Annotated in this window: 50 protein-coding genes (1 of these 50 only partly in view); 15 read left to right on the top strand and 35 right to left on the bottom strand. The window is 68.1% G+C overall.

Going from position 1 to position 56,286, the window contains the following annotated elements:
- Positions 1–1,287: the 3' portion of a tyrosine-type recombinase/integrase gene (locus AX018_RS12125; RefSeq protein ID WP_111877541.1), read on the top strand. 66 nt of this gene lie to the left of the window's left edge; only the last 1,287 of its 1,353 coding nucleotides appear in the window; its start codon lies off the left edge, out of view; the stop codon is at positions 1,285–1,287.
- 21 nt (positions 1,288–1,308) lie between these two features.
- Here AX018_RS12125 and AX018_RS12120 read toward each other — a convergent pair whose 3' ends face one another.
- Genes AX018_RS12120 through AX018_RS12105 form a run of 4 tightly spaced genes read right to left on the bottom strand, consistent with a single transcriptional unit; the run spans position 1,309 to position 3,614 of the window.
- Positions 1,309–1,857, bottom strand: coding sequence for a PD-(D/E)XK nuclease family protein (locus AX018_RS12120; protein WP_111877569.1), 549 nt, complete (start codon positions 1,855–1,857; stop codon positions 1,309–1,311).
- Entirely contained in the window at positions 1,854–2,267 is a 414-nt protein-coding gene (locus AX018_RS12115; RefSeq protein ID WP_245951532.1) for a CFI-box-CTERM domain-containing protein, read from the bottom strand. The genes AX018_RS12120 and AX018_RS12115 overlap by 4 nt, the downstream gene beginning before the upstream one ends.
- Positions 2,268–2,307: 40 nt before the next feature.
- Entirely contained in the window at positions 2,308–2,586 is a 279-nt protein-coding gene (locus AX018_RS12110) for a hypothetical protein (protein ID WP_111877539.1), read from the bottom strand.
- On the bottom strand, positions 2,583–3,614 hold the full coding sequence (locus AX018_RS12105; RefSeq protein WP_111877538.1) for a PRTRC system protein D: 1,032 nt from the start codon (positions 3,612–3,614) through the stop codon (positions 2,583–2,585). Before AX018_RS12105 ends, AX018_RS12110 begins: the two co-directional genes overlap by 4 nt.
- A 1,261-nt stretch (positions 3,615–4,875) precedes the next feature.
- Here AX018_RS12105 and AX018_RS12100 point away from each other — a divergent pair.
- Entirely contained in the window at positions 4,876–5,946 is a 1,071-nt protein-coding gene (locus tag AX018_RS12100) for an integrase domain-containing protein (protein ID WP_245951531.1), read from the top strand.
- A 50-nt stretch (positions 5,947–5,996) separates the two neighbouring features.
- Positions 5,997–6,506: a DinB family protein gene (locus tag AX018_RS12095; RefSeq protein WP_111877537.1), complete on the top strand. Its 510-nt coding sequence runs from the start codon at positions 5,997–5,999 to the stop codon at positions 6,504–6,506.
- Between the two features lie 236 nt (positions 6,507–6,742).
- Here AX018_RS12095 and AX018_RS12090 read toward each other — a convergent pair whose 3' ends face one another.
- The 10 genes from AX018_RS12090 to AX018_RS12045 form a co-directional block, all read right to left on the bottom strand.
- The gene (locus AX018_RS12090; RefSeq protein WP_111877567.1) at positions 6,743–7,582 is read right to left on the bottom strand and encodes a PRTRC system ThiF family protein; all 840 of its coding nucleotides are present in this window, start codon (positions 7,580–7,582) and stop codon (positions 6,743–6,745) included.
- A 53-nt stretch (positions 7,583–7,635) separates the two neighbouring features.
- Positions 7,636–8,334 (bottom strand): PRTRC system protein A, encoded by a 699-nt coding sequence (locus tag AX018_RS12085; protein WP_111877536.1) that lies wholly within the window; start codon positions 8,332–8,334, stop codon positions 7,636–7,638.
- Positions 8,334–9,074 carry a PRTRC system protein B gene (locus AX018_RS12080; protein WP_111877535.1) on the bottom strand — a complete coding sequence of 247 codons (741 nt, stop codon included), beginning with the start codon at positions 9,072–9,074 and terminating at the stop codon, positions 8,334–8,336. Before AX018_RS12080 ends, AX018_RS12085 begins: the two co-directional genes overlap by 1 nt.
- A 19-nt stretch (positions 9,075–9,093) precedes the next feature.
- A complete protein-coding gene (locus AX018_RS12075) occupies positions 9,094–10,161 on the bottom strand; it encodes a PRTRC system protein F (protein ID WP_111877534.1) in 1,068 nt (355 codons plus the stop codon).
- A complete protein-coding gene (locus AX018_RS12070; RefSeq protein WP_111877533.1) occupies positions 10,158–10,616 on the bottom strand; it encodes a PRTRC system protein C in 459 nt (152 codons plus the stop codon). The genes AX018_RS12075 and AX018_RS12070 overlap by 4 nt, the downstream gene beginning before the upstream one ends.
- Positions 10,617–10,712: 96 nt before the next feature.
- Positions 10,713–11,195, bottom strand: coding sequence for a PRTRC system protein E (locus AX018_RS12065; RefSeq protein ID WP_111877532.1), 483 nt, complete (start codon positions 11,193–11,195; stop codon positions 10,713–10,715).
- A gap of 76 nt (positions 11,196–11,271) precedes the next feature.
- On the bottom strand, positions 11,272–13,050 hold the full coding sequence (locus AX018_RS12060; protein ID WP_245951530.1) for a PRTRC system ParB family protein: 1,779 nt from the start codon (positions 13,048–13,050) through the stop codon (positions 11,272–11,274).
- A 96-nt stretch (positions 13,051–13,146) separates the two neighbouring features.
- Complete coding sequence (locus tag AX018_RS12055; RefSeq protein WP_111877530.1) at positions 13,147–13,647, bottom strand: hypothetical protein; 501 nt, start codon at positions 13,645–13,647, stop codon at positions 13,147–13,149.
- A 113-nt stretch (positions 13,648–13,760) separates the two neighbouring features.
- Complete coding sequence (locus AX018_RS12050) at positions 13,761–14,918, bottom strand: phosphoadenosine phosphosulfate reductase domain-containing protein (protein ID WP_111877529.1); 1,158 nt, start codon at positions 14,916–14,918, stop codon at positions 13,761–13,763.
- A 43-nt stretch (positions 14,919–14,961) separates the two neighbouring features.
- Positions 14,962–15,510: a hypothetical protein gene (locus AX018_RS12045; RefSeq protein ID WP_146749298.1), complete on the bottom strand. Its 549-nt coding sequence runs from the start codon at positions 15,508–15,510 to the stop codon at positions 14,962–14,964.
- Positions 15,511–15,842: 332 nt separating this feature from the next.
- Between AX018_RS12045 and AX018_RS12040 the strand changes: the two genes are divergently transcribed.
- The 5 genes from AX018_RS12040 (at position 15,843) to AX018_RS12020 (ending at position 21,757) form a co-directional block, all read left to right on the top strand.
- Positions 15,843–16,238, top strand: a complete 396-nt coding sequence (locus AX018_RS12040) for an HU family DNA-binding protein (protein ID WP_111877527.1) — start codon at positions 15,843–15,845, stop codon at positions 16,236–16,238.
- A 58-nt stretch (positions 16,239–16,296) separates the two neighbouring features.
- Positions 16,297–16,632 carry a hypothetical protein gene (locus AX018_RS12035; RefSeq protein ID WP_111877526.1) on the top strand — a complete coding sequence of 112 codons (336 nt, stop codon included), beginning with the start codon at positions 16,297–16,299 and terminating at the stop codon, positions 16,630–16,632.
- A gap of 464 nt (positions 16,633–17,096) precedes the next feature.
- Positions 17,097–18,944, top strand: a complete 1,848-nt coding sequence (locus tag AX018_RS12030) for an SIR2 family protein (RefSeq protein ID WP_111877525.1) — start codon at positions 17,097–17,099, stop codon at positions 18,942–18,944.
- Positions 18,941–20,395 (top strand): argonaute/piwi family protein, encoded by a 1,455-nt coding sequence (locus AX018_RS12025; protein ID WP_111877524.1) that lies wholly within the window; start codon positions 18,941–18,943, stop codon positions 20,393–20,395. The genes AX018_RS12030 and AX018_RS12025 overlap by 4 nt, the downstream gene beginning before the upstream one ends.
- A 162-nt stretch (positions 20,396–20,557) precedes the next feature.
- The gene (locus AX018_RS12020; RefSeq protein ID WP_111877523.1) at positions 20,558–21,757 is read left to right on the top strand and encodes a hypothetical protein; all 1,200 of its coding nucleotides are present in this window, start codon (positions 20,558–20,560) and stop codon (positions 21,755–21,757) included.
- On the opposite strand, the gene AX018_RS12015 is transcribed toward AX018_RS12020, so the two are convergent.
- From AX018_RS12015 to AX018_RS11995, 5 genes are all read right to left on the bottom strand, one after another.
- Positions 21,751–22,521 carry an RES family NAD+ phosphorylase gene (locus tag AX018_RS12015; RefSeq protein ID WP_170146240.1) on the bottom strand — a complete coding sequence of 257 codons (771 nt, stop codon included), beginning with the start codon at positions 22,519–22,521 and terminating at the stop codon, positions 21,751–21,753. The genes AX018_RS12020 and AX018_RS12015 overlap by 7 nt on opposite strands.
- Positions 22,518–23,492, bottom strand: coding sequence for a hypothetical protein (locus tag AX018_RS25245; protein ID WP_170146239.1), 975 nt, complete (start codon positions 23,490–23,492; stop codon positions 22,518–22,520). The genes AX018_RS12015 and AX018_RS25245 overlap by 4 nt, the downstream gene beginning before the upstream one ends.
- A gap of 133 nt (positions 23,493–23,625) precedes the next feature.
- Positions 23,626–25,347, bottom strand: coding sequence for a phosphoadenosine phosphosulfate reductase domain-containing protein (locus AX018_RS12005; RefSeq protein ID WP_111877520.1), 1,722 nt, complete (start codon positions 25,345–25,347; stop codon positions 23,626–23,628).
- Positions 25,348–25,415: 68 nt separating this feature from the next.
- Positions 25,416–27,581: an ATP-dependent DNA helicase DinG gene (gene dinG, locus AX018_RS12000; protein ID WP_111877519.1), complete on the bottom strand. Its 2,166-nt coding sequence runs from the start codon at positions 27,579–27,581 to the stop codon at positions 25,416–25,418.
- A gap of 141 nt (positions 27,582–27,722) precedes the next feature.
- The gene (locus tag AX018_RS11995; RefSeq protein ID WP_211322419.1) at positions 27,723–28,724 is read right to left on the bottom strand and encodes a LysR substrate-binding domain-containing protein; all 1,002 of its coding nucleotides are present in this window, start codon (positions 28,722–28,724) and stop codon (positions 27,723–27,725) included.
- A 91-nt stretch (positions 28,725–28,815) separates the two neighbouring features.
- Between AX018_RS11995 and AX018_RS11990 the strand changes: the two genes are divergently transcribed.
- Positions 28,816–29,571 (top strand): sulfite exporter TauE/SafE family protein, encoded by a 756-nt coding sequence (locus AX018_RS11990; protein ID WP_111877517.1) that lies wholly within the window; start codon positions 28,816–28,818, stop codon positions 29,569–29,571.
- Positions 29,572–29,748: 177 nt separating this feature from the next.
- On the opposite strand, the gene AX018_RS11985 is transcribed toward AX018_RS11990, so the two are convergent.
- Complete coding sequence (locus AX018_RS11985; protein WP_111877516.1) at positions 29,749–30,678, bottom strand: carbohydrate kinase family protein; 930 nt, start codon at positions 30,676–30,678, stop codon at positions 29,749–29,751.
- A 1-nt stretch (position 30,679) separates the two neighbouring features.
- The gene (locus AX018_RS11980; RefSeq protein WP_170146238.1) at positions 30,680–31,594 is read right to left on the bottom strand and encodes an ROK family protein; all 915 of its coding nucleotides are present in this window, start codon (positions 31,592–31,594) and stop codon (positions 30,680–30,682) included.
- Between AX018_RS11980 and AX018_RS11975 the strand changes: the two genes are divergently transcribed.
- Complete coding sequence (locus tag AX018_RS11975; RefSeq protein ID WP_170146237.1) at positions 31,593–32,468, top strand: LysR substrate-binding domain-containing protein; 876 nt, start codon at positions 31,593–31,595, stop codon at positions 32,466–32,468. The two genes, AX018_RS11980 and AX018_RS11975, sit on opposite strands and share 2 nt — an antisense overlap.
- 9 nt (positions 32,469–32,477) lie before the next feature.
- Here AX018_RS11975 and AX018_RS11970 read toward each other — a convergent pair whose 3' ends face one another.
- The 8 genes from AX018_RS11970 to ertE form a co-directional block, all read right to left on the bottom strand.
- The gene (locus tag AX018_RS11970; protein ID WP_111877514.1) at positions 32,478–33,377 is read right to left on the bottom strand and encodes an EamA family transporter; all 900 of its coding nucleotides are present in this window, start codon (positions 33,375–33,377) and stop codon (positions 32,478–32,480) included.
- Between the two features lie 21 nt (positions 33,378–33,398).
- Entirely contained in the window at positions 33,399–34,157 is a 759-nt protein-coding gene (locus AX018_RS11965) for an SDR family NAD(P)-dependent oxidoreductase (RefSeq protein ID WP_111877513.1), read from the bottom strand.
- Positions 34,154–34,555: a GlcG/HbpS family heme-binding protein gene (locus AX018_RS11960; RefSeq protein WP_111877512.1), complete on the bottom strand. Its 402-nt coding sequence runs from the start codon at positions 34,553–34,555 to the stop codon at positions 34,154–34,156. The genes AX018_RS11965 and AX018_RS11960 overlap by 4 nt, the downstream gene beginning before the upstream one ends.
- Positions 34,552–35,748 carry a sedoheptulose 7-phosphate cyclase gene (locus AX018_RS11955; RefSeq protein ID WP_111877511.1) on the bottom strand — a complete coding sequence of 399 codons (1,197 nt, stop codon included), beginning with the start codon at positions 35,746–35,748 and terminating at the stop codon, positions 34,552–34,554. The genes AX018_RS11960 and AX018_RS11955 overlap by 4 nt, the downstream gene beginning before the upstream one ends.
- 219 nt (positions 35,749–35,967) lie before the next feature.
- A complete protein-coding gene (locus AX018_RS11950; protein WP_111877510.1) occupies positions 35,968–36,492 on the bottom strand; it encodes a DinB family protein in 525 nt (174 codons plus the stop codon).
- 50 nt (positions 36,493–36,542) lie between these two features.
- Positions 36,543–37,721, bottom strand: coding sequence for an aminotransferase class V-fold PLP-dependent enzyme (locus AX018_RS11945; RefSeq protein WP_111877509.1), 1,179 nt, complete (start codon positions 37,719–37,721; stop codon positions 36,543–36,545).
- The gene (locus tag AX018_RS11940; protein ID WP_111877508.1) at positions 37,718–38,119 is read right to left on the bottom strand and encodes a RidA family protein; all 402 of its coding nucleotides are present in this window, start codon (positions 38,117–38,119) and stop codon (positions 37,718–37,720) included. Before AX018_RS11940 ends, AX018_RS11945 begins: the two co-directional genes overlap by 4 nt.
- Entirely contained in the window at positions 38,100–39,407 is a 1,308-nt protein-coding gene (gene ertE, locus AX018_RS11935) for an N-carbamyl-l-glutamate amidohydrolase ErtE (protein WP_111877507.1), read from the bottom strand. The genes AX018_RS11940 and ertE overlap by 20 nt, the downstream gene beginning before the upstream one ends.
- 85 nt (positions 39,408–39,492) lie before the next feature.
- Between ertE and AX018_RS11930 the strand changes: the two genes are divergently transcribed.
- Positions 39,493–40,401, top strand: coding sequence for a LysR family transcriptional regulator (locus tag AX018_RS11930; RefSeq protein ID WP_111877506.1), 909 nt, complete (start codon positions 39,493–39,495; stop codon positions 40,399–40,401).
- A gap of 15 nt (positions 40,402–40,416) precedes the next feature.
- Here the strand turns inward: AX018_RS11930 and AX018_RS11925 are convergent, their stop codons facing one another.
- The gene (locus tag AX018_RS11925) at positions 40,417–42,849 is read right to left on the bottom strand and encodes a TonB-dependent siderophore receptor (RefSeq protein WP_111877505.1); all 2,433 of its coding nucleotides are present in this window, start codon (positions 42,847–42,849) and stop codon (positions 40,417–40,419) included.
- Between the two features lie 394 nt (positions 42,850–43,243).
- Between AX018_RS11925 and AX018_RS11920 the strand changes: the two genes are divergently transcribed.
- The 4 genes from AX018_RS11920 to AX018_RS11905 all read left to right on the top strand — a co-directional run bounded on the left by AX018_RS11920 (position 43,244) and on the right by AX018_RS11905 (position 48,660).
- Positions 43,244–43,801, top strand: coding sequence for an RNA polymerase sigma factor (locus AX018_RS11920; RefSeq protein ID WP_111877504.1), 558 nt, complete (start codon positions 43,244–43,246; stop codon positions 43,799–43,801).
- Between the two features lie 79 nt (positions 43,802–43,880).
- On the top strand, positions 43,881–44,939 hold the full coding sequence (locus AX018_RS11915; RefSeq protein ID WP_111877503.1) for a FecR family protein: 1,059 nt from the start codon (positions 43,881–43,883) through the stop codon (positions 44,937–44,939).
- Between the two features lie 88 nt (positions 44,940–45,027).
- A complete protein-coding gene (locus tag AX018_RS11910; protein ID WP_111877502.1) occupies positions 45,028–47,445 on the top strand; it encodes a TonB-dependent receptor in 2,418 nt (805 codons plus the stop codon).
- Between the two features lie 30 nt (positions 47,446–47,475).
- The gene (locus AX018_RS11905) at positions 47,476–48,660 is read left to right on the top strand and encodes a PepSY-associated TM helix domain-containing protein (RefSeq protein ID WP_111877501.1); all 1,185 of its coding nucleotides are present in this window, start codon (positions 47,476–47,478) and stop codon (positions 48,658–48,660) included.
- A 122-nt stretch (positions 48,661–48,782) separates the two neighbouring features.
- Here AX018_RS11905 and AX018_RS24780 read toward each other — a convergent pair whose 3' ends face one another.
- The 5 genes from AX018_RS24780 to vgrG all read right to left on the bottom strand — a co-directional run.
- A complete protein-coding gene (locus AX018_RS24780) occupies positions 48,783–49,139 on the bottom strand; it encodes a hypothetical protein (protein WP_211322418.1) in 357 nt (118 codons plus the stop codon).
- Positions 49,140–49,290: 151 nt separating this feature from the next.
- Positions 49,291–49,602 carry a hypothetical protein gene (locus tag AX018_RS11900; protein ID WP_170146236.1) on the bottom strand — a complete coding sequence of 104 codons (312 nt, stop codon included), beginning with the start codon at positions 49,600–49,602 and terminating at the stop codon, positions 49,291–49,293.
- 12 nt (positions 49,603–49,614) lie between these two features.
- Positions 49,615–54,372: an RHS repeat-associated core domain-containing protein gene (locus tag AX018_RS11895; protein ID WP_111877499.1), complete on the bottom strand. Its 4,758-nt coding sequence runs from the start codon at positions 54,370–54,372 to the stop codon at positions 49,615–49,617.
- Between the two features lie 71 nt (positions 54,373–54,443).
- Positions 54,444–54,875 (bottom strand): DcrB-related protein, encoded by a 432-nt coding sequence (locus AX018_RS11890; RefSeq protein WP_111877498.1) that lies wholly within the window; start codon positions 54,873–54,875, stop codon positions 54,444–54,446.
- A 78-nt stretch (positions 54,876–54,953) separates the two neighbouring features.
- Positions 54,954–56,286: type VI secretion system tip protein VgrG (gene vgrG, locus AX018_RS11885; RefSeq protein ID WP_146749296.1), on the bottom strand; the 1,333-nt coding region annotated here is incomplete at its 5' end.

Below are 56,286 nucleotides of genomic sequence, written 5' to 3'. Positions count from 1 at the left end.
GACAAAGGGATCGGCGGTGGGCTGATCTTTTTCGCGAAGGAGGCTTCCGCCCGCCAAGGGCAAGCGACCTGGATCCTTCGTTACCGCATCGGAGGCCGTCGACCTGAGAAGGTCTTGGGACGCTATCCAGACATCACTCTCAAGGAAGCCAGGGAACTTGCTCGCCGCGACCGCGCCTTGATCCAACAGGGTGTCGACGTCAGCGCAAAGAAGCGCCAGGAAAAGCTCAAGACCCTTGAGATGGAGGATGTTCGAGGCCTGGGGCAGACCTGGTACGAACGACATATCCTCAAGAAGATTAAGAACCCGGTTGTCGTCGAACGGGTTCTACGCCTCCACATCTACCCAGTGATCGGCAAGCTCGCAATTGACGAGGTCCGCCCACATCACATCGACGCGGTCCTGAACAAGATTGTCGAAGGCGGCGCTCCGACTGTCGCCAACGATGCGATGCGCTACCTGTTCCGCATGTTTCACTACGCCGCCAAACGGCGGTGGACCGATGCCAATCCTGTTGCGGGCTTCGACCTGTCCGATGCCGGAGGCACCGAGCTTCCTCGCGAGCGCTGGCTCAGCTACGAAGATCTGATGGCACTGGCCAGGGACATGCGTGAGACACCGAATTTCGGCCGCATCAACGAGCTCGCAGTCTGGCTTTTGCTGGCCCTGTGCGTGCGGAAGATGGAACTGCTGTCAGCCAAAGTGGTGGACTTCGATCTCGAGAGAGGCGTATGGAAGCTGGATGCAGATCGGACGAAGACCAAGTCGTACATCGAAATCCCGCTGTCGCAACAAGTGGTTGAATGGCTCAGGCAAGTGATTGCGATCGCATGCGGCAGCGAGTACCTGTTTCCTGCGCGCCGACTCATCCGTGTCAGAAACGGGGTGCCTCGGAAGAACCGTTTTGAACACATCAGTCCCGACACCCTCAACGTCGCGCTCAAGCGGTTGCCAAGGAAGGACATGGAGCACTTCACCGTCCACGACATGCGCCGAACGGCCAGAACGCAACTTGGCGCCCTCGGCGTGGAACCATTTGTCGCAGAGCGGGCCCTCAACCACAAACTGCCTGGACGGCAAGGGATCTACGACAAGCACGACTACTTCGCACAACGAAAAAGGGCTCTACGCCAGTGGGCAGAGATGCTGGGGGCGATCAGCAGAGAAGAGGCTGTGCAGTTTCCCGACGAAACCCTCAGAGCCAACGAAGACGAAGCGGCACCGCCCCTCTACACACCGACCCGCCTTCCCCAAGCAATGACGCTCAGGGCGGCTGCCAACGAATGAGCGACGGTGCGCCGCAGTTCCTCAAGTCCGGTCGTTGAAGCGATCACACTTTGAGCGCAACGCGCAGCTACGGCATGCGGCCTCCGAGGCCGCATAGCCGGGGTGGACCCGAAGGGCGAGCACCTCCTCGCGCCGGCGATACAGCCGGACCAGCTCGCTTGAGTTCAGCAGGTCAACTCGGTGCGAACGAAATACCCCATGGCGACCAGGAATCGGAATGGAAACGAAACCATAGGGCGCGACTGTTTCCCCGGTCTCCATCGCGATCACCAGCCTCTGCGCAGAAAGCTGAACGACATCGGAAAGATGCGGACGATTCTGTTGCCGGACCTTCAGTTCCACCAGCACCAGCGGACCGCGGGGCAGTCTATACACCCGATCCACTTTGGCCACCAGTGGGAAGGGCTGCTGGATTCGAAAGAGCGTCTCCATGTAGACCAACTCGGCCTGAGCCAACGCCTTCGGTCTCGAGCGTTGCTCGGCGGATAGGGTCCGTCGAAACCACCAGGCACGCGCCAGCAGCAGCGCCAGTACGAGGCACCCGAGCCCCACCGCCACGGCCGCGGTCATGTCCATCTCCCCGCGTCGATCCGAATGCGGCACCAGACGACCACGATACGCAGCAGCAAGCGCACTCCCCTCGCAAGCGCTGGCGATCGGCCCAGGATCCAGCAGCCAGCCGGCCCCACCCAGTAGTACACCGCCACCACCCAGCGCCCCCAGCGACGGTGCAGAAGCACCCTATCGCGGTACGTGCGAAGCACTTGCGTCTCCACCGCTTCCGGGCCGAAGACGAAGGTGGCCACGAAGCATCGGCGATCCGAGGCGGATGCAACGCCCTGCTCGAAGTACCGCTGATGGGCCTGCCGTCCCCTTGCCATAGCCTTGCGCTGTTCGGGAGTCGTGCGCTGCCCGTACAAATGGGCAAGCTGCACCTTCTTCTCGCAGTAGCCCATCGCGGCCAGCTCGGTGGCAGTCACCTCACCGCACCCACGTGTTCTTTGCTGAGACATACCCGCCTCACTCCACCAATCCGGGCCCGAAGACCTGGTTGGTCACCGCGGAGGGCGTTGCCGTTGCACCGCTGCGATCCGTCGTGAGCGTAGACGTCGCCCCCGACAGCGAGAAAACCCCGTGCTGGGCAAGCAGTCCGTCGTACGCGAGCACGCGCAGCCGATTGACCCGCTTGACCCCTTGCGCAAACTGCACCAACTCGTCGTACAGCCGAGGGTTCTCGGCGCGCTCCAGTTTGAACACCAGCCGGACCGGCTGGGGCTTTTCCTGTGAGGGTGCGCTCATGCAACCTCCCCTGCCCCGCGATCGCGGATGGCGGCCGGCATGGTGGCGGCGTAGTTCTGCCCGGCAAGTTGAAACCCGCGCACGTTGGCGAACATCGGCTCCTTGACCTCGTGGATGCGGTGTTTCGGGAAAGCGGCTTTCACGGCCTTCCTGAACAGAAAGGCTCCGCCCCCCACCAGGATGATGTTCTGCAGGCTCTCGGGCGTCTCGATCCACTGCCGCATGGTCGACACCGCCTGCTGCGCCACGCTCTCGGCCAGCGGCAGGTGCTTCTTCATGTCGTAGGACTTCTGGAAGATCACCGGCGCCTTGCCCGTTCGCAGCGCCAGGTCGATCGCGTCGTAGTCGCGGTAGGGCGTGCCGATGTCCTTGGAGATCTCGGCCGCCAGCAACCGCAGAACATCCGACATGCCTCGGTTGATCGAGCTCGACTGCTTCTGCACCAGGCGCATGCCGCGCGTGACCAGCCAGTCGAAGGTGCGCGAGCCGGGGTCGATCACCAGACTCTGCTCGGTGCCGATGGTCGCCATCTTCTCGTGCTCGGCCGCGTAGTGGACCAACGCTCCCTGAGGCTGGGCGACCGCCATTGCCTTGGCGACCGTCACGGTCCGGCCGTTGCCCACCGGGTGGCTGCCAACCATCGCCTTCTCGAGTGATGCCCTCTTGAGGTTGAACAGCGCCACGGGCAGCCCCACGATCAGCAGGTCGATATGGGGCAGCTTCATCATGTTCAGCGCGCCACGCAGCAGCGCCATGTACTCGGGCGAGTCGGTGTAGTCGTCATGCAGTTGCTTGGCACGGAACGTGTCCGCGGCCAGGCCCACATCGGGGCCCACCTCGTAGTACAGCGGTCCGACGGGAATGCAGGCGGTCTTGCGCCGCTCGGTCGCCGGCCAGTGCGTCGCCTCACCGCTGGACGGATAGGCCACGGACGGAAAGCTGCTGCAGCGAATGTCGGCGCCCACGACGCCGGTGACGAGTTTGGTGTTGCCGGAGCCGACATCCACCGCTCGGACGATCTTTTCCATAGGGATGCTCCTGTAAAGAAGAATGGCGATCAGCATCGGCAAGCCGACCTGACCGCGCCACCCGCAATCCGCACCGAATCGACCTCCTTTCGGCATCGGTCTTCAATGGAGAGTCACTGGAGGTGTTATCCAGTGCCGCCGCATTGATCGCCGCTGCCCGCCGCTTCGGTCGCGCATCTCTCGGGAGTCACCAGACTCCCATCCAGGAAGCCCGCGTCAACCCCGTCCGCGAGCGATGCCCCTCCCCGGCTCCCCCGCCCCTGCTTGCGGCCTTGAGCACCCCGCGCCGGACCAGAGGCAGAGACTTTCCCTGTCAAGCCCGCATGCAGCCTCGCTTCGCGGCCCAGCGGGACACTAAATCGCCCCTATCACGCCGTCCCGTGCCGGCAAGCGCCATCGGCAACCGTGGAGTCATGCCGTCGCATTGCCATGCCCGCATTGACTGGCAAGTCCCTTTCGTCATCCACTACAGACTCCCGAGGGCCATCCCTGGCCCGCTCCATCGCGGAGCAAAAGGCGTCGCAGTCGTTACCTGCCCTTCAAGCCCCGGTCCTGAACCGGGGTGGCCGTCGCCCCCGAGGCGACCGCCCCGAGGTCTCCCTTCGCAGTGCATGTGCCTTCGACCCTCGCCAGCCTGTGGCTGGGCGCTCCCCGAAGCGCGTCAAGGCCGCCAATCTCCCGACCCGGCACCCGATGCCGGCTCCCGATCCCGCCATCACCCGAGCACGCGTGTTTCACGCCGCCAGCAGTTGTGCTTGCCCTCGTTGGCTCCCCGCTGGTCCCCGCTCAAATGCTCGACACCGCCCTGGACTTTCGGTCAGGGGTGGACCCATGCGCGCAGATGGCGCTGCGAATTCCAGGATTGATCCACCAGTGGGCGCGAGACCCGATCTCGTCGCCGACGCAGCCGCCTGCCCTTGAGGCGGTGGCGCGTCACAAGCCTCCGTGGCTGCAGAAATGCACGGACGGAGCCGGATCACACGTTTTCATTTTTAAGACCGACCGAGCTGGCCCGCGCACCTGCGAGTGGCTGGCGCAACCCCTGGGTCGGCGGCGCGCGCTGTGGTCGCGCGTGCTGCCGTGACTGCTCGACCACCCACTCCAGCGGATGACGGAATCCGCCGCTGGGGCTGGCCTTCCTGGATTCCTGCCGGCGTGCCGTTCGGGCGGCATGCCGCGCGCCCAACCTGACATGGAGAGCAAGATGACGACACCTTCACGCCGGCCCGCCGATCCCGTAAGCCCGGGACGCCTTCGCGGCATGGATCCACCGCGCCCCCAAGCCTGGGCCGGGAAATCTCCCCAGGACATCCTCGCGCGCCTGCCGCCCGGCCGCGCCGATCCCATGCATGTGCTGGACACCCTGATCGGGCTGTTCAACACCCGGCATACGGCGCGCGAGAAGACGGTCTCGCACAAGACCCGCCATGAACGCGCCCGCTTCCTGCGGCGCTTCTTCCTTGACCTCAAGGGCAAGGCCGGCTTCCGCACCGTGCCCGATCCACGCAACCTCGGCCAGAAGCACCTGCATGCCATGGTGCAGGTCTGGCAGCGCGAGCAGTTGGCGCCCGCCACGATCCAGACCTACCTGAGTTTCCTTCGCGGGCTCGCGTCCTGGATGAACAAGCCCGGCTTCGTGCGCCCGCCAGAGCGCTACGGGCTGAGCCTGGAGGAGTACCAGCGGCACGAGGCCGCCCAGCATGACAAGAGCTGGAGCGCACATGGCATCGATGTGGAAGATGTCCTCGCCCAAGTGGCGCAGTACGACGCACGCATCGCCGCATCAATGCGTCTGGCGAAGGTGCTGGCGCTGCGGCGAAAGGAGTCGGTCATGTTCCGCCCGTTCGAACACGTCGTGGCCTTCGAGCAGACGGGTCTGCCGGCCGAGCAGCGCAAGGCGGACGAGTACGTGTGGACCAAGGGCAAGGGGGGGCGCGTGCGCTGGGTGGCCATTGAGACGGACGCGCAGCGCGATGCCGTGGCGCTCGCGCGCTCACTGGCCACCAGCCGCGATGCCCACATGGGCGACCCGGCGCTGAGCCTGAAGCGCAACCTGCGCCGACTCGACTACGCGTTCGAGAAGTTCGGCATCACCAAGCGGCTGGCGGGCACCACGGGGCACGGTCTGCGCCATGGCAACGTGAACGACCTCTACGAGGACATCACGGGCGTGCCCTCGCCCGTGCGGGGCGGCGGACCCGTGGCTCCCGAGCTGGACCGGGCAGCGCGACTGGCCGTCGCGGCGAGAGCCGGGCATTCGAGGATGAGAGCTTCCACCGCGTACATCGGCGCCATCTCATCCCCGTCGGCGAATCAGAGCCAGGTTGCGTGAATTGCAGAGCAACGCAAAATACTTCACCAAGAATCAACCTGGAAACCTTCATGCCCCCGACGCACGACCTGCGCATGCTGCTGCGCTACAACGCCTGGGCCAACGCGCGTCTGTTTTCAGCGCTGGGGGCATTGCCAGCGCAGGAGATTCACAAGCCCATGGTGCCCGGCGTGGGCAGCATTGCGCGGGCACTGAACCATGCCCTTGTGGTGGACCAGATCTGGCAAGCCCACCTCGAAGGTCGGCCCCATGGCTTCTCGTCACGCAATACCGAGCAGGAGCCGTCGCTGAGTGAACTGCAGGCATCGCAGTCACGCTTGGACAAGTGGTACATCGACTACGCCGACACGTTGTCGGAAGCGGACCTCGATGAGCCGGTGAGCTTCCAGTTCGTCGATGGGGGCGCGGGGTGTCTGCGCCGTGCCGACATGATGCTGCATACAGTCAACCACAAGACCTACCATCGAGGCTACGTCGCCGTGGTGCTCTACCAACTCGGTGGCAAGCCGCCTGTGATGGACCTGCCGGTGTTTCTGCGGGATGCGCCGCCCCAAGTCTAGGACTTGCGCACGTGCTGTCGGACGCCGGAATCAAGCCGGATCACGCGGATCGCCCGATGGCACGCAGCTTGGATGCCCCCTGACGGCCGGCTCAGTCCGCCGCGATCACTTCGAATTCATCGCCGGGATAGATGGCCGCACTGCGCGCGTGCGCACCGCTGGCATCCATCTACCCGATGTGAAAAACCAGGCCTTGGCGCATCACGCGCACCTTCCATTGCTGCACTGCCCCGGCGTCATCCCTCGGTGAGGGTCTCGGCATCCCGTGCGACAGGCACCTCGTCCTGCAGCACGAACCCGAAACGCGCCCAGGTGCGCGGATCAACCTCGATGGGACCGCTGCGCTTGGACTGCAGGTTGATGACGACGCCATGTGCCGACAGTCGGCCTTGCGAGAACAATTCGTAGAGCAACTGCGCGGCGAACCGCACCGCCACGTCATTCACGAACAGTCCCTGGGACGCCAGCGACATGCGCACCGAGCACGATGGCTGGTTGTCTTCGGGCGCAGCGTCATCGAGCAGTTCAGGAAAAAGTTCGGTCACGCACGGCAGGCGCGGACCGAGAGTCCTCGGCAGGAACGCCGCACCACCCAAAGGCTCGCCCAGCACCACCTGCGCGGTGGCCTCCGTGTTGCCCAGGTCGAGCCAGTAGCCGTATTGGCTGCTCTCGCGCCACGCGATGCGATGGAGCAGGCCCCGCGCCGAGCGGCTGTCCACGCAACTGATCAGCAGGTCCGCGCCCGCCGAGACACGCTCGCCATGCACATAGTCTTCGTAGCGCATGGGGTGCGCCTCCCAATCCAGCCCATAGAACTGGTTCAGGCGGTGGATCGTCACCAGGGCCTTGTGCCGCCCGATGTCGGCGGCGCTGTAGAGCTGGCGCCCCACGTTGGCCTCGCTCACGCGGTCTGCGTCGAAGGCGGTGACGTGCAGGCCATACGGGTGGCCGAGCGCCCGCATCGCAATATCCAGACGCGCGAGACAGGCCGCCATCTGCGCGCCGTTGCCGCCCACGCCAACCAGATGCACCGACACACGGTGTCCCAGCAGCTTCGGATGAATCAGGTGTTCCACGAGCGCCTCCAGTTCAATGTCCTGCGACCAGTCTCTCGCGGTGCGGCTGGCGTTCAAGCGCGCTGCCAGCGGCGCATTACCCGGCGCATCCAGCCTTCGTGCACGGCACCGGGATCCTCGCCGTCCGTCCCCGCTGGCAGCGCCTGCGAACCCTGCCAGGGGTGGCGTGGCAGCGCCTTGTAGAGCCCGTTGACCACGAGGCGGAAGCACGCCATCGGCGCGGGCTGGTCCAGCAGGCCGAACACCCCCGCGACCTTGATGCCCTGGTCGTCCCGGTCGTCGTCGGCCGACCAGAAGGCGGGGCCACGGCCATGCGTGTGCAGGTCCACCGCCACCGTCTCGTCGTGGGCCATCGGCGGCCTGCGGTAGTCGATGCGCACGGGCGAGGCCCACTCGGCCTCGCAGATCGCCAGGCGCAGCCGTCCGCTGCTGCGCGAGTAGATCAGCACCCCCGCCACCTCATCGGGCAGGTGCGCCCGCCCGTAGGCCACGAACTCCTCGATCATTCGGATCGGCAGCGGCCCGAAGCTGAACCGCAGGTGCTCCTCGATATCTCCATAGGGCAGGCGCATCGCGGGCGGCTCCATGCCAAGAGCCGTGATGCTGTCGAGCCAATCGAGCCGGGTCTGCACGAACCAGCCGTTGCGGGCGACAACGATGCGCTGGCCGTTGGGCATGTCCGGTAGCGCGCCGAAGCGCGGTGCGGCCACCACGGGGCAGGATGCCAGAAGGGCTTGGTCCCGGGGATCCATCACGCGTCCTCCGGCTCGCCGAGCAGTTGGCCCAGCGTGGTCTTGGTGTCCACCAGCACCCGCTCGGGGAAGCGCGTGAAGCGCTGCTCCAGCATGTCGCGCCAGAAGGCATAGGAGCCGCCCCGGTAGCGCAGCAGCTTGCCCGCCACGTTCGGGTGCGTGAAATAGGAGCGCAGGAAGGCGTCGTTCCAGGCACCGATCTTCTCCACCGTGGTCCCCTCGGGCACCGGCACGTTGCCCTGGCAGATGCGGCCGTTGCCATCGACATTGAAGAACGGTGCCTGGAACAGCGGCGTCTTCGGGCTCGGGCGGCGACTGCCCTTGACGGCCCACACCCGCCATGCGCGGCTGGAGGCCGCGAACACCAGCCCCGGCAGCGGAACGGCCTCGCCGCGTTCGCTGCCGCCAAAGGATTCGGCATGGTCGTCGCCGACGCGGAACGCAAGATGCCGGCGGGCCGGTGGCACCCACCAGACCAGCACATCGCCATGCACGTACAGCACCGTCTCGGGCAGGAAGCCCCCGTGTGCCGCCCGCTGGAGCAGGGCCGAGGCCAGCTCCCGCGCCGCCTGCGCGGTCATGGCGCGGCCGGCGCCGATCACGGGTGCGCCGTCCACGGTCATGACCTCATGCACGGTCGCCAGCGCGCCGCCCGAACGTCCGTGGTACAGCAGCACGGCCCGGTCCAGCGTGAGCACGTTGTCCGTGGGTGTGTGGATGGAAAACTCCGCTTCGTTCATCGGTGATGACCTCCTGCGATCAGTGTCCGGCCGACAGGGCGTAGATCAAGCGGTCGATCAGGCCGATGGCCCGGAAGCGCTGGCCCATGCGGTAGAACCATGCTTGCAGGGCACCGGGGTCATCCAGCGGGATCATCGCCTCGCCCATGCGGTCGCAGTATTCGGCCTGATGCGCGAGATTGATCAGGTCATCGTAGATGCGCGTGGTCACGTCGCCCTCGTCCCAGGACAGCACCGCGCCGAAGCCGATGTATTCACCGTCGATGTCCGGCCTGAAATCGTCGGTGAGCGTCAGGCGCGACAAGGCCAGCGCGTCGGCGGCGATCTGGCGCAGGCCGGGGTCGGTGAGCGTCTTGGCGGCGCGGCGCAGGTTGCACGGACGCCATGCCGGCACGCCCTTGGGTTGGCGCAAGCCCTTGCCGGTCCGTACCGGCCAGCGCCGCGCCCAATCGGGGTAAGCGTCATCCAGCATGCGGCGGGTCACCATTTCCTCGCGCATGGCTTCCCGGTCGGCTTCGTCGCCGTCCTCGCACATCATGTCCAGTGCTGTCTCCTCGTCCATCTCGCCCTGCCAGTACACATAGGACGCCACGTCGTCGGCGATGTCCGGGGTGAACAGCGGGTACACGTAGCGGCTCTGCTCGCGCAGCACCTGCAGGACCGTCGCGCCCAGGCTCGGCATGGCGGCATTGAGCGCTTCCAGCCGCCGGCCCACCGCCCACTCGGCCTCGCGGTATTCGCCCCAGTACACGTCGAGCAGGGCATAGGCGGTCTGCTGGCCGTCGCGCATCGCCGGATAGTTGCCGTCCTTGTCGAGCACGTTGACCGCGAAGCGAGGCTCCAGGCAATGCAGGGCGCCGACCTGCCGCTTGATCCAGGTGTCGATGGCGGCTTCGCAGGCCTTGAGCGGGTCGGACTCGTTCTCCGGCACATCGTCCTCGCGCACCGCACCCGCCGCGATGAGGAAGCGGCACAGGGCCGCGTTGGCCCCGGCCTGGGACTTCGATGCGATGGCGATCGGCACATCGGCGCCGAGAGACGGCAGCGCCAGCAGCGGGCAGCGCGCTGCAATGCTGTCCGGCCTCATGGCAGCGGCGCCAGCATGTCGCTGGTGGCGCTCGTGCGATGGGCTGCGGCCTCGTGGCGCCCCTGGGCCAGCGAGCAGTGTGCGAAGCGGCTCCAGGCCGCCGAGCGCGCCTGCACGGTGCGCCGCGACAGGGCGCGGGAGAGTTTTTGCGTGGCACTTCCGGTGCCGGATTCGACGGCCTGCACGCGGGCCAGCAGGGCCGCGAGGCGGGGGCCGGGCTGCGCCGGCTTTCCCGCGTCCTCAGTCCCCGCACCCTTGGTGCCCACGGCCTTGCGGAAGGTGAAGTCCTGGCGCCCGTTGGCGACTTCGCCGGCCTCGACCTCGGCGCTCACGAGTTCGGGGTAGTGTGCGCTGTAGAGATCGCGCACCTCGCGCGGCGCGAGGCCGGGCACGTCCGGCAGCAGGATGCCGTTGTAGCTGAAGGTGCGCACGATGGGGATGACCTCGATGGACATGGGGCGGTTTCCTTGGGATGGGATGCGGCCACCACTGCGATGGCCTCGTGTTCAGTCTCTCGCCGGCAGCGCCCGGCGCAAGGGCGGCGCGGCGGGTCATCCGAACAGGTCGTAGGAGTCACCGCCGCCCGCCGTGATCGCGCCGGCCGCAGCGGCCAGCGGCCCGGTGTCCTTGCCACCCTCACCGCCTTCGTCGTCGTCCGAGGCTGGCCCGGCCGTGGCCGCAGGCACGGGCTTGGCGCTGGCGGGCTTGGAGGCAGCGGCCTTCGTGGACGCCTCGGTGGCCTTCTTCACCGATGCGGCCTGCGCAGCCTCGATCACTTCCTTGGTGGCCTCCGCTTGCTTCGCGAGGCTGTGCCGAACCTCGCGGTAGCCGCGCAGCGCCTCGATGAAGCCGGCGTCGAACTCTGCGGGTGTGGCCGTCAGGCTCAGAGGCTGGGCCAGCGCCGCTTCACCCGCGTCGTGTTTCGGCCTGGGGATCACGTTGACCGTCAGGCGGCCGGATTTCTCGTCGGCGCTCACGGTCATCGTCAGCGTCGCGCTGCAAGCGAGCGCGAACAGTTCTTCGAACATCGTCATCACAATCTCCATGAAGGGGGAACGTCTGCCGGGACCATGCTCGGCCCCGGCATGCGTGCTGCAAGGGGCTGCGGCCTCACGCCGGCACGGCAGCCTCGGGGATGCTTGGCGCAGCGGTTTCGACCGGCGCGGGCGACGGCGCTTCGGCATCCGCCACTGCGACCGTGGGCGCGGCCACCACCGGCTGGCGCGGATAGCGCATCACCGCCGGCACCGTCCCCTGGTAAGCAAAGCCGCTGACGCCGAGCAGGGCGGCGATGAACTCCGGCTTGCGGCTCTCCTGAGCCGCCTTGAAGCGCACCCCCATGGCCTTCTTCAAGCCCACCTGTGCCGCGAGACTTGCCAGCTCGCTCTTCGTAAACAGCTCGAGGAAGGCCTTGTCCCACCTGAAGTAGCGGGCCTCGTCCACCTCCAGGTAGTTCAGCAGTGCCAGCAGGTCGCGCTCGTTGACGCCGAAGGCGGCCGACGCCGCGACCGCCTGCACCAGACGCTCCAGGTGTTCGGGGGCCAGCTGGTCGGCCTGCGACAGGTGCGAGGCCAACCCCCAGCCGGACTCGCTGACCCAGCCGCCTGCGATCTTGCGCATCGCCACGCCGTACTCGATCGCCCGCACGTCCCCGGCGTGGCCGTAGCGGGCCAGTGCGATCAGCACGCGCTGGTTGCGCAGGGGCTGCGCCATCAGGGACTGGGCGGCCCATTTGCGCCATTCGGCGAGGCGGTGGCTGACGACGCGCTGCGGGGTCTGGTTCGCGGGCGTCGGTGTGCCGTTTTTCGCCGTGGGCTTGCCGCTGCCCGCGACGGCACCTTTTGCGCCCTGCGCTGCGGCCTGCTGGCGCGCCGTGCGCTGTGCCCTGGACCACTGCGCCACCTTCTGGCTGTTGCAGGCGGCGTCGAAGCACAGGGAGCGCGTGACCTCGCCGTAGCTGCCCGGCATCGCCGACACCGCGCAGCCGAAGGACTGGCACCCCTGGCACGAGCCGTACTGCGGCGCGCCAACACCCAGGTCGCCCTCGGCGGTCAGCGGCAGTGGTATGAAGCCGTCCGACACCTTCACGATGCGGATCACCGGGTACTCGTCGCGCAAGGCGTCGGCGCGGGCCTGGACCGTCTGGAGCGTCAATTCCTCGAAGTGGCTGGGCTGCTGGCAATAGCCCTCCCCCAGCGATTCAGCGAACAGGCCCGCCTGACGTGCCGAGTTGTGCGCGCAACCGGCGCACTGCGCCGTGTCGAAGATCGCATCGGCCAGCCGGCGCGCATAGCGGCCCAACTGCGCCTTAAGCACGACCACCGGCACCTTCTGCGCGACGATGCCGGCAAGCACGCCGTCCTGCTTGTCGGGCGGAATGCCCGAGAGCAGTTCGGCATGGCCGAGCTGGATGGTGCGGGTCGTCAGGGCCTGGAGCACGGCGGGCGTGCATGACAGCAACGCCAGCCGGCGCTCCAGCACGTCGGACTTCCAGCCCATGAGGCGGGAGGCCTCTTCCTTGTCGCCCCGCTGGCGCAGCAGTTGCCGCTGCGCGGCGTGCGCCTCCTCGGCCGGCGACATGCCCTCGCGGTGGTAGTTCTCGATCACCGCCATCGCCTCGGCCGTTTCGTCGTTCGCCTCCTTGATGACCACCGGCATGTCGTAGTCGTCGCCGAAGACGTTCCTGGCGGCGCGCCAGCGGCGCTCCCCGGCGATGATTTCGAAGAGGTCGGTGCCCGGCACGCGGCGCACGACGATGGGTTCGATGATGCCGACGGCGCGGATGCCCTCCTCCAGTTCGGCCATGCTGTCGGGGTCGAAGTAAGTGCGGGGGTTCTTGCCCTGCACGATCCGGCGGATCGGCAGGGTGGGCTGGATAGGCAGGGTCACGGGTCCTCCTGGCTGCGGGGGTTGGGTGAACTCCATGCTCCCGCCGCGCCGGGCTCGTTCAAGCGCCGCGCGCAGCGCGGCAGCGCCCCGTTTTCGTCATGCAGGGGATGGGACCGCCGCTTTCCAGGCATCCAGCGCCAGCGTCTGCTCGGCCCGTGCGGCCTCGTCGCACGACCCAAAGGTCGCGTCTCCGGGACCGTTCATTTCCTGCCTGCGGTCATCGCACACGATGCGCCATTTCCTGTCGGGGTAGTTGCGGCTGACGCAACCGCAGGCCCCGCTCGGGTAGCGCACGCCGCTCACGTACCAGCCTCCGTGCCGCCAGCGCGAGTAGCCGAAGGGGCGGGACGGGTCCAGCAGGCACCACGCCAGCCTGAAGGCGTCGGCCGTGCTGCAGCGGTTCTGCACCTGAATGACCCGGGCCATGTTCTCGAATGCATCATCCGGGCAGTCCAGGCGGCCGGAGGCCTCCTGGATCGCACGCGACACGATCGCGTCCACGTTCAGGTTGTCGATCGAGCGGCCGTACTCGATCTGCCGCCGGCAGGCATCGCGCATGGCCAGCGCGGCCCCCATCGCCATGAGGAAATTCGTCATCGGTTGCCTCCTTGGAACAATGTCGCCCATGCTCCAGGCGGGCCATGGCTGCTCAAGGGTGCGGGTTTCGGCCAGCCTGGGCTGCGCGGAGCGCAGGGCTGGCGCCGGGACACTCAAGCCCGCCGGCGTTGAGCGTGCTGCTGCATCAGCGCGGCATACCGGGCGCTGACAGCTTCGCCGTCCAGGCAGTCCACGCCGATGCCCACGGCCTCGGCCACACGGCGACGCACCGAAGCCAGATGCCGCGCCTCGGCCAGGGTCGGCAGGCAGGTCGGCCAGCCATCCTCGTAGAGCAGGTGACCCGGGATCTCCGCTTCGGCAGCCTGCCGCTGCGCGGCACGCTCCTTTGCCTCTGCGAGCTGTGCCCGCGACACGGGATCGAGCAGGGCTGGCGCCACATCCCCGAGCCACTGTCCCGACTGGAAGGCAAACGTGCTGCGCACCTCCAGCCGCACGAGTTCCCTGTACACGGCGGCGTTGTCATCGCAGCAAGAAGCCGCCAGCAGATCGGCACGCGAGGCCAGCACACAGAAGGCGCAGGAGACGCGGCTGCTGCCGTAGATACGGTAGGCCTCATGCAACACGCCACCGCACTGGCCGATGTAGTCGAGCACATCTTGTCGCTGCCAATGGATGATGGCGTGCCAGGACAGCCCGATGCCGCGCGCGCGGGTCAGCACCGCGTCACGCTTGGCGACGGGCTGGCGTGCACGCCGGGCGCTCTCCTGCCAGCGCAACCCCACCGCAGACACCACCGGGCCGGCCGGATACCGGGCGCGGATCGCACGCGCGATGACCTGGGACTTCAGCTCCGATGTGCAGAAGCGCTGCGCCGCCGAACTCCAGGGCATGATGAGTTTCACGCACGACAGTGCGCGGTAGCGTTCCACGTTCGCAGCCCAGCGCGACAACCAGCGGTCCACCATGTCGCCGGCCGGCCGGCGCACCGTCACCAGTTCCCAGCCGAGCCGCTGCGCCAGACGCTCGCACACGGGAGCCGAGTCCCGCCACTCGATGCGCCCCAGGTCGCTGTGGATCAGCGCGCGGGGGCCCGCATGCCCGATGCGGTCCAGATGCGTCTGCACACGGTATGCCAGGGCCTGGCTGTCCTTGCCGCCGCTCACGCCCACGAACACGGGTGCATGGCCCGCCAGGGCAACATCGATCACGGGATCGCACGCGACGCTGAAGCGCGGCGCGGCGGTTGCAAGGAAGGTCCGGGAAGACGGGGGCGCTGCCAGCGCCAGCCCGGGCAGTTCGATCTGTTGCACGAGAGTGCCTCCTGAGACCCAGGATAGGCAGTGCCGGGCGGCGTCAAGCGGGGCTGCAGGACCCGCGCGCGCCCGGGAGACCGAGCGCCGCGAGCGCCGCCGCCGTCATCGCCTCGTTGTGCGCAGACGGCACGCCGAAAGTGTCGTGCAACGCGTTCATCGCATGAAAAAGACGGCGAAGTACGGGCACCAGCTGGGCGGGATGGCGCAGGGCATAGCCGACCTGCCCGCCCTCCCCGGGCTGGGGTTCCACGTCCACCAGCATCAGCAGGATCAGCTTCAGCACGTCCGGCTCCGGCAGCAGGAAGTGCAGCCAGTAGCCCCACCGGGCATCGAGCGCCCGGAAGAAGCGCACGCACTCCGGGATCTGCACCAGCGGCCTGGGATCGCCGTCGTAGCCGTTGACCTGCACCAGCATGCGCCCGGCGAAGCGGTGGACCCGGATCGGATCGTCGCTGAACGCCGTCAACCGCTGGGCCGTGCCGTCCACGCGCGGCGCCTCAACGTCCTCGCGCGATATGACGATCACAGCGAAATCCGCCTCCTGCACCTGCTGGTCGAATCCACTCCCATCCGTGTACCTGATCTGCATGTCGTTGCTCCTTGCTGCTGCCACGCCGCGACCGGGCATCGATCCGTGCCGACAGCCGAAGGCGCCCCTGCACCTCGCGCGTGCGAAAGCCCCCTGGAAACCGTTCCTTCGGATCGCTGAGCCCCGCAGGGCGTGCTCCATTGAAGTGACAGCACCATCGCTGCCGACACCAGGATCTCGCCGGCCCGCTCCCTCGCAAGTGCGGCATTCGCGCAGCGGCGGCCGCACGGAGCACCCGATAAGATCGGGCATCAGGCACCGGACCCAGACCCTGCACAGGGCACCGGGGTGCGAACCCGCCTCCTCATCCATAACGACGAATTCCCAGAACCATGGCAACTGCGAAGAAGACCCCCCGGCCCGCGCCCGCGAAGAAGGTCGCCAAGGCCCCGGCCTCGGCCGCGACCGGGATCCGCCCGGTCAAGGACACCTTCACCAAGAGTGCGTTGACGAGTCACCTGGCCGAGATGTCGGGCATCGACCCCAAGGCCGTGAAGGCGGTGCTGGCAGCCCTCGAAGCCACCGTGCTTGGCTCGGTCCACAAGAAGGGCGCGGGTGAGTTCACCCTGCCCGGCCTGCTCAAGATCGGCGTGCAGAAGGTGCCCGCCAAGCCCAAGCGCAAGGGCATCAATCCATTCACGAAGGAAGAGCAGGTTTTCGCGGCCAAGCCCGCGACCGTGCGCATCAAGACGCGTCCGCTCAAGAAGCTCAAGGACGCGGCGCTGTAAGCGCCGTTGCCAGCGCGAATCGGGGATCCATGCGCCCCGCCGCGCGACGGGCCCCATCATGGCAATCCACTACACCGTGCGCTGCCTGCTCGAAACTGCCTGTGGCAGCCTGGCTGAAATCGAGCTGATACACCCCGACCTGCCGGACGGCCATGCGAGCCGCCGGAGCGATGCGAGCCGCTGGCTCTGGATCGAGGGCGCCACGGTCCAGTCGCTGCAGGTCATCGGCGACAGCAACCCCTCCGAGCGCATCTTCGACCGCGCCGTGCTAACCCTGGGCGGAGCACATGGCGAATTGCACTGGCCCAGCGGCCGGCGCGATGTGCTGTCCATCAACGCTGCCCGCGAGCTGCGGCCAGAATTCCGGCGGCTGGTGCACGAGCACTTGAATTGACTCGCGCCCTCGCCACCGCAGCCTAGGCACATGGCGGCGTGGCAGCACGCCATCGCGCCCAGTCAGCCATCAGCGCGTGGCAAGCGTCGGAGCGCCCGCGGCGCTAGGCCAGGGTGAGCGGTGCCACCGGCTTTGCCCGATGGCGCCCAAGTACTGGATGACCGCCGTCTCGGAGTGCCCAGGCCGACCCGCAGCCCAGTCCCGGAAGGCCACGCGGCCCCTTCCGAACGGCGACAGCCAGGGCGAGCAAGGCGGATGCGAAGAAGCCGGGGCGCTCCGATGGACTTCAGGGAAGGCCCATCTCGATTCCGCCAAGCGATCCTGCCGCTGCCGTCGGACTCTTGCGACTCGACGTCAACATCCGCCATCAATGGTCCATCGACCGCCAGGGCTGCCGTCAAGGCGACCGGCCTCGCTTGTGATACGTTACAAGAAGCAAGAAGAAACGATCCGGAGGAGTCAGAATGAAAGAGATTAGCGGCCGGGCCTTTGCAGAACGCTTTGCCCTGAACCCTTTGGGCTTTGCGTGGTTGCTCGGTGCGGGGGCCTCCGCCACGGCGGGCATACCGACCGGCTATCAGATGATCCAGGAGTTTCGCACGCGTCTTTTCGCCTCGGAAACCGGCATCAGCCTGCGTGAAATCGACTCTGCGGATCCCCTCTGGCAGTCGCGCATCGACCTGCACCATGAGCGGAAGGGAACGCTTCCGCCCAAGGGCGACCCCACCGAGTACAGCCGGGCGTTCGAGGCGCTGTACCCCACGCCCGAGGATCGGCGGCTATTCATCCGGAATCAGGTCAGCAAGGGAAGCCCGTCGCTCGGCCACAAGGTTCTGGGCTCGCTGCTGGGAGTACGGAAGACACCTTGCGTGTTCACCACGAATTTCGATTCGCTCATCGAAAGCGCTGCCACCATCGCGTCGCAGCTACTGCCCGCCAGCGAACGCGGCACACCCACCCTCGCTGCGATCGACAACGCGGCCCGCGCCGAGACCTGCCTGCGCGAGAGCGAGTGGCCGCTGATCGTGAAGCTGCACGGCGACTACCAGTCCGTGGAGCTCAAGAACACCGATCGGGAGCTGGCACAGCAGGACGCCCAGTTGCGCTTGGTGTTGACCCAATCGCTGCAGCGGTTTGGACTGATCGTGGTCGGCTACAGCGGGCGCGATGACTCGGTCATGCAGGCGTTGAACGCCGTCCTTCGATCCCCCGTTCGCTATCCCAAGGGCATTTACTGGCTGTGCCGCGACGCCGACAGCTTGCTTCCTGCGGTCCGGGAACTTCTTGAACAGGCCGAATTGGCACAGGTGGACGTGCACCTCGTCCGGGGCACCACCTTCGATGAGCTGTGCGGAGACATCGCGGACGTCACGGACCTCCCCTCTTCCCTGGTCACCCATGTATTCGGCGACCGCCATACGGCCGCTGTGGCGCAGGTACCGCTCCAGCGGCAGGCCGCCTTGAAAGCCCCGGTGCTCAGGCTCTCGGCCATGCCGCTGATCGAGATGCCCAGGAGTGCCCGAAAGATCACCCTGAACTCGAACGCGGGCATCGCCGACGTACGCGCCCTGCTCAAGCAGGCGGGGGTGAGAGCGACCGTTGGACAGGCGGGCGGCCCCGGCGTTCTAGCGGCCTTCGGACCCGACGCGCCCATGGAAAACGCGCTGGCGCCCCTTGGAGCAAGGCTGGCCGGTGAAATCGCGCTGGACATCGCCAAGGACTCGTGGGCCAAAGGCTTGATCTACGATGCCCTCGTGCGCGCACTCTGCCGGGAGCTACCGCTGTTCGCCCGTTTGCACGGCCGGGGCCATAGCCTATCGGTGTCACGTCCGAACAGCGAACTCCCCCGGGAGCTGGCCCAGGCCAGACGAGACCTGTTGTCACGCCTGAAGACAGCGTATGGCTCTGAATTGACCGGCCCGGTCCCCGGCACTTCCGGCAAGTACTCCGAGGGATTGTCCATCCGCCTGGAGCAGGCCGATGAGCGCTGGTGGGCCGTGTTCGAGCCAGCGACCTTCATTGACCTCGACCACCGCTCACCCGATGCCGATACGCCACAAGCCACCGCCGAATGGCGCAAAGCCGAGGATTGGCGCAGGGAGCGCTGGGTACAGAAGTACAACCACCGCTGGTCCGCGATCCTGGACGCCTGGGTGGAATTGCTGACGCACGCCCAAGGCTCCCGGCGCAGCGCCTACGGCTTGACCGAGAAAGCAGGTGTCGATGCGATGTTCGAGCTGGGCGCCAAGACCGCGCGCAGCAGGCCCGCGCACGACCACGACTTCTTCCATGTGCAGCAGGGACAGCGATGAGCACCGAGAAGCCGCTGCTAATCAGTTTGCCTGCCTTCACCTTGCTGGAGGAACCCGAACTGGCCTTCGCATCCGGAAACCCCAAGGCCCGCCACCGGCACCCCCTGCTGGGACTGTCGCGCTTCGGTGCGTTCGACCAGGCATCGTACCGGCATTACAGCCGGGACCTTCGCGTAGCGTATGTGGGCCCCAGGTCCGGCGCGGTGCTGGTGCGCGACATGCGAGAGAGCCTGCGTGGGCCTCAGCGCAACACCGACAACAACAGCTACGCGCAGGCTTATCCGGGATTCGAAACCCTGTTCGGGGTGGATCTGCTGAGTGCCGACAAGCAGGCCCATGTCGTGTGGCCCGAGGAACTGTACGAGCTCGGTCAGGGCGAGACGGTCAGCGAGCGGGTGCGCGCCGCGCTCCATCACGCACTCCGGCGCCTCGAGGCAGCGCGCGCCGAGTTTGACGTGGCGCTGGTGTACTTTCCCGACCGGTGGCTTGCGCATCTCCGGACCAAGGAGTTCGATGCGCACGACGAACTCAAGGCGCTGGGAGCGCAGTTGGGCATTCCCACGCAAGTCATCAACGACAAGTCGCTGAAGTTCGGCAACTTGGGGGCACGCGCGTGGCGCCTGTCCGTGGCGTTGTACGCGAAGGCCGGTGGGACGCCCTGGAAGCTGGCGCCGATCGAGGGCATTCCCGAGGACACGGCCTACATCGGCCTGGCCTACGCCATCCGCCGATCGTCGGACGAAGCCCACTATGTGACTTGCTGCTCGCAGGTTTTCGACATGGAAGGAGGCGGCATGCAGTTCATCGCATTCGAGGCGAACGATGCGATTGCCGACGAAGCCGAGGCTCGGCGCAACCCCTTTCTGTCCCAAGCCGACATGCGGGCGGTCCTCACGCGCAGCGTCCGGCTCTACCTTGAAGGACATGCGGGCCGCGTCCCGCGTCGCCTTGTGATCCACAAGACCACCGCCTTCACCGAGAGCGAGCTCAAGGGCGTGCAGGACGCGACGCAATCGATCCCGGAAGTCGAGTGCATCGAAATCGGCTCGAGCTCGGCGTGGCGAGGGATCTGGATGGTCGAGGCGCCAGGCAAGCAACCCAGCATCCAGCCAGCGCGCTTCCCCGTTCCACGCGGCACCCTGGTCATGACCTCGGGCAACGCGGCTCTCCTGTGGCTCGCAGGCAATGCACCGTCGGCTGTCGGTGGCAGGGACTACTTCCAGGGCGGCAAGAGCATCCCGAAGCCCATTGTTCTTCGCCGTCACATGGGACGAGGCCCTTTCGAGCTCCTGGCGTCCGAAGCCATGGCGCTCGCCAAGATGGACTGGAACAACGATGCGCTGTACGACCCATTGCCAGTGACGATCATGTATTCGCAACGGCTTTCGCGCACCATCTCGAACGTGCCCAGCCTGCCTGCGCACAGCTACCCCTATCGGCTGTTCATGTAGGTAACTACAATGGTGCACAAGGCGCCCGCCGTACTTGCACGCGAGTAGAACCAGGCTCCCCCCCATTCCATCGTCATGATTTTTCCCTTCCGGGCCTCGTCGTCGGGGACTTAAACGCGTGCGTCCGCCCCGACTCGGCGAGGGACACCGAAAGGAAGACGCATGACCTTGAGAGCACTGGCGCATTCCGCGCACCAGTTCCTGCAAGCAAGAGCGGGCCACAACGCCCGTCACAGCCACGTCTACGAACTGCTGGCCGCAGCGTTCGGCTACAGAACCTGGGCCTCGCTGCGCGCAGACGCACTACTGACAGACCAGGGTGTCGGTCAGGACCCCGAAGCCACCGCAGGCCCGCAGATCGCGGGACGCGCGCTGCAATTGCAGTACGGACAAGCCGAGGCGCTTGCCATGGCGGACGCATTGGGCCAGTTCATCGCCAACCGGCGGCTTGGCCTGGTTCTCTGGGCCGCGCTGGCACCGCTCCTGTCCATGGCCCCGACTACCGCAGACCCCGGCGGCGACGCAGAAGACGACGAATACTCCGATGACTGGGGCGATGTTCCCCGCCCCTCGCCACCGGCCTTGGTGCATCCGCCGCGCGAGCACTATCTTGCCTCCGCCCTGCTGCTGGACTGCCTGGAGCAGGCCGCAGCGACGGACCCGCACGCGCACCTGATGCTGGCGGCTCTGCACCGCTGCAGCAAACCCAACGCCTATCTCTACGAAGAATCGCTCAAGGGCCGGCAGCTCAGCGCCAGCGAGCGCGGCTGGGTCGAGGACTACATGAGGCTCACGCCCCGGTACCAGCGCTACGAAATGCACCTCAAGGCCGCCGCCGAGGCCGGGGTGCGGGCTGCCGCGCTGGAATACGGAACGGTGTTCGAGCGGCCCGAGTTCATCGCTTTGGCGGAGCGCCTGGACGGCGAGGTCGACCCCGAACAGATGGCGCGCGTGGCCACGAGCCTCGAAGTGCGTGCCCGTTGGCTGCGCCAAGCCGCCGAGGCGGGTTCTCGCAGGGCGTTGGAAGACCTGGCCGATCTGGGTGACCCGTGGGCGGAAGACCAAATGGCCTCCAGCGCTAGCGTGCACTGGTTGCGAGCGACGGCAGAACGCGCCCTTGGCAAGGGCGATCCGGTGCGAGCTTGGGTCTGGCAGTACGTCGCGCTGGCACGCGGCGACGATCTGACCCACTCCACGCTGGCCGCACGCCACGATGGCGGCTCGAACGACGGCGAGTTCTACGACAGCGACTTCGGCGGACCACTGTACGTGGACGGGGACGAAGGCTTGGTGCTCCCCGAGCTGGATGGCGTCCAGCATAGAGTGGCGAAAGCGACGGCCCGAGACATCCTGCGTCACTGATCGGACCGCAAACGGGCGTAATGGCTCCCCGCATGGCACCAGGCAACCGCCCTCCTCGTGCATAGCCGTTGCCCGTTGCCGCGCCCGCTTATCGGCGGAGCCCCTTCCCACAAATGGGTGTCGGCAGCGCGGATCGCATCGATCAAATAGGCACGACCTTGAACCTGCGCATGACGGACTGCGCTTCGCGCGACGTCGGGATCGATGCTCCTGGGGTTCACCACGGCCAGTCCGCGCGGAGCCACGGCACGATCGAACAGGGCGATGCAGAACTGGCCCGAGTTGAAGCGTGAGCGGTACCGAATCCCATCGACCGCCGGGTTCTTGTGCGCATGCAACAGCTGGGACCAGCGCTTGGTGCGCAGGTAGGAGTCGCCCATGATGTTCGACGCGCAATCGCCCAGGTCGATGAGGGGCTCATCGGCGAATTGCGCCAGCACCAGCGAACCCGTGGCCGTGACCTCGCACGCCCAGCGGTGGGTCATGCTGGCGAGCGGGATCTGGATGTCCGTGCCTGCGGCGCGGACCATGTTGGTCCGCACGATGGTCTCCATCCAGCAGGTCGGCAGGTCGTAGGCGAGATAGAGCACGCCGAACTGCTTGGCCGCCGCCAGCCGGGGCGGGCAGTCGTAGCGGTTCTTGCGGCCGATGCTCGCTGCGAGCGGGTTCTGTCCGGACCAGTAGACCCGGTGCAGCGTCGTGCGCGTGAGCCGTTCGGTGGCCAGATCGAAGCCGGGGTCGAGCACGGGCCGGGGCTGGCTCATGCCGCTCGGCCTTCCCGGGCCTCGGCCTTCAGTTCGTCTTCGACGACTGCGAGCAGGGAGGCGCCAGCGCCCAGCTCCAGTTCGGACACCAGTTCGTCCCGGGCGGCCCGCAGGGACGGCGTCAGGTTGGCACTGGACAGCAGGCACTCGAAGGGCCGCAGTCCGTTGAGATTCCCGTTGGGCGTCGACAGGAAATGGTAGAGCTGCCATTCGTCCATGCCCGGAACGCTCGCATACAGCGAAGCCGTGGCCGCCCCCGCCACGCCGGGGTCCAGCGCCCAGGCGGGGATGCGGTGCTCGCCGTCGCCCGGCACCTTCAGCGCAAAAAGCTTCTGCTCCCGGATGCGCTTGCGCACTGCCGGCTCGCCGATGCCCAGCAGTTCGCTGGCCTGCGTGGTCGACTTGAACGGGCCGGACTTCAGCAAGGCCACCTTGCTCCTGAGACCGCGCTCGAGCAGCTCCTGCCAGCCCTCCTCCACGGAGGTGGTGGACACCGATGCCTTGTCGGCCAGGGTCTCGCCGACTTCGCGGATCAACTCGTCCTCGGTCAGACCTCCCGCATGGCGGCCCTGGATCTCCTTGAAGGACGCCAGGGTTTTTTCGAGCAACGAGCGAAGCAGGGACTCCCTGGCCCCTTCCGCGCGGGAAACGGCGTCGAGGTCGATCGCCAGGCCCTCGTCCGCCAGGGCACGGGCCGCATCGACCGCCCGCTCTCGCTTGCCGTGCAGGACCAGCACGTAGCGCACGGGCGCACCGCCGGCGGCCTGCAGTTCGTACAGCGCCTCGTGCCCTTGCGTCGCCGCCCCGGCGCCGGACTTGGCGGTGCGTCCGGCGCTCACCGGCCCCACGGGTGCCACGTGCAGAATGCTGCCGCTGTGGGCGTCCACGATGAGCGGCAGGAAGCCGGAATGCGGCGGTGCCGATGCCTGCGCGCTGCGCGACCGCTTTGCCGGAGTCGATGTGCCTGCCATTCGATGTCCTTCCTTGAAGGTCGGGCGCCGAAGACACCCGGTTCCGACAGTTTCTCAGGTTACGCCAGTTACGTCAAACCGCCCCTCCCGCTGCCCGGGCATCGGACCGCCAGGGTTCCGTTGGCGCGCGGGATCAGCCGCACCCGGCCAGCGCAGCGATATCCCCGTCTGCGGTGTCGCGCTCCAGGGACTCGAACAGATCGGCCTGCCGCTCGAATGGGACCGTGAGCCGCTGGCGCAACTCCGAGAGATTCTGCTCGCCGTGCAGCCGGTGGCGCTGGCGCCACTGCGAGCGCCGCAGGATGCTGTCGATCAGGTGCGACTGCCCCTTGCCAGGCTGCAGCAGTCCATAGCGCAGGTAGGTGCGGTAGCCCGCTGTCCAGTCGTCCTCGAATTCGTGGCGCCCATCGAGCATGCGGTCGGCCTCGAAGTCCAGGAACATCCCCGCCGCTTCCCCGTCCACCTCCGCCGTCGCCTCGACGTCGATCACCGAGCGCCCGTTGCGCAATGTGCGACGCCCAGGACCGCAGCTGTCGGCGAACATCTCCCAGGCCGAATCCCGCAGTCCGGTGACCACGAGGTCCGAGTGGATCTCGTCGTCCCAGTCCTCGCCGACGTGGATCAGACCGTAGCGCGGCACCGCGGTCTTGGGGAATGCCGCCACGGCCGGTGGACTCCAGCGCCGGCCACGCTCCACCTCGCGCCAGATGCGCAGCGCCGAGAACGGCGGTGCCAGCGCATACAGCGACCAGCGGGCATCGATGGCGATGAGCTGTGCCGCGCCGACGATCTCGATGCCGGTGGCCTGCTGGGCACTCAGCGCGTAGCGCAGCAGCTCGGCAAGCATGGAAGGCGCGTAGGTATCGGCAGCGATCGTGATGAACCCTTCCTTGATGGTGCGGCCGATGTACTGCCGCCGGCTCCAGTCGTACTGGGTGTGGGCGATGAAGTCGCGCAGCGCCGCCAGAGGCCGCATGTAGCCGTAGCGCTGCGGCTCGCCCTCGATCATCTGGCGCAGCGAACGGTCCTCGCGCACCGCCGTGCAGGCCCAGCAGCCGAAGCGGCTGGCGCAGGGCTTGGCGTGGCGCTCCATTTCGGCGTCGGCCACCACCACGCAGCTACTGCCGCCGGCATCCTGGTAGACGCGCAGCACGTCGTCGAAATCGCTGTAGGCCTCGATCACGCCCTGCCGGCACAGCCCGAGATAGCTCCATACCTCGTCGGTGGTCCAGTCCAGCAAGGGGCTCAGGCGCAGGCGGCCCTCCTTGTCGGTCCACAGCCGGGCGGCCTGCTCGCCGCGGCGGGCGATCGAGCCGGCGCGCACGGTCGACTCGTCACGCCGCACGCCAGTCATCAGCACCGGCGCACGCCACCCCTGGCGCTGCAGTTCCCGCGCGAGCTGGCGCAGCGCCCGCTCGCTCGGTTCCCGCTTCCAGGAGCTGGTGCAATCGCGGCGCGAGTCGGGGAAGGCCGGCAGGGCCCGCCCGCCGATCACGCGCACGGCGAAGGAGTCGTACTGGGCCGGATGCGCGACGCGCACGCGCAGATCCAGGCCGCGTGCCGCCGCGAAGCGGCGCATGCGCCCGAGCTCGCCACGCACCAGCGTGCGGATCTCGGGGTTCTCCACCGCGCCCACGTCTGCGTGGGTGATGACCAGCAGCGCGCGATGGCCCTCCCCCTGCACGGCCATCGCGGCCGCGATGGCGAGGTTGGCGAGCACGCTGCTGTCCTTGCCCCCCGAGTAGGCCACGGCCAGGGGATGGCCCTCTCGCAGGACGGCCTGCATGGCCGCCAACGCCTGCGCCTCTGGCGTCAGCGCGCGCAGCGATGCGAAATGGATGGGTTCTGTTGGCATGGGAGATCCAGGAAGGTTCAGACCAGGATCTCCCGCGACAGCGTGCCTTCAAGTCCCTTCGCCACCCTTCAGGCGGCTCGGCCGCAGGGTGCCGCGGCGGATGGCCCGCCGGAAGCGGCACCCTGCACGCGCCGGAATGGCGGCAGGCCGGCGAGCAACCGCCGCCCCCACGGCGTGCCGGCCAGGCGCGGATCGAGTACCGTCACGCGCCCGCGGTCCTCGGGCGTGCGCAGCAGCCGCCCCACCGCCTGCGCCAGCCGGATACCCACTTCCGGCACGCTGCGTTCCAGAAACGCGGATCGCCCCTGGGCCTCGATCCATTCCCGCCGCGTCTGCTCGACCGGGTCGTCGGGCACCGCGAACGGCAGCTTGGCGACCACCAGGTGCGTGCAGTAGGCCCCGGGCAAATCCACACCCTCGGACAGGCTGGCCAGGCCGAACAGGATCGATCGCAGCCCTTGGTCGATGCGCTTCCTGTGGTGCGCCAGCATTTCGCGCCGGGACACCCGTCCCTGCATGAGGATCTGTTCGCGCAGCGGTGGCGGCAGCGCCTGCTCGACCTGCTGCATCTGGCGGGCCGACGCGAACAGGACCAGCGCTCCCGAGGGCGTTCCCCACGGAACCTCCAGCAAGGCGGGCAGCATGGCCGCCACCTCCTCGGTGTGCGACTCGGCGTCGCGCGGATGCGACCGCATCCTGGGCAGGTGGAGTTCGGCCTGGGCCGCATGGTCGAAGGGAGAGGGCAGGCTGATCGCACGCACTCCTTCCCATGCCTTCAGCCCCGACTCCTCCATGAAGAGATCGAACGATCCGCAGGCCTGCAACGTGGCGGAGGTCAGCACCGCCGCGCCGGCACGCTCCCACAGCAAGGCCCGCAGGCGGTGCCCGCCGCTGATGGGCGCCGCGCACACGTGGTACTCCGCCGCCCGGCCCCCTTTGCCGTGGCCCTCGATCCAGCGCGCCGTCGGAGGATCGCCCTCCGCGGCAGGCCGCAGCATGCATTCCCAGGTCGCCGTCAGGTGTTCAATACTGCCCAGGCAGGCCCCCAGAGCAGCCACGTGGGGCTGCGCGGCCACCGCGTCCTGCCGTGCGCGTCCGAGCGCGGCATCGCGCAACGCGCCGAGGGCATCGCGCAGCGCCGTCGCCCAAGCGTGAAGGGACGCGCCAGCTCCGTGGATATCGGAGGGCAGCGCGCCATGGGCGAATCGGTGGATAGGTGACGGCCCGTGCGCCGGGTAGCGCCTGGACAACGCCCCGTGCAGTTCCTCCAGCGCTCCGCACAGGCGCCGGCCCTGCTTGCCGACCGCCACCGCCAGCGGTGCATCCAGTCGCAGTTCGCGCCCGGCGTGGTCCGCCACCAAGGCGGCATCCTCCACCCAGCGATGGGCGGCCAGCACCGCGTGCCGCGATGCACCGCGGGCCGCCGCCTTGTCGGGCAGGCCATGCGCCTCGTCGAGCACGAACAGGGTCCGGGCGGGGTCCGGCAGCAGCAGGCCGGGCTCCATATCCAGGGCCGCCAGCAACAGGTCGTGGTTGGCAACCACCACGTCGGCCTCCTTGACCCGCTGGCGCGCGGCCTGGAAGGGGCAGCGTCCGAACTCCTCGCAGCGCGGCCCCAGGCAGCCCTCGCTGTCGGTGCTGATGCGGTGCCACAGGCCCTCGGGTATCGGGTCGCACCAGTCGTCGCGATCCCCGGACCAGGTACCGCCTTCAAAGGCCTTCGCCAGCCGCCCCTCGAGGCGAAGTGGCCGGGACGGCGCCTGCGGTGGTACGGCCCCCGGAGACGCCGCGGCTTCCAGGACAGCCACAGGCCGCTGCAGATCCAGGCGCAGCAGCTTGGCGGGGCATGCATAGCGGCGCCGCCCTTTGGCCAGTGCGCAGCTGAACGCCAGCGGCAGGTACTGTTGCAAGGCCGGCAGGTCCTTGGTCATGAGTTGTTCCTGCAACGCGACCGTGGACGATGACACGACGACGCTGAGTCCCCGCGAGCGCGCCAGCACGATGGCCGGCAGCAGGTAGCCGAGGGTCTTGCCGGTGCCGGTGCCGGCTTCGATGACGGCAATGCGCTGCGCCGCATCGGCCAGGCCCTCCTTGCCGTCGCCGAGGGCGCTCAGCGCATGCGCCACCTCGGCCATCATGATCAACTGCGAACGGCGGCTCGCGAAGCCGGGCATGGCCTCCCGCAAGGTGCGCAGGCAGGATTGCATCCGGGCTTTCTCGTCGTCGCTGAGCATGTGCCCAGCTTCTCGCGGAGGGGCACGGCTTCAAGTCCCCACGCGGGGGCGAGGCGCCACTGCGGCCTGGGACTGACACCGCTGACCCGCGGGCACGTCAGCACCGCAGCCCTCTTCCGCCTGGCGCACTGAAGATGCCATTCAGCGCAGCGAAGGACGCCTGAATGGCACCGTGCGCCGCCCAACGCCGCGGGACTCGCCGACGCGGCACACGTCACGCAGCGCCTGCGCGAACAGCGCATCGGCTTCTCGCGCGGACGCCTGCGCCCGTCGGAACAACGTGACCGGCGGCAGCGTCCAGCCGAAGCGGTGCGCCACCACGCCCACGCCCGCCAGGCGCCCCAGTTCCTCTGCGATGTCGGCGGGAACGATCGACACCGCGCGCTCATTGGCCGCGATCAGCTCCCCGATCACCTTGGCGGACAGGCTCTCCACCATCGGGGCGGGCGGCGCGACACCGGCGCGCAGAAAGAAGTCGGTGATCTGTTCGCGCATCGGCGTGTCGCGCTGGCCCAGCACCCAGTCGAGCTGCGCCAGCTCGGGCCAGGACAGGGGCCGGCGCCCGAGGCGGGTCGCCAGCCGCCGGTGCGCGATCAGGCGCGGCTCCTGCTCATAGAGCACCTCGTGCACCAGCCCCTCCATCGTCAGCACGGCCGACGTGCGGCCGATCACGCAGTCGAGTTCGTGCGCGCGCAGCCGCGCCAGCAGGTGGTCGCTGGTGCTTTCATGGATGGTCACCGTGATGCCCCTGTCCTGCGGCCGGGTTCGTCCGATGGCCGCAGCCAGCAGCCGACCCGGGATGAAGGGGATGACCCCCACCTGCAGGTGGGCCGCGCGGCCCGCCCCGGCGGCCTCCATGTCCCGTGCCCAGTGGCCCAGGTCCTGGAGCATGGCCCCTGCACGGCTGAGCGCGACCTCTCCCAGGACCGTAGGTTTCATGCCGCGCGCCGAGCGCGTGAACAGCGGCGCGCCGAACATCGCCTCCAGTTCCGCGAGCGCATGGGTCACCGCCGGCTGGCTGGTAGCCATGTGCTCGGCCACGCGCGTGAGCGAACCATGCTGCGCGATCAGGCGCAGCAGCGTGAGGTGGCGCATCTTCAGGCGCGATGCCAGCCGGGCCTGGAGTTCGTCGGAAGCCATCATCGCCTCCATTAGGAGTTTGGTATGGCCTGATACTAATTGCGAATGATCTGGTTATATGGCCTCTCCACAATGCCGGGCAGGAGGGCTACCCATGGATTCGATCTATCTCGTCGCGGCGCTTGGCGCCGTCGTTGCCGGCTTCGTGCAGGGCCTGTCCGGCTTCGCGTTCGGGCTGGTCGCCATGTCGTTCTGGGCCTGGACGCTGGAGCCGCGCCTGGCGGCCGTGCTGGCGGTCTTCGGCGCGCTCACCGGACAGATCATCGCGGCCGTCTCGGTGCGGCGCGGCTTCGATGCGCGGCGCCTGCTGCCCTTCGTTGCAGGAGGCCTGGCCGGCGTGCCGCTGGGCGTGCTGCTGCTGCCGCGCATGGACGTGGACGGGTTCAAGGCCGTGCTGGGCACGCTGCTCGTGCTCTGGTGCCCCACCATGCTGATGGCCAAGAGCCTGCCGCGCATCGCGCGGGGCGGACGGCTCGCCGACGGCGCCGTGGGGCTGGCCGGCGGCGTCATGAGCGGCATCGGCGGCTTTTCCGGGACGCTGCCCACGCTGTGGTGCACCCTGCGAGGCCTCGAGAAGGACACCCAGCGCGCGGTGATCCAGAACTTCAACCTCGCGATGCTGCTGGTGACGATGGGCACCTACCTCGCCACGGGACTCGTCACGCGCGAGATGCTGCCGCTCTTCGCCATCGTGGCCCCCGCGATGCTGGTTCCCACGCTGCTCGGCGCGCGGCTGTACATCGGCATCAGCGAGGTCCGGTTCCGCCAGATCGTGCTCGGACTGCTGACAGTGTCCGGCATCGTGCTGTTGGCCTCGTCATTGCCGAGACTGCTCGCCCGGTGGACGTGATCCGGTGGACTTCACGGCGGATAGGCATTCGTGGCTGCATGCGATCGCGTGGATGGAGGACCGCGAACCGCCATGCGATGCGCATGTCCCCGACTCCATCAAGGCCCCGGAACACTCACCACCACGACCGCCGAGAAGCCGTTCCATCGGCTTGCCAACGCCCCAAAGAATCCCCCTTTACGAAGTCAGCCCGCCGCGATCCTGTCCGGCAAGATTGGCGCCGACGGCCCGAAGCACCCGGCCGCAATGCGTCCGTGCGCGCTCCAGCGCCTTGGCCGGGGCGCAACCCGCAGTCCAGTGATAGGCCAGCATCGCGGCGAAGGCGTCCCCGGCGCCCAGAGACGAGCGCACCGCAATGCGCTCAGCCTGGAGGTCGTGCACCTGCGCACCATCATCGAAGAGCGCGCCGCCGGCGCCCAGGGTCACCAGCAGGGCCTGTCCCCCATGCACTCGCAGGCGGGCCATCCATGCGGCGCCATCCGAGCGCAGGTCTCGTGGCAATTCCATCCCACGCCCAGATGCCCAAGTGCGCGCCTCCGCCTCGTTGACGCTCACCAGGTCGGCGCGCCCGAGCACCCGCTCCAGGGCCGCGGAGCGGGCTTGCAGTTGGCCGCTGCCGGGATTGACGGCCAGCCTGGGGGGCTGCCCGGCACTGCGCGAGAGCGCCGCATCCAGTTCGGCCTCGGCCTGCGCGGACAACGCCGAGACGTACAGGAGGTCCGACTGCCCCGATGCCTCCAGGGCACGCGATGGCGAGACGCACACGCTCGCGCCGCGCTGCGCGAAGATCCGCACATCACCACCCGTGTCCAGATGGATCACCGCGCGCCCCGTGGGCTGGCCGGACACCGACTGCACGAGCGAGACATCGACGCCCTCGCGAGCCAGGATGGAGCGGACCCACTCGGCCTCCGGGTCGCACCCCAGGGCGCAGACGATCCTGGCATCGGCGCCGCAGGCCCTGAACGCCAGGCACGCATTCACGGCGCCGCCGCCCACGCCCATGGTGATGGCGCCCACATCCTGCTTGCCGCCGGCCGGGCCGGGCCATCGCCCCCCTTCGACCACGATGTCGACCGTCGCGCCGCCAATGGTGGTGACCCGCATCTCAAATTCCGATCATCGCTGCGCCGACCACGCCCGCCGAATTCCCGAGCCGGTTGCGCAGCACAGGGGTCTCGTAGCGATCGCAAAAGACCAGGGCATGCAGCCGCTCGACACCCTGCGCGTAGAGTGCATCGATGCCAGCCAGACCTCCCCCGATGACGATGGCCTGCGGATCCACCAAGGCGACCGCGCTGGCGACTGCTTGAGCAAAGTAGTCCAGGAAGCGGTCCATGACGGCCGATGCCTCCTTCTCTCCCGCCCGGGCACGCTGGGCGATGCGCGCGGCATCCAGCGGCGCTCCGCTCCACTGCGCGTACTGCCGCTCCAGCGCAGGACCGCTCAGATAGCGCTCCACGCAACCCCTGCGACCGCAGTAGCACTGCGGCCCCGATGGATCGAGCACCATGTGGCCCCATTCACCGCCGATTCCGTTGCGCCCTTGGATGAGTTCGCCTCCCACCACGAGCCCCGCGCCCACCCCTGTGCCGAGCACCAAGGCCAGTACATCGGTGTAGGGGGCCGCGGCCCCCAGCCGCGTCTCGGCGAGCGCGAAGCAGTTCGCGTCGTTGGCCAGTGCGAACCCGCGCCCCAGCGCCTGCTCGAGGTCGTGATGAAGGGGATGGCCATTGAGCGCCACCGCATTGCAATTCCTCAAGAGACCTGTGGCCGGCGACAGGGAGCCGGGCGTTCCGATGCCCAGCGTGTGCTCGCCCTGCGCGAGGCCCTTGGCCAGATCGCGATAGACGCCCGCGATGCGAAGGACCACGGCGTCGTAGCCTTCGTCGGCGGCCGTCGCGCAGCGTGTCCGTGCGCACTCCTTTCCATGGTCATCGAGTAGGATTCCTTCGATTTTGGTGCCTCCCACATCGATGCCGATACGGTGGCGCGGCGCGGGCGCCAGTGGACTCTTTTCCATGCGCAACATCCCCCCGATTCATTTGATCGTGACATTCGACGCCGTCGCGCGCCGCCAGAGCTTCAGCCAGGCCGCGGACGATCTCAGCCTTTCGTACAGTGCCGTGAGCCATCGCGTGCGGGAGTTGGAAAAGCTGCTCGGCACCAAGTTGTTCAACCGCACGACGCGCGTCGTGTCCCTGAGTCCGGAAGGGGCCTATCTCCACCAGCAAATGAAGGCCTCGCTGGAGATGCTGGAGGCGGCCTTCAGCGGCTTCGCCCACGAGCGGGACGTGATCCGCATCAGCGCCCTCCCCTCCTTCGGCCGATTCCGTCTGGTCCCGGCCCTCACGGATTTCCACCGGACGCACCCGTCGATCTCGATCGCACTGCAGCCGACGACCCGCTTGGTCAACCTCAACCAGGGTGAAGCCGATATCGCGATCCGCTTCGCGCGCGACAAGCCCGACGCCTTCCACGCGGAACGACTGCTGGAAGACGAGTGGTTTCCCGTCGCGTCCCCGCGCTACCTCCAGCAGATCGGCAAGCGCAGCCTGCCCGAGCTCTTCAAGCGCGCGGATCTGCTGACCCATAGCCGCCAGGCATGGGAGCCCTGGCTCCAGGCCGCAAAACTGGAGATCTCGCCCGCGCAGCGCAACCTCACCTACACGGACACGGGCTTCATGCTTGACGCGGCATTGAACCAGCAGGGCATTGCGCTGGGAAGGCGCTCCCTCGTGAAAGGGCTGCTGCAGGACGGAGCGCTGGTGCGTGTCTCCAATATCTCGATCCCGTCGAGCCAGGCCTATTTCCTGCTCGCCTCCGAGCGGGCCGTGATCTCGCGGCATGGGACCACGGTCATGGATTGGCTGCGGTCCTTGTTCGTGGATGGATAGCGGCATCGGTCAGTGCAGGATGGTGAGCACGATGCCGAGCAGCACGCCGCCGATGGCCACGATCTTCTGGCGGATGAATCGCTCGGTGAAGAACAGGGCCGACAGGACGAAGACCATCACGAGGTTCGTGCGCCGCAGCACCGAGATCACGGAGATTTGCGCGCCGTCCATCTGGACCGCCGCCAGGTAGATGTACTCGGCGAGCACGTAGCACAGGGCGATGGCGGGCACGGCCCAGTTGCGGCGCAACAAGCTGGAGATCTCCAATTGCCGAAGGACCCAGGGCAACAGCAGCAGGGCCAGCGCCCCCCGCTGGAGCGCCGAATACGCCTGCACCGCGGCCAGATCCATCCGCAGGTTGGCCAGGATGTGCTTGTCGTACAGCGCGTTGGCCGACGACAGCAGCGTCGCGGCCAGCATGCAAAGCACCCACAGGTTGCGTCGGAAACTGATGCCTTCCCGCCGCCCGATCAGCGAGAACAGGTAATACGACGCCATCGACACCGCCAGCCCCAGCCACTGCCACCAGCCCAGGGTCTCGGAGAGCAGCAGCACCGCGCCCAGGGCCGTCCAGAGCGGTCCGCTGGCGCGCACACCCGCCGAAATCGACAGCGGCAGGAACTTGACCGAGTAGTACGACAGGATCCAGGTCACGACCATCATGGTGGACTTGGGCAGCAGCGCGATCTGCTCGTGCGGCGCGAGCGGCTCGGGCGCGAGGCCCGCGGCGCGCAATGCAGGCAGCCATTCCACCGGGACGCAGAAGAATGGCAACCAGAGCATCGCGCCCAGCACCGAGCACCAGAAGACCACCTCCAGCACGCCCTTCTCCCGCAGCGCGAGCTTGGTCAGGAAGTCATAGGTCCCGAGGACCAGTCCCGCGAGCAGACCCAACGCAATCCAGGTCATGGAAACTCCAGCCGGGCGGACTCAGGCCGCGAGAAATCCACCGTCGACTGCGATGGCAGCGCCGGTGACGAACGAAGCCGACGGGCTGCACAGCCACATCACCGTGTCGGCCACCTCCTGCGGCCGGCCGACCCTTTGCATGGGCAGCCGCGCGGCCCAGGCCTCGGTCCCACCGGAGACCTCGCACGAACGCACGAGCATGTCGGTGTGCACCGGCCCCGGGGAGACGGCATTGACGCGCACGCCATGGATCGCGGACTCGATGGCCGCGGTCTTGGTGATGGCCCAGGCCGCGTGCTTGGACGCCGTGTAGGCCATGGTGCCCGCAAGGATCGTGCGATGCGCATGCACGGACAGGTTGGCAACGATCGCGCCGCAGCGGCGCTCGTACATGGGCCGCAGGAGGTGCTTGAGGCAGAGCATGAGCCCCGTGCAGTTGGTCCGCAGGACCCGCTCGAAGGCGTCGACCTCCTGTTCGATGACGCTGGACGCCGACCCGACGCCGGCATTCAGAAAAGCGAAGTCCACCGGCCCCATGGCGGCCCGCGCGCGTTCGCACATGGCCTGCACCTGCCCTTCGTCCGCGACGTCGCACACCACGGCGAGCGCCGAACCGCCGGATGCACGGATCTCCCGAGCAGTCTCCTCACACGACGCCGCGGAGCGCCCCGCGACCACCACGCGGGCGCCCGCCTGCGCGAACGCCAGCGAGGTCGCCCGGCCGATACCGGTGCCGCCGCCTGTGATCAGGACCACGCGGTCCTGGCAGAAGTCGCTCATGCCGGATCCCCCGCCCAGCCGGCATCCCGCGCCGCTGCCACTGCGAGCTCCGCGTCGTCCCTGGACGATGCGCCGCTGATGCCCAACGCCCCGATCACGGCTCCCCGCGACACCAGGGGAACTCCACCCGCCAAGGGAAGCGCCCCAGGCATGGCCAGGTAGGAGGCCCGCCCCTGCTCGAGGCTCTCCTGCATGGCCTGGGTGCTGCGGCGAAACGATGCCGCCGTTCGGGCCTTGCCGATCGCCAGGTCGACCGAAGCGGGGAACGCATCATCATGGCGCCGGAACGCCAGCAGCAGCCCCGCTGCGTCGACCACGGCCACCGCAACCTGCAGCCCCCGGCCTTGGGCGGCATCCGTGGCCTTGGCCGCAACCTCAAGCGCCTGTTCGTCGGTCATGCCGTGCACGCCAGCGCCTCGGAGGGCGCGCCGGCCATCTCGCGGGCCGCAGCCCGGATTTCGTCGGGGCGCAGGTCGTTGATGAACGTGCACGCACCGATGCCGGCCGGTATCGGCAGACGCTGCATTCCGTCGCGGTGACGCATGGTGTCGGCCAGGGCTTCTTGCAGCATCTCCGGATCGCCGAAGAACCGATGGTCCAGCGGCAACTCCATCGCCTGCATGACGGCCAGAACGCGGTGCGTCTGCGCCATGGTCATCAGGCCGCGCTGGGCGGCGATGCGGCACGACAGGAGCACATCGAGTGCGACGGCTTCGCCGTGCAGCAGTTCCGGCAGTGCACGCATCTCGAGCAGTGGCGCGAACGAGTGCCCGAAATCCACCGAACGCTCCAGCGTGGTCTCCCAAAGGTTGGGGGCAAGTTCCTCGAGCATTCCATGCACCGCGCGCGAGATCACCTCCGGTGCCACGATGCCGTCCTGGAAGGCGGTATCCAGCAGCATGCGGCCGTGGCGCTCCAGCAGGTCGAAGAGCCGCGCGTCCTTGATGACGGCCAGCTTCAACAGCTCACCCATGCCATTGGAGAGGTCGCGCCGCTCCACGGTGCGCAGGAACGTGCGGTCCAGCAACGATCGCAGGGGTGGGTGGTACGAGCCGAGCCGGTTGCGCCGCCCCATCGCGTTGATGCCGGTCTTGATGCCCACGGCCGCATCCCAGAGCGCCATCGCGTTGGTCGGCACCTTGATGTACGGAATCCCCCGTCGATAAAGGCCCGCCGCGAAGCCCACCAGGTCCAGCAGGACGCCACCACCGATGGCGATGACCGGCTCGCTGCGGCGCAGTACCCCCTCGCGCTCGAAGTGGCGCAGGATCTCCAGGGCCACGTCCATCTCCTTGACCTCTTCCGAGACCGGCAGCACCAGTGTGTGCAGGTCGATGCCATGGCATTGGTAGTAGCGGCGAATCCGGGCTCCGTGGAGTTCGTGGACGCGCTCATCGATGACCACGACGTGGCGGGACGCTCCGCCGGCAGGACAGCAGGCATCGAGAAACGCCTTGTTCGCGCTGTCGAACAATCCATCCAGCAGCCTGACTTCGTAGCCTACGTTCTGGATCGCGCGGACCTGCCAGGAACTCTGATCCCGCCGGCCCAGGTTGCCGGCGGACGCCTCCCCATGCGCTCTATCGTTCATGCTCCCCACTCCCTTTTTGTTGGTCGTGCGGTGAGCGTAAGGCTCTGCGCTCCCTGGATTCTTGAGCCTTGGCCGTCGATTCTTGAGGCCCGTGCGTCAATCCATGCGGCTTGGGCCGTGGCGGCGACCTGGGCCGGGACATTTCGCATCGAAGGCCCTCCCCGCCCGGCTGGACCGCCAGGCCCCGCAGGCACCTGCGATAGGGCAACGACGGATGGCTCAGGCAGGCGCGGACGGCCGATGCAGCCGCCGGACGGGATCGTCCTGGTGCAGGTGGACGGCAAAGGTGTCCCAGGGCGGTGCGACCTGGATCTGCTTGAGGATGCGCCCCACCTCGCCGCGGTGGTAGGTGCCGTGGGTCACGACGTGCAGCAGCATCTCCTGCCGCGTCATGCATCCCTTGTCTCCATCGGTGAACGTGAAGGCGATCGACTCGGCAAGCTGGCTGTCCGGAACGGTTGCGACGAATTCCAGGTACCAGCCGTCGAGGGCTGCCAGGGCCGTGCGCAACGTTTGCGGCGTGGGCGTGTCCGGGGTGTTGTTGGCGGCGAAGCCATGGGGCACGCCGGTCAGGTGTCCCTTGAAGATCAGATTGACCACTAGGCAATGGTTCAGGACGCGCAGGGCGGCGTGTCGCGCCTCGGCCTGGCCTGGGTCATCGATGTCCTCCAGGGCCCGCAGGAATGCGTCGTGGGCCCAGGCCTGGTAGCGGAGCATCGAAGAAAAAATGGCGGCAGCGGTCATGGTGGGGTCGATGGTGTGGGAGGGGTGGACGGAATTCGATGCACTTCGGTTCAGCCGGTGGCCGGGTGCCCGAGTTGCTCGAGTCCGTCCACGCAGGCTTGCAGGGACTCCCGCGTCGTATCGTGGCCACCCGAGATCCTCAGCACGCTGGGCAGTCCCCGGGCCCGCATCTCGAGCGGCGTGAACTCGAAGGGACTGACGGCGGTCTCCACACCCGCGCGCTGCAGTTGCTCGTGCAAGTACGCCGCCGGATGCCGATCGCTGTGCAGCGTGACGATGCCCGACATCGGGCGGGACGACAGGGTATGCACGCGAAGCCCCGAAAGACCCGAGAGCCGCTCGCGCAGGAACCGGGCCCGGTCGCACAGTTCGCGCTCGATGGTCTCGATGCCCGATGCCTGCCACTGCGCGACGGCCGCGCCCAGGCCCAGGCGCAGCGCCATCGACGCCTCCGCCGCCTCCAGCCGCCGGGCGCCCGCGCGGTAGGCGGGCTCGCCGGCCTCGCTCCAGGGCCGGGCGCGGTGGTCGGCCATCGGCGGCTTCAACTGCGCCGCGAAGCCGGGGTGGACGTAGACGAAGCCCGTGCCGCGCGGGCCGCGCAGCCATTTCCTGCCGGGCGCCGTCAGCGCCGAGCAGCGCAGCCTGCCGACGTCGACGGGAATCTGCCCGACGGCCTGCGCGGCATCGATCAGGTAGGGCGCGCCGAATCGGGCGCACAGCGCGCCGATCGCTTCGGCGGGCTGCACCAGGGGGCTGTTGGTGGAGACCCAGTTCAGCGCCACCAGCCGCACCCGCTGCTGGCGCAGCAGCACCTCCAGCGCGCCGAGGTCCACGGCGCCCTCGGCATCGCTGGGAATCTCCTGGAGTTCGATGCCGCCGCGCGATGCGAGGTGCCGCAGGATCCCGAGGTTGCCACCCCATTCGTTGCGCGCCACCAGCACCCGGTCGCCGGCCTGCCAGCGCATCGCGCCGACGATGCGGCCCCAGCCGTCGGTGTTGCCCTGGGTCAGGGCGATGTCCTCGGCCGCCGCGCCGACCACGCCGGCCAGCCGCTCGTAGACGGCGTCGATCGCCTGCTGCGCATGCCGCGCCGCGACGTAGCCGCCCCACTGCCGCTCGGACTCCATGAAGCGCTGCATCGCATCGAGGGCGGCCTGTGGCAGCGGCGCGCAGGCGGCATGGTTGAGGTAGTGAAGAACGGCCGGGCCCGGCACGCGGTCCGCGTTCATGGCGCCCCCTTGTCGGAGGCCAGGCAAGCCGTGGCCGACACGGTCAGCAGCGCCCCCCGCTTGGGCAGGGCGGCGACGCCGAAGACCGTGCGCGCCGGGTACGGAGCCTTGAACCTCCGGGCGAAGGCGCGGTTCATCTCGGCGAAGTCAGCGGTATCCACGAGATGCACCTGGACGGCCACGATGTCCGCCGCGCTGCCGCCGGCGTCCTCCACGAGCCGGATCACGTTGTCGAACGCCTGCCCCGCCTGTTCGTGGGCCGTCGTGCCCGCCAGTTCGCCAGAAGCGGGATCGATGCCGGGCGTCCCGGAGACGAAGACGAGGTGGCCGGCCCGCACGGCATGGCTGTAGGGGCCGATGGGGTCGAACAGTGGGGTGTCAATGGCTTCGCGGGGCATGGTCGTTCTCCGGGTGTTGGGATGCCGTTTCGGTGGAAAGCTCTTCGTCCAGCGCCAGCATCGCGCGCGCCAGAACCCGCGCGCCATCGGCCACGGCGGCTTCGTCGATCCACTCCTCGGGGCAATGGCTGCGTCCCTGCAGGCAAGGCACGAAGATCATTCCGACCGGGCCGGCGCTGGCCACATGCATCGCGTCATGCCCCGCGCCGCTGGGCATGGCGCGACAGGGCAGATCCAGGCTGCGGGCCGCCGACTCGATGGCCCGCATCACGGCCGGCGCGCAGGCCACGGGCGGCGTCGCGCTCAGCAGTTTGGCCTCGGCGCGCACCTGCAGCCTGCGCAAGTCGCGCTCGCACAGGGCCATGGCATGCGCGACGAACTCCTTCAGGACGACCTCCGAGTCGCTGCGGACCTCCAGCGTCAGCTCGACCCGCCCTGCCACCGTGTTGGCGGCATTCGGCACGGCGTCCAGCCGGCCCACGGTCGCCACCACGTAGGCATTGGAGCCCTCGTAGCTGTCGGCCAGCGCGCGGACGGCACCGATCACGATGGACGCGCCGGCCATCGCATCCCGGCGGACCGGCATCGGCGTGGTGCCGGCATGGTCGGCGCGGCCTTCCACGGTGACGCTCGCCCGTCGGATGCCGACGATGCGGCTGACCACGCCGATAGGCAGCTGCGCGGCTTCCAGCACCGGTCCCTGTTCGATGTGCAATTCGACGAACGCGGCCACGCCCTGGTGCAGGCGCGAGCAGCTCTCCAGCTGGTCGGGCCGGGCGCCGGCCCGGCGCATCGCCGCCGCCAGGGTTTCGCCCGTGGCATCCGCCAGCTCCAGCATCGCGGGCGCCAGGTGCCCGCCGAAGGCGCGGCTTCCCACGCAGGACACGCCGTGGTCGGTCGGCTCCTCGGCCAGGAAGTCGACGACCTCCATGGGATGGAGCGGGACCCGTCCGGCCTCCCGCAGCGACTGCAGGACTTCGAGGCCGGCCAGGACGCCCAGGGTGCCGTCGAAGCGCCCGCCCCGCGCCACGGTGTCGCAGTGCGAGCCGGTGACGATGGGCCGCCGATGGGGTTGGCGGCCTTCCAGCCGGCCGCAGAGATTGCCCGCCGCATCGAGCTGCACCCGCAGCCCCGCCGCCTCGAATTCGCTGCGCAGCCACTGCCGCGCCCCATGGAACTCCGGCGAGAACGCCCGCCGCGTCCATGGCATGCCGGGCACGGTGAACGTGGCGAGGGTCTGGAGCCTTTGCCAGAGGCGTTCGGATTGGATCTCGGGTTGCATGGACATGGGGGCAGGAGCGATTGAAAAAAACGATCGAATCGGACCCGGTATGCTGCGTTGCCGTACCCGTTCAAAAAAGAACCTGCGGCTTATGGAGTCCATCAGTGCCACTTGGGTGTCCCAGCTCAACCTGGACCAGCTCAAGAAATTCGCGCTCGTCGCCGAGCTCGGCAGCTTCACGGCGGCGGCGGAACGGCTCGAACTCACGCAGCCGGCGATCAGCCAGCAGATCCGGCTGCTGGAGCGCGAGCTCGGCGTGCGGCTGCTCGAGCGCGTGGGCCGCAGCGTGTCGCCCACGGCCGCAGGCCGGGATCTGCTGGCGCACCTGCCCGGCATCACGGCCGCGATCGATGCCGCGATCAGCGCGGTCAGCGCCCACGCGGCCGACATCCGCGGACGGGTACGGATCGGCACGGGCGTGACGACCTGCCTGTACCTGCTGCCGGACATCCTGCACGCGCTGCGGGCCGCCCATCCGAGGCTCGAGCTCATCGTGAGCACGGGCAACACGGAGGACCTGGTGCGCCGCGTGGAGGACAACACGCTCGACCTGGCACTCGTCACGCTGCCGGTGGCCTCGCCGCTGGTCGCCGCCACCGCGGTGCTGGAGGACGACATCGTCGCCGTCCGGGCCCCGGCCCAGCCGCCCTGGCCGGAGCGGATCAGCACCTCGCACCTGATCGATGCCCCCCTGGTGATGCTCAATCGCGGGACCTCCACGCGCCATCTGATCGACGAATGGCTGCTGCAGGGCGGCGCCCTGCGCACCCCCACCATGGAGCTCGACAGCGTGGAGGCGATCAAGGCGGTCGTGGCCGCCGGGCTGGGGTGCAGCCTGCTGCCCCGCATGGCCGTCACGGGCAACGGGCACCATCCCGGGCTCGAGCTGCGACCCATCTCGCCGCCCCTGCGGCGCACGCAGGCCCTGGTCTTGCGCAACGACAAACCCCTGTCCTCCGCCCTGCGCACGGTGGTGGATGCGATTGCCGCCGCGGGCTGATCACGCCGCCGGGCATCACCAGCGGTAGGTGGCCGACAGCGTCGCTCGCCGCGGCTCACCGTAGTAGCAGCCTCCATAGGCATCGCAGTTGGCGATGTAGGTCTTGTCGGTGAGATTGCGCAGGTTCAGCGCCACGCTCCATCGCTCGAAGTCATAGCCGAGCAGCGCGTCGAACACGGTGAATGCGGGGACCTTGTGCGGCGCGACAGCCTCGCCATTGCCGCGGTTGGAGCCGGTGTAGCGCGCGCCGATGCCCGCCTTCAGGCCCGATGCGAACCGGTAGTCCACCCAGATGGATGCCTTGTGCCGGGACATGGCGATGAGCTGCCTGCCGATCTCCTCGGGCTTGGCGCTCGCCGTGACATCCGCCTTGGGCGTGAAGGTGTAGCTGGCCACCAGGTTCAGGGCGCGCAGGGGCTGGGCCTGGGCGCTCAATTCCAGCCCGCGCACCTGCACCTCGCCGGTCTGTCTCGGCGCGAACGAGGGGTCGTAGGTGATGTAGTTCTGGCGGCGCAGGTCGAAGACGGCGGCGCTGTAGCTGTCGTTGCGCCCCGGGGGCTGGTAGCGAACACCGGCTTCGTACTGCCGGCTGGTCTCGGGCTTGAAGGGCCGGCCCGTGGCCGGATCCATGGCGCCCCCGATCGGCAGGAACGACGTGGTGTAGCTCACGTAAGGCGCCCACCCCTGCGGCGCCAGGTAGACGACGCCACCGCGCGCCGAGGCCTTGTGGTCGGAAACCCGGGTGCTGGCGGCAGGCTCGCTCAGCCGATCCTCGACGGCCGTGCGCGCGGTGTCGTAGCGGCCGCCCAGCGTGATGACCCAGCGATCGCGCCACTTGATCTGGTCCTGCACGTACAGGCCCGTCTGCGTCAGCCGCGTCGCCGTGTCCTGGTAGGGGTCGGGCAGCACCACCGGCTGACCGTAGACCGGCTGGAACAGGTCGATCGAGGGCGCGCTGCCGTTGCGCGCGACCGTGTCGAAGGTGCTGCGCTGATGCTCCAGGCCCAAGAGCACCTGGTGGCGCCACTCGCCCAGCCGCAGCGTGCCCTGCAGCTGGTTGTCGATGGCGAAGCCACGGGCTTTCTCGCGGGCCGCGAAGACCCCACGGGTGGCCCGCCGGAAGTTGGCGGGAGCGAGCGGATCGCTGCCGTCCACGACCTCGTAACCGTTGACGGACACTTGCGCCAGATCGACGTCCAGGCGGCCATAGCGCGCGTTCTGCCGCACCGTCCATCCGCTGCCCAGGTCGTGCTCGAACGCGTAGCCGAGCGCCCACTGGTCCTGCTCGAAATGGTCGAACCCGGGCTCGGCGGACGAGAACGATGCCGGCACGGTGGTGCCGGCCGGCGTGGGATACAGGCTTCCCTCCGCCCTCCGCCCACGCGTGTACACGCCCGAGCGCACGCGCAGGTAGTGGCCCTGCAGCACCAGGCGGGTGTCGCCAGAGGGCCGCCACGCCAGCGACGGAGCGAGGTAGGCCCGGTCGTCGCGCATGCCGCCTGCGGGCAATTCGGCATCGCGCAGCAGTCCGGTCACGCGGTACAGCAGCGTCCCCGCTTCGTCGAGCGGTCCCGAGAAATCCCCCATCACCTGCTTGCGCCCATGGTCTCCCCACTGCAGTTGCAGTTCCCGCTGCGGGTTCGCGGTCGGGCGCTTGCTGACGACGTTGACCGTGCCGCCCACATTGCCCATGCCGTAGAGGACCGACGCCGGGCCGCGCAGGACCTCGATGCGTTCGGCGGCATAGTTCTCCGTCTGCCAGACACTCCAGGTTCCGATGTTGCGCAGTGGCAGGCCATCGAGGTAGAAGCCGGGGGAATAGAGATCGAAGCCGCGCAGGGTGAGCCAGTCGAAGCGGGAGTCGGTGCCGTTTGCGGCAACGTCGACCCCTGGGGTGTAGGCCAGCGCGTCGCCCAGCCGGGCCGCGCCCATCGCCTCGATCTGCTCGGCCCCCACCACGGAGATCGACTGGGGCGTCTCGGACAGGGGCGTGTCCGTCTTGGATCCCGCGGCGCTGCGGCGGGCGACGTAGCCCACCACCGGCCCGTCCGCGGACTCCCGGGCCGCCTGCGCCGTGACCACCACGGGCTGGAGCGTCACCGCGGCTCCCGCCGTGGTTGCCTCGATCGTGGCGAGGTTGCCCTCGAAGCGCCCGCGCAGTCCGCTGCCCTCCAACAGGCGGTCCAGCGCCTCGCGCGCACTCAGGTCGCCGGAGACGGCCGGCGCGGACTTGCCGGCCACCGCGGCCTGGCGCACCGCCACCTGCATGCGGGTCTGCCGCGCCCAGGCATTGAGCGCCTGCGCCAGGGGCTGCGCCTCGATCCGCACCTGCACGGTGTCCCCGGGTCGGGCCCCGGCACTGTCCGCCTGTGCATGCAGGGCGGGGCTGCCGATGGCGAATGCCAGGGCGATGGCAAGCGGCAAGGGCCGCGCGCAGGAGGGTCTCATTTCGATGGGTTCCAGGCTGGTCTCGACAAGGTCGTCCCTGTGAAGACGCAGCCGGGCCCGCCCACCCTGTAGCAGGGTGGGGCCGGCCCTGTCGGTCCACCCCCTGCGTGACCGCCGGCGTGACTGCCGCCCATGGCGGCCGCCCCCGGCACGCCTGCACACCGCATGCATTTCCGCGCCGACCCCCAAAACCCCCGCGGCTTGCGCGCCGCACGCGCGCCCGGCACCCTGCAGGAGATCTCCCTGCGGAACGTAACCAGCACGCAACTCCCGTGCGGTCATCGGCGATAATGCGAGGAATTCGCATCCCCCGCCAACCACCCTCTGCCAACGCCACACATGACGCCAGCCAGTGAGGGAACACCCCATCCCCCACTGCATTGGCCGTCCTGTCGTGTTCGAACACTACCGTGAACTGCTGAACTTCCTGGCGCTCAAGGTACGCAGCCGGGACGCGGCCGCCGACCTGGCGCAGGAGAGCTTCGCGCGCGTCTATGCGGCGCAGCGATCAGGCTCGACCGTGCGCGACCCGCGCGCCCTGCTGTTCAGCACCGCGCGCAATCTGCTCGTCGATGCACACCGGCGCGCCAGCGCCCGGTTGCGCGCGGCCCCGCAGGATCCGGCCGAGGACATGGTGGAGCCCGACCAGTTGGCCGGACCCGATGCGCTGGAGCCCGAGATCGCGCTCTCGTCGCGCCAGCGCTTCGAAGTCGTCGCGGGCGTCGTGGACCGGCTGCCTCCGCGCTGCCGCAAGGCCTTCATGCTCGTGAAGTTCGACGGCCTCACCCACGCGGAAACCGCCGCGCGCATGGGCATCACGGTAAAGACCGTGGAGATGCAGGTCCAGATCGCCCTGCAGGCCTGCCGGAACGCCCTGGATGCGCTGGACGCCGCGCCAGGCAACGCCCGGGGCGGCAAGATGCGGGCGAAGCCGGTCGACTCCGAGAACTAGAAGTGCCGCACGCCATTCCGAATACAGGGTTGACGCCCGGCCATGCGTCTTCACCGATGACCCCACCCGCATGCCCGCGATGAACCCCGCCCCCGACGATGCCCGGCGCCTGCACCAGGAGGCGACGCAATGGTTCGTGCGCCGCCGGGACGCCGGCTGGCGGACCGAGGACGAGCGGGCCTTCCAGGCATGGCTGGGCACCGACCCGCGGCATGCCCCGGCCTACGAGCGCTGCGGCGCCCAATGGACGGAGCTCGATGGCATGCCGGGCGACCTGCTGGCGCGCCTGCGCCGCGACCTCGACGGTGAACCGCGCCGGGGCGCCGAGCCCCCGCGAGCGGCTGACGGCTCCCGCAGACGCTTCCTCGCATGGCCGGCGATGTCCGCAGCCACGGTTGCAGCGGCGGCGGTCGTGGCCTGCGGGGGCTACATGGCCTGGCAGCACTTCCTGGCCCAGCCGCTCTCCGCACAGGCGTACCGTACCGAGCGCGGGCAGCAGCGGAGCGTCCAGCTCGCCGACGGCTCGCGGCTGCGGCTGGACACGGCCACGCGCCTGGAGGTCACCTTCTACCGCGGGCGGCGCGAAGCGCGGCTGCTCGACGGCCAGGCGGAATTCGAGGTGCAGCCGGACAAGGACCGTCCCTTCCAGGTGCTCGCGGGTCCCCTGCAGGCGACCGTGGTCGGCACGCGGTTTTCCGTGCGGTACACGCCGGAAATCGGCCCCGGCGCGAGCGTCGCCGTGGAGGAAGGCAAGGTGCGGGTGACGGGCAGCGGCGCCGCGGGCGCGGCCCGGGGCGGGCGTCCGGAGCCCGTCCTGCTGTTGACCGCAGGCCAGCAGGCGGAGGTCGACAGTGAGGGGACGCTGGGCCCCCTGGCAGCGGTGCCGGCGGGCGGCATCGCCCCATGGCGAGAGCGGCGCGTCAGCTTCGTCGACACGCCGCTGGCCGAAGCGCTCGCCGAGCTGGAGCGCTACCGCGACACGGGACTGCGCGTGCGCGACCCCCGGGTGGCGGCGCTGCGGCTCTCGGGCACCTTCGATCCGATGGACCCGGGCGGATTGCGCCGGGCCCTTCCCCGCGTGCTGCCCGTGCGCCTGCGCGAGCACGATGGCGTGGCCGAGGTGCTGCCCGCGAACTGAGCCCTCCCATCCAGCGGTCTTACAGGGTCGAGGCGCGCTCTTGCGTCAACACAGGGAACGCGCATTTCTTATCCCTGGAGACCCCTGAATGCACCGCCTGCCACCACGCCCCCTGCCGATCGCCATCGCCCTGGCCCTTGCCCTGGGCAGTGCCTCGCTGCAGGCGCAGCCGGCCCCCGCCCCCCGTGCGGACACACCGGGCGCGGCCCGCGAGATCCGGATCGCCGCGCAGCCCCTGGCGCAGGCCCTCAACGAATGGGCACGCCAGACGCGCATCCAGGTGGCCGCGCCGCAAAGCGCCGTCGCCGGCAAGACCGCGCGCGCCGTGTCGGGGAGTTTGAACCCGCGCGAAGCGCTGGAGCGGCTGCTGGAGGGCAGCGGGCTGCGGGGCCGTTTCGAGGGCAACCTGGTGACGATCGAACCGGCCCCCACGCCCCCTCCTGCTGCCCCGCCGACGGAACAGGTGCTGCAGACCGTGACCGTGACCGGGACGGCCACGCGGCTGCCCAGCGATCTGCCCAAACCCCACGCCGGCGGACAGGTCGCCCGCGGGGCCCGCCTCGGCCTGCTGGGCAACGTCGACCTCATGGATACGCCCTTCAACGTCACCGCGTACACGGCCGAACTGATCGAGCACCAGCAGGCACGCAACATCGTGGACGTCCTCGCCAACGATCCGTCGGCGCAGGCGGGCGGCCCCCGGAGCTTCGACAATTTCTACATCCGGGGCTTCGCGGTGAACCGCGAGGAGATCGGCTTCGACGGCCTGTTCGGCATCTCCAGCGCCGAGGGCAACCTGCTCCAGGGCATCGAGCGCGTCGAGGTGATGAAGGGGCCGAGCACGCTGCTCAACGGCAGCGCCCCCAGGGGCACGGCCGGAGGCGCCATCAACCTCGTGCCCAAGCGGGCGGACGACACGCCGCTCACGCGGCTCACCACCAGCTACCTCGGCGAGGCCCACGGCGGCGTCCACCTGGACATCGGCCGCCGCTTCGGACCGGACAACGCCATCGGCGTGCGCATCAACGCAGCCTACAACGACGGACGCATGGCCGCGGACCACGAGTCCCTGCGCTCGCACAACCTCACCGCCGGTATCGACTACCGCGGCGAGCGCGTGCGGCTGAGCGCCGACCTCGGCAGCAGCGCCCAGCGACTGGACGGCGCGCGCAGCAACTTCTTCGTGGCCTCGCCCACGCTGCCGGCCGCCCCCGACGGCAAGACCAACGTCTGGCCGGCCTGGACCTACCAGGACAAGGAACACCGCTTCGGCGTGCTGCGCGGCGAGTTCGACCTCTCCGAGAGCGTGATGGCGACGCTCGCCTACGGCACGGCCACCTCGCAGCGGCGGATGATCGAAGCCTTCTCCGTGCTGGCCGATGCCGCCGGCACGCTCAACGCGTCCGCGAACGGACTGCACGAGCGCAACGAGCGCCGCAGCGCCGAGGCCAGCTTGCGGTGGCGTTTTAGCACCGCTGGCGTCAAGCACAACGTGGTGCTGGCGGCGAACCACTTCAGCTCGGACCTGAAGAACTTCCAGCCGACGATCAACTACGGCTACACGTCCAACCTCTACCGGCCGGTCGATGCACCCTCGCCCGGCGGCGGCCTGCTCGACCAGCCGCTGGTGCAGCTCGGCGAGACCACCCTGAACAGCGTGGCGCTCACCGATACCCTGGGCCTGCTCGATGGCCGGCTGCTGCTGACCCTGGGCGTGCGCCAGCAGAAGATCCAGGCCGACGCGTTCAACTACGCGACGGGGGCGTTCGAGTCCAGCTACCAGCGCAGCAGGACCACGCCGGCGATCGCGGCGGTCTATAAGCAGACTGAGCGGTTGTCGTTCTACGCGAACTACGTGGAAGCGCTCTCGCAGGGAGCGACCGCGCCCAGCACGGCCGTGAATGCCAACGAGGTCTTCCCGCCTTTCGTGTCCAAGCAGGGCGAGGTCGGCGTCAAGGTGGACTGGGGGCGCCTGACCACCACGCTGAGTGCCTTCGAGATTCGCCGTCCGAGCGGCCTGCTCGACGCGTCCAACCGCTATTCGGTCGATGGCGAGCAGCGCAACCGGGGCGTCGAGCTGCAATGGTTCGGGGAACTGCAGCGCTCGCTGCGCGTGCTGGGGGGCGCCACATGGACGCGTGCCCGACTCACCAAGACCCAGGGCGGTGCCAACGACGGCCGGCAGGCCGCCGGCGCGCCGCAGTGGCAGCTCAAGCTCGGCGGCGAATGGGACCTCGCCGCCCTCCCCGGACTCACGGCCACGGGCCGCGTGATCCACACGAGCTCGCAGCCGCTGACCGTGGACGATTCGGTGCGCCTGCCCGCCTGGACGCGGCTGGACCTGGGGCTGCGCTATGCCACCCAGTGGAATGGCAGGCCGCTCGTGCTGCGCGCCATCGTGGAGAACGCCGCGAACCGCCGCTATTGGGATTCCGTCCCGGCGTTCCAGGTCGCGACCTACGCGGCGCCACGCACGTTCCTGCTGTCGGCGTCGATGGACTTCTGAGATGGGCGCGCAGCGCCCCCGTGCGGCCCGGTGGCTGTGGGTCCGGGGGGCCTGGCCTGCGCATCGTTCCTCATCGTGGCCGGCCTCACGGGCAGCCTCCTGGCCTTCGGCCCCGAGCTCGATGCCTGGCTGAACCCGCACCTGTTCCGAAGCCCCGCACGCGGGACCCCGCTGCCCTTCGACGCGCTGGTCCAGCGCATCGAAGCGGCCGATCCCCGGGTCCAGGTGGACTATCTCACGGTGCCGAAGGTGCCGGGGCAGGCCGCGTTCGCCTTCGTCTCGCCGGCCCAGTTGCCGCATCGTGCGGATGCCCTGGCAGCGCCAGCGGGCTTCGACCAGGTGTTCATCGACCCGGTCAGCGGCGCGCTGCTGGGGCAGCGCCAGCGCGGCGCCTGCTGCCTGCAGGCCGAGAACCTCTACTACTTCGTCCTGCGCGTGCACCACAGCCTGTACCTGCCGGGGCACTGGGGATGGTGGTTCATGGGCGCCGTGGCCATCGCCTGGCTGCTGGACAGCTTCGTGGGCCTGTACCTCACGCTGCCGCTGAAGTCTCCGCTGTGGCGCAAGTGGGGGCCGGCCTGGCGCATCAAGGCCGGGAGCGGGGCCTATCGGCTCAACGTGGACCTCCACCGCGCGGGCGGACTGTGGCTGTGGTTCGCGCTGATCGCCCTGGCCCTGAGCAGCGTCGCCCTCAACTTGAAGCGCGAGATCTTCCTGCCGGTGGTGTCGTGGTTCTCGCCGGTCACGCCGACACCCTTCGACACCCCGCGCCCCAGCCCGCCGCGCGCGCCCATGCTGTCCTTCGAGGACGCGCGCCGGCGCGCCGACGCGCACGCGCACAGCCAGGGCTGGAGCGCGAGGACCTCCGGGGTGACGTGGGTCCGCTCATCGGGCATCTACCTCGCGCTGCTCTGGCCGTCGCACTACGACCGCGGCGCGGGGCTGGGCGAGCCCATGCTGTACATCGACGCGGCCACCGGGCAACTGCTGGGCCAGAGCGTTCCGGGGCACGGCAGTGCGGGGGATGTCTTCGCGCAGGCGCAGTTTCCGCTGCACAGCGGGCAGATGGGCGGGCTGCCCGGGCGGATCTTCGTCGCGGACATGGGGATCGCGATCGCCGTGCTCAGCATCACCGGGATCGTGATCTGGGCGCGCAAGCGCGGAGCAGCCGCGCGGTCCGCTGCGCTGACGCGTCGGACCTCGCGGCGCGGATAAGTGCTGTGGCGGATGGATTGGGGCGAAGCCTCTGGCATTTGCCGGGGGACGCGAGCATCGCACTTCGGTGTCGCGCCCCACCTCGTATCGAGACTACCGAATTCATTAAGACGATCGGATGTTCAAAGCGGACTTATTCCTTTGAATGCACTGAACTTCTCAATATCGGCACCTGCTTTCCGAAAGAACTCCATTGCAGCATCGAAATCTTCGAAAACTCTTCTCTCTTCAAAATCACCATAATCATCAATCGCATCCATTTTCGATGAATCGATGGAGAATTTGTAAACCAAATACTCCCCTCCCACTCCTTTCATAGCGTATTGATTAAAGAACTCAATGCCTTCTTGGCTTACCTTCTCGGAATAGCCTCTAGTCTTCCCTTTGCCCATGGCATCGAGCAATGACTCAAGATCCAAATCAACCTCCTGCGCAGAGGGACAGTAGCGACTTTGCTGGACAACCGAATACTGAGCCATACGAAAAAAATGGCGCAGACCGGATGATGCACCTGCCCGAAAATTATCTGCAAAACTCAGACTCCGACGCCTTGTAAAAAAACAAAGCCTCTTTGAGTCTTGAATTGTTTCTCGGAGTGGCCTGACAGCGCTTCACGAAAGCACTGTGCAGTCAGTTTTCCTTTGCTTTCTGCAGTGCCACCTCAAACATTTTCATGTTTTGATAGTTGTTGTCCTTGTCGCGAGCCTTACTCCATTTAGCAAATGCTTCCTTCCACACGACCAAGCCAGCCGCCGTCAAGTCATCCGCAAGAACAACCAGATCCTTTTTGACAATCCCATCACTATCCAGAGGGTCAAACTTGATCAGGCCGTTGCTTTTGAAGAACAGAAAAATGGCCGTGCATTTCTGAAGAACCTGTTTCTTGTATTCAACATTCTTACTGGCCCCATAGATCGTCTCCATATGGAATATTTCATCCATCAAAACCTCCGTTCATTCCACCCTGATAACCCTAGATGTCCCTTCAACAGGAACCAATACCTTACTGCCGGGCAATCGAACAAAAGTGCCACCTTGATTTCTGATAGCCCGCTCCTTCGATAGCTGCGCAGTTTTATCCGCACTCTTGCTAGTAACCTCGACGGGTCGCCATTTTCCATCTTTTCCTTTGACAACATAGTCAATATTTCTTCCCGTTCCGTCACCACCACTACTATTGTCCCTGACTCGCTCCCCTTTCGCGTTACGAAGGGCCCTCTCACGAAGAACATTGTCTTTTCCAAAAACTGCTCTTAACTTTGCCCCAACGCGTTCTTCGCGTCGCGTCCCATCGATTTTTTGCTGTATACACGCCCAACCCAGAGGATCGATCCATGCAATCGGATTTGGCGCGTATTGGTGCAGATTGAGGCCACCCGCCAGCCCGATCGGATCGGGCGTGGTGAAAGCTCCCAGATCCGGGCTGTAGTACCGAAACGTGTTGTAGTGCAGCCCTGTCTCTCTGTCCAGGTACTGCCCCTGCATGCGCAGGTTCTGCGGCATCGGTGAGGGACTCGCCTGCGCTTGGTGCCCAGTCTCGGCCACCAGAGCATCCACAGGCCGGCCAGCGGCATCGAACGCCTGCCAGTGCTCCTGCACGGTCGCACCCCAAGTGCGGAACTGAGCCCGCCACACCAGGTTGCCCTGTGCGTCGCTCATCTCCTCGGGCTGACCATTGGGCTGGACGTGAAAATAGTAGATCAGCGCCGTGGCGCTGCCCGGTGGACGACCCGTCGGCGGTGGTGATGCACCATGTTCGTCCTGCGGGTCGTTCGCGGCCGCGACGTTGAACCGATCGCTCCAGTCCGGGTTCGTGTTCGGGACCGACGCCTGCTTGCCCGCCCGCGTATCGTGCCCAAACGCATGGCGCGCAGCCGGATGCGCCTCGATTGCGCCCGCGCCATCGATCCGGGCCAGTGGAACGTAGCTGTCCGGCTCATAGAGGTACGTGGTGCATTGCTCACCTCTGCGTTCCTGCAGCAGGCGCATGCTTTCCCAGGTGAAGAGCGTCGCGCCGAAGTCGTCCTCCTTGGCCACGCGCCGCCCAATGGAATCGTAGTGATAGCGGAACACCTGCCGCAGAGGTTCGCCGTCCTTGCCCGCACGGATCACCGCCGCATGCGTCATGCGGTGCTGTGCGTCGTAGCGGAAGTGCTGCTCTACATGCGCCCCGATGCGCAGGCGGATCAGGCGACCGAAACCATCGTAGTCGTAGCGCTTGTCCTGCAGCACCTTGACCCGGTTGTGCCGCACCCAGCCCCGGCCCTGGGTCGCGAGGCTCTGGGCCTCCAGCGCGCCGATGCGGTTGCCGGCCGGGTCGAAGTGGAAGTTCTCCTGCAGCGCCGGATGGCGTTGCGTCAAACTGCCCACGATGCGCCCGGCCTCATCGTAGCTGCGCACGGTCGTCCCATGGCTACTGTGTTCCTCGTGCACGAGTTCGCCGTTGGCGTCGTGGCCGTAACGCTTGAGCAAAGTGTCCTCCAGGCCCGGCTGGCGCAGGCGCGCAGTCCAGTCCGCGTCACCGGGGTTCCAGACGCCCGGCCCCCCAGTGCCGCTCTCCACACGCAGCAGGGCCGGACGCACCCAGGTTGCGGTGCGCCGGCCCACGCCATCGTGGGCGAAGCGGCTCGCCAACCGCCCCTGCGTACGCAGCACTTCGCGATGCAGGCCGTCACGCTCGAAGTCACTCACGACGATGCCGTCCAGGTTGATCTGGTGCAAATGCCCACTGCCATAGTGCAGGTAGTTCACCGTGCGGCCATCAGGCATCACCGTGGCGATCCGGTTGCCCAGGGCGTCGTAGGCGTGCTGCAACAAGCCGGCATGCGCCCCGCCGCTTTCACCGATGGCGCACACGCTGTCCTCCCGCAGCAGTTGCCCCAGCCGGTCATACTGCCACGCGTGCCGCGACAGCCGCCGGCCCGCGGGAGTGAGTTCCTCGGTCTCGGCGAGTTCGCCTGTGGGCGTGTAGCGATAGGTCAGGTGGGCCTGCAAGGCCATTGCCTGGATCTGCGCTCGCGCATCCGTTTGCACTATGAAGATGCGCTTGCCCACCAACTGCCCAGCCTCGTCGCGCTCCAGGCGGGTATGAATGGGCTGCACGGGCGCGTGGCCCGCCACGTCATCCCAGGCACCCGGCGGCATGGGGTACTCGGTGATGCCGACCACCTGCCCGGCCGCGTCCCGCTCCAGCGCTTGGTGTGAGCCGTCAATGCGCGTTTCGCTCACCTGCCGGTCGGCCGCATCGTAGGCGAACTGGTAGGTCTGGCGGTTCTCGTTGACCAGCGCCGCGAGGCGGTGCGCCGCGTCGTAGCCCAAGTGGATAGTGCTCGCCAGCCCGCCGACAGTGCGCGTGCGCCCGAGCAGTTGGCCACGCGCGTTGTAGCTGTAGTGGGTGGTACGGCCCAAGGCATCGCTGGCCTGCACACATTGTCCCGCCGCGTTGTAGCGCCAGGCGTGGCTGGCGCCATCCGGAAGCGCGATGCGCAACAGCCGGCCCAGCGCATCGTGTTCGGTGCGCGTGGTCTGCCCCAGGGCGTTGGTCTCCTCACGCAGGTGCCCCCGTTGGTCGTAGGCGAAGCGTGTAGCTTGGCCCGAGCAGTCAGTGAACACTGTCGGCAGGCCTCGCGCATCCCACTGCAGGCGCTTGCGGCCGCCATGCGCATCGGTAATGACAATGGGCAAGCCTTGGTCGTCGTTGGCATAGGTCGTGGTGTGACCCAGCGGATCGGTTTCCGCGAGCAGGTTGCCGTGGTCGTCGTAGCGGTAGCTCCAGGCGCCACCCGCGGGATCGATACTGGACTGCAGCAGGCTCGCTGGCCCGGGCGTCCATCGCCAGCGCTGAGTGCGCCCCAGGGGATCGGTTTCCGCGACGGGATTGCCGGTGTCGTCGTAGGCCCAGGCGGTGGCTTGGCCGAGCGGATCTACATGGCGCAGAAGCTGCCGCAATGCGTTGTACTCCTGCTTCCAGGTAGCGCCGAGGGCGTCTGTGTATTCGGTGATTTCGTGGTCGCCGTTCCAGCGCCAGCGGCACGTGCGGCCCTGGGCATCGGTGACCTGGGTGGTGCGGGCGGCCAGGTCGTAGGCGAGACGATGGTCCGCGCCATCGTCCGTCCAGTGGCGCACGACGCGCCAGTGGGGGCCGCTGCGCGCGCCGAGGTCCGCATCAAAGCGCTGCCAGGCGTAGTGGCAGTTCAGCCCCGTCGGCAGTTGGTGGTGCACCAGATGGCCCTGCTCGTAGGCGAAGCGGCGCACTATCTCACCGTTGCGGTCGGTGACCTGCGCCAGTTGGGCCTGCAGGCTCCGGAGATCGCCGTGGTGCTCGTAGCGCGCCAGTACCTCGGGAGCCTCGCCTTGCGCCCCTATGCGCAGCGCGATCTGGCGCAGGCGGCGGCTGTCCGGAAAGTACTCGAAGGCCAGCAGCCGACCCGCGCTGTCGGCCAGATGCGCGAGGCGGTGCTGCGCGTCGTAGCGCAGCGCGTGGAAATTGCCGTTGCGGTCCTCCACGCGCCGCAGTTGCAGCACCCCGCCGCCTGCGATGCCGCCCGGCAGCGCATCCTGCGCCTTACCGAACCATTGGTAGTGCCCCTCCGCAGTGACGGCCAGGTAGTCGCCGCCTTCGCTGCAGAGGATGCCCATGCCCTCGGCCACGCTGAATTGGCCTTCGCCGGGCGGTGGCGCATCGAAGGTGATGTCCCGCCCGTCGCCGTCGAAGTAGGTGATCGTGGCCACACCATCCGGACCGGTCCCTAGATGCAACTGCTGGCAGTAGGGCGTGCTCCAGCCCTGCCCGAAGGGTCCCTGGGGGCGATAATCCAGGCTGTTGTAGATACGCTGCCAGACGATGGGCAACACGCCGGGCAGCACGAAGTCCAAGTCCTCACCATCGCCCAGCAGCTTGGCACCGGAAGCCACGTGCACCGGACGGCCAAGGATCGCCGGAAGCGTCATCGCCGCGGAGCCTGCCGCCTGCGCAGCCTGCAGGATGCATGGCACGCTCTGGAGGACCGCCTTGGGGTCTCGCGCCAGGTTCCACAGGCACTTTATGTTCTTGTAGAAGCGGCGAACCTCCAGCGCGAAGAGCAGCCCTCGCAGCCAGATGCTGGCCTCTTCGTCGTAGTCGCGCACGGTGGCCGGCGCGCCGCCGATGAAGACGTTCGACGAACCTTCGTGGATGGCCGCGCCGCAAACCACCCTGTCTCCCTTGCGCGCGGCCAGCGCGTCGTTGATGAGCGTCTGGCGCGGCCCTTGCGCCGCGCCCTGGGCGATGAGATTGACGGGTCGGACATGATGATCGCTGCAATACACTTCGTCGAGTGGCACGGCATCGGTGGCCCGGGCGGCCGGGCGGCCATTGATGAACACATCCGGCGAGCCCGACGTGATCTTGCCCTTGACCTCCCAAGTCTCCGGCACGATGTAGTCGGCGATCTTCTCGCCGATGTTGCCGCCCGCCACGCTGACCGCAAGCGTGGCCAGCGCACCGGTCGCGATCACCGCCCCCGCCAGGATGGGAGCGGCCAGTCCGCCAGAAACGACCGTCCCCACCGCCGACAGGCCCGCAGCCACGCCAGCGGCAATGGTGCCTGCGCACACGGCGCCCAGGACCGCCGCTCCGGCGGCGATGCCCACCACCTTCGCCAGCAGGCGCGAATTCGCGTTGCTGTGCGCGATGGGGTCATTGCGGCGGGCGGCGGCGGGATAGGTGCTCATGAGTGACCGTCAGGAAGGGAAATCCACTTGAGGGCCTCGAGCGCGACGGCGCGCGAGGGGAAACGTGGCCATCACGCGCGCGGCTGGAAGCTGTCGCAGATGGCACGCCAACGGGTCTTTTGCGCCTCGGTGAAGGGAACCACCGATGCCCCTGTCAGCACCAGCACGCCGGACTGGTCGGCGAGCAGCCACGTGCGCTGGCGCTGGTGGACGGTCTGGCCGTTCTGGCGGAACGTCTGCACGCACTCGAGCGATGCCAGGCCCCTGGTGGGAATGCCCGTGTCGCCCAGCCGCTCCTCCACCTTGAAGTCCTTCACCTGTGTGGACACCGCTTTGAACTGGCGCTCCATGTAGGCGTTGAAGCTCTCGCCAGCCTCCAGGCGGTCCCGCGTGGCAATGAGGCTCATGTCCAGGCCGCTTGTGCCGGTCATGAGCATGTGCATAGTGTTGTCGTGGAGGCCATCGGGCAGTTCGAAGCTGCCTTCCTGCATCTGATAGCGCATATCGTGCTTTCGTTGGGATGGAGGGGATACGCCACGTCCAGCGGTCGATCGGAGGAGACGCAGAGCGCGCGCGGGCTCCTATTCAGGCGCTGCCGCCGAGCAGTTGAGCTGGATCGGCACGCCGTAGAGGTCGAGCAGTTCGGAGAGCTCAATCAACCCGTTCTTTCCCCGTATCACGACCTTGCCGTCGTTGGTGAGCGTGATGGAGGCGCCATCGCCTTCCTTGCCGGCCGTGAGCGTGATCGTGGCCCCGGCCTGCAGGCGGATGTGCTGACCGGCCTTGACGAGCACCGAGTCCTCGGTGGCCTGCAGGTTGACGTTCTGCTGGCCGACGATGGTCGCGGTGTCCGTGCGCGAGGCCAGGGTGGCGTTCTGCTGGGCGGTGAGGTTCAGGTTGCCCGTCTGCGCATCGGTGGCGATATCGCCTGCGCCCACCGTGGTGCGCTGCCCGCCTTCGGAGACGTGGGTCAGCATGCCGGCCTTGGCGAGTTGGGTGAGCTGCGCGCCGCTGGAGACCGTGATGTGCTGCGTGGCGTGCATTGAGGCGCTTTGCCCGGAACTGATGACGATGGGCTTGGGGCTAATCAAGCTCTGACCCTCCGGACTCACTATGGAGACGATGGGCTGCGTGATGTCGCGCGACAGTTCGCGCAGCGCCTGCGACTGCGGCATGGCCGGATCCGTGTCGGACGGCAGCACCGCTTCCGGCCCGCCGCCGCTGCCTCCGTGCCCCTGGAATGCCGAGAGCGCGGCCGCCGCCTTGGACAGCGTCGCCGACGCAGCCTGCCCGCCGGTCATGGCCGCGATGCCGGCGCCCAGTTCCATCATGTGCGAGGTCTTGAGTGAGTTGAGTGCGCCGATGTTCGCGTCCAGCGCCTGGGCCGCCTGGCTGGCCTGCTGCATGAGCGACGCCGTGCCGGCCAGCCCTGCTCCCAACTGCTCGAAGCCGTCGGGGTTGTTCACCGACACCCGGGACGTGAAGTCCTGGTTGTAGGTGGTGATGAGCAACCCCTTGTCCGCACGGATCGAGCCCCACAGGTCGGTGCGCAGCTCGAAGCCGTAGCCGCGCTGCGAACCCGAGCCCTGGTGCATCAGGTAGCCCATGTTCAGGTACGTGTTGCCGTAGGTGTTGGACAGCTCCAGGTGCTCGATGCCCTTCTTGTCCTCGAAGCGCAGCATGCTCGCGCCGCCGCCGCCCTTGCTCCAGTGCGTGAGCGTGCCGGACTGGGTCTTGTTGTCGGGCAGCTTCCAGGGCGGCATCTGGTCGGCGTTGTAGACGCGGCCGGTGATGAGCGGGTAGTCGGGGTCTCCGTTGAGGAAGTCCACGATCACTTCCTGCCCGATGCGCGGCAGGTAGATGCTGCCGTAGTTCTGCCCGGCCCAGCCGTGCGAGACGCGGATCCAGCAGCTC

This window comes from Paracidovorax anthurii (assembly GCF_003269065.1).
GTDB lineage: Bacteria > Pseudomonadota > Gammaproteobacteria > Burkholderiales > Burkholderiaceae_C > Paracidovorax > Paracidovorax anthurii.
The sequence above is the reverse complement of the archived record's forward strand: the minus strand, read 5'-3'. Positions and strand labels throughout refer to the sequence as shown.

What these genes read in the sequence shown, in the direction of transcription:
- AX018_RS12120 (WP_111877569.1), bottom strand. Translation starts at nt 1,857, where the DNA reads ATGACCGCGGCCGTGGCGGTGGGGCTCGGGTGCCTCGTACTGGCGCTG.
- AX018_RS12110 (WP_111877539.1), bottom strand. Translation starts at nt 2,586, where the DNA reads ATGAGCGCACCCTCACAGGAAAAGCCCCAGCCGGTCCGGCTGGTGTTC.
- AX018_RS12105 (WP_111877538.1), bottom strand. Translation starts at nt 3,614, where the DNA reads ATGGAAAAGATCGTCCGAGCGGTGGATGTCGGCTCCGGCAACACCAAA.
- AX018_RS12100 (WP_245951531.1), top strand. Translation starts at nt 4,876, where the DNA reads ATGGATCCACCGCGCCCCCAAGCCTGGGCCGGGAAATCTCCCCAGGAC.
- AX018_RS12095 (WP_111877537.1), top strand. Translation starts at nt 5,997, where the DNA reads ATGCCCCCGACGCACGACCTGCGCATGCTGCTGCGCTACAACGCCTGG.
- AX018_RS12085 (WP_111877536.1), bottom strand. Translation starts at nt 8,334, where the DNA reads ATGGATCCCCGGGACCAAGCCCTTCTGGCATCCTGCCCCGTGGTGGCC.
- AX018_RS12080 (WP_111877535.1), bottom strand. Translation starts at nt 9,074, where the DNA reads ATGAACGAAGCGGAGTTTTCCATCCACACACCCACGGACAACGTGCTC.
- AX018_RS12075 (WP_111877534.1), bottom strand. Translation starts at nt 10,161, where the DNA reads ATGAGGCCGGACAGCATTGCAGCGCGCTGCCCGCTGCTGGCGCTGCCG.
- AX018_RS12070 (WP_111877533.1), bottom strand. Translation starts at nt 10,616, where the DNA reads ATGTCCATCGAGGTCATCCCCATCGTGCGCACCTTCAGCTACAACGGC.
- AX018_RS12065 (WP_111877532.1), bottom strand. Translation starts at nt 11,195, where the DNA reads ATGACGATGTTCGAAGAACTGTTCGCGCTCGCTTGCAGCGCGACGCTG.
- AX018_RS12055 (WP_111877530.1), bottom strand. Translation starts at nt 13,647, where the DNA reads ATGACGAATTTCCTCATGGCGATGGGGGCCGCGCTGGCCATGCGCGAT.
- AX018_RS12045 (WP_146749298.1), bottom strand. Translation starts at nt 15,510, where the DNA reads ATGCAGATCAGGTACACGGATGGGAGTGGATTCGACCAGCAGGTGCAG.
- AX018_RS12040 (WP_111877527.1), top strand. Translation starts at nt 15,843, where the DNA reads ATGGCAACTGCGAAGAAGACCCCCCGGCCCGCGCCCGCGAAGAAGGTC.
- AX018_RS12035 (WP_111877526.1), top strand. Translation starts at nt 16,297, where the DNA reads ATGGCAATCCACTACACCGTGCGCTGCCTGCTCGAAACTGCCTGTGGC.
- AX018_RS12030 (WP_111877525.1), top strand. Translation starts at nt 17,097, where the DNA reads ATGAAAGAGATTAGCGGCCGGGCCTTTGCAGAACGCTTTGCCCTGAAC.
- AX018_RS12025 (WP_111877524.1), top strand. Translation starts at nt 18,941, where the DNA reads ATGAGCACCGAGAAGCCGCTGCTAATCAGTTTGCCTGCCTTCACCTTG.
- AX018_RS12020 (WP_111877523.1), top strand. Translation starts at nt 20,558, where the DNA reads ATGACCTTGAGAGCACTGGCGCATTCCGCGCACCAGTTCCTGCAAGCA.
- AX018_RS12015 (WP_170146240.1), bottom strand. Translation starts at nt 22,521, where the DNA reads ATGAGCCAGCCCCGGCCCGTGCTCGACCCCGGCTTCGATCTGGCCACC.
- AX018_RS25245 (WP_170146239.1), bottom strand. Translation starts at nt 23,492, where the DNA reads ATGGCAGGCACATCGACTCCGGCAAAGCGGTCGCGCAGCGCGCAGGCA.
- AX018_RS12005 (WP_111877520.1), bottom strand. Translation starts at nt 25,347, where the DNA reads ATGCCAACAGAACCCATCCATTTCGCATCGCTGCGCGCGCTGACGCCA.
- dinG (WP_111877519.1), bottom strand. Translation starts at nt 27,581, where the DNA reads ATGCTCAGCGACGACGAGAAAGCCCGGATGCAATCCTGCCTGCGCACC.
- AX018_RS11995 (WP_211322419.1), bottom strand. Translation starts at nt 28,724, where the DNA reads ATGATGGCTTCCGACGAACTCCAGGCCCGGCTGGCATCGCGCCTGAAG.
- AX018_RS11990 (WP_111877517.1), top strand. Translation starts at nt 28,816, where the DNA reads ATGGATTCGATCTATCTCGTCGCGGCGCTTGGCGCCGTCGTTGCCGGC.
- AX018_RS11985 (WP_111877516.1), bottom strand. Translation starts at nt 30,678, where the DNA reads ATGCGGGTCACCACCATTGGCGGCGCGACGGTCGACATCGTGGTCGAA.
- AX018_RS11975 (WP_170146237.1), top strand. Translation starts at nt 31,593, where the DNA reads ATGCGCAACATCCCCCCGATTCATTTGATCGTGACATTCGACGCCGTC.
- AX018_RS11980 (WP_170146238.1), bottom strand. Translation starts at nt 31,594, where the DNA reads ATGGAAAAGAGTCCACTGGCGCCCGCGCCGCGCCACCGTATCGGCATC.
- AX018_RS11970 (WP_111877514.1), bottom strand. Translation starts at nt 33,377, where the DNA reads ATGACCTGGATTGCGTTGGGTCTGCTCGCGGGACTGGTCCTCGGGACC.
- AX018_RS11965 (WP_111877513.1), bottom strand. Translation starts at nt 34,157, where the DNA reads ATGAGCGACTTCTGCCAGGACCGCGTGGTCCTGATCACAGGCGGCGGC.
- AX018_RS11960 (WP_111877512.1), bottom strand. Translation starts at nt 34,555, where the DNA reads ATGACCGACGAACAGGCGCTTGAGGTTGCGGCCAAGGCCACGGATGCC.
- AX018_RS11955 (WP_111877511.1), bottom strand. Translation starts at nt 35,748, where the DNA reads ATGAACGATAGAGCGCATGGGGAGGCGTCCGCCGGCAACCTGGGCCGG.
- AX018_RS11950 (WP_111877510.1), bottom strand. Translation starts at nt 36,492, where the DNA reads ATGACCGCTGCCGCCATTTTTTCTTCGATGCTCCGCTACCAGGCCTGG.
- AX018_RS11945 (WP_111877509.1), bottom strand. Translation starts at nt 37,721, where the DNA reads ATGAACGCGGACCGCGTGCCGGGCCCGGCCGTTCTTCACTACCTCAAC.
- AX018_RS11940 (WP_111877508.1), bottom strand. Translation starts at nt 38,119, where the DNA reads ATGCCCCGCGAAGCCATTGACACCCCACTGTTCGACCCCATCGGCCCC.
- ertE (WP_111877507.1), bottom strand. Translation starts at nt 39,407, where the DNA reads ATGTCCATGCAACCCGAGATCCAATCCGAACGCCTCTGGCAAAGGCTC.
- AX018_RS11930 (WP_111877506.1), top strand. Translation starts at nt 39,493, where the DNA reads ATGGAGTCCATCAGTGCCACTTGGGTGTCCCAGCTCAACCTGGACCAG.
- AX018_RS11925 (WP_111877505.1), bottom strand. Translation starts at nt 42,849, where the DNA reads ATGAGACCCTCCTGCGCGCGGCCCTTGCCGCTTGCCATCGCCCTGGCA.
- AX018_RS11915 (WP_111877503.1), top strand. Translation starts at nt 43,881, where the DNA reads ATGAACCCCGCCCCCGACGATGCCCGGCGCCTGCACCAGGAGGCGACG.
- AX018_RS11910 (WP_111877502.1), top strand. Translation starts at nt 45,028, where the DNA reads ATGCACCGCCTGCCACCACGCCCCCTGCCGATCGCCATCGCCCTGGCC.
- AX018_RS24780 (WP_211322418.1), bottom strand. Translation starts at nt 49,139, where the DNA reads ATGGCTCAGTATTCGGTTGTCCAGCAAAGTCGCTACTGTCCCTCTGCG.
- AX018_RS11900 (WP_170146236.1), bottom strand. Translation starts at nt 49,602, where the DNA reads ATGGATGAAATATTCCATATGGAGACGATCTATGGGGCCAGTAAGAAT.
- AX018_RS11895 (WP_111877499.1), bottom strand. Translation starts at nt 54,372, where the DNA reads ATGAGCACCTATCCCGCCGCCGCCCGCCGCAATGACCCCATCGCGCAC.
- AX018_RS11890 (WP_111877498.1), bottom strand. Translation starts at nt 54,875, where the DNA reads ATGCGCTATCAGATGCAGGAAGGCAGCTTCGAACTGCCCGATGGCCTC.